Genomic DNA, 49,916 nt, shown 5'->3' with positions numbered 1-49,916 from the left:
TCTGTTAATTGCATTAACATTCATCGGTGCAAATATCCCTGACTTTGATCATAAATTCAAAAAGGACAATGTCTATAAGTTGATAATTCTTGGGTTAATAATATTCATTTCACTTTACATTCTTAAATTACCTTATTATATAGGTTTGATTATTGTTTTTTTAGGAGTAACATTTTATTTTTCAGAACACAGAAGCTTTACACATTCTATTTTCGGTGTTTTGACTTTAACTTCAGCAGTATCTCTGGTTTTAATTTGGGGATATGAATTAATAATAAGTACAACAATTTTGAGCAATTCGTATATGATATTCGCTATTTTAATAGCTCTTTTAAGCTTTTTATTCTTGAATAAGAAGTTATTGATGGTATTTTTACCGATATTTTTTGTTAGTCTATTTCTGATTGATGTTTCGGATGTTACATATGTCCATATTTTTCTGGCTTTGTTTTTGGGATTGTTTTCACATATTGTTCTTGATTCGTTTACTCCTGCCGGAATTAAGATATTCGCTCCGATATCCTCAAAGAAAGTTCATAAAAACTTTGCTTTGCTTTCGATTTTTGTGATAATCTTGATAGCAATTTTTTATAATGCCCCTGTCCTTTTTAACCTGTTCGAACAGTATGCTTTGGGCAGTTGAATTTGACCGTAATTTTTTTGAAATACTTGGGTTATACATTTTTATATTAATGTTTCACTAATCTGTATATTATTGATTATTTTTAAAAATTAATTATAAATTTTCATTGTTTTTCTTAATTTTATAATTTATTTGTTTTCATGCAATTTTTAACTAAATTTTATAATTATTTATCTAAATTTTACTATCATTTTTTTAAAAAGCATACATTTATAATAAATAATCATGATAAATAATACTATTATTATATAATGTCAAATTTTTGACAAATTAATTATAAATGAAATGGAGCTTGTTTAATGTTTTTGACTAGAATTGGTTATGGAATTATTTATTTCTTAGACCTTATTTATGAAATCATTAAATCAACAGTAGATGTTGTGTTTAATGGAATTATGAGGAGAAATATTGATCCTGTAATTGTTGAGGTCGAAACAGTTTTAGAGAGACCTGTTTCCCAAACAATTTTAGCAAATAGTATTTCTTTAACTCCTGGTACTTTGTCTGTTGACTTGGACAGTGAAAATAACATTATCAAAGTAGCTGCTATTTCTCCAAGAAGTAAAGAGGATATTATTCCTTTTGAACCGTATATAAAGAAAATGTTAGAATGATTTCACGTTTATTGCATTTTCTCATTAAAATAGTCGAGTGAGATAGTATGGATATATTGTTTATTGCAGAATATATGGTGGTTATTGCATTGATTATAGTGATGTTGGCCGCTTTAAGAGCAGGTGCATATAAATCCACATCCATGGGGCTTTTAGCGAGTTCCCTAATTGTAAATGCCTTTGCAGTAGTTTTGCTGATTGGTGGGGATTTATATAATCTTGGATTTTATAGGGATATATCATTAGCTTTAATATTCTTTGGTTTTGTAGGCACTATTGCCTTTGCTGCTGTTTTGGGAGGTGAGGATAAATGATAGAGTATATTCAATCATTACTTCTTATTATTTCAGCATTTTTAATGATAATCTCCGCAATAGGCCTCATTAGTTTAGGTAAAGATACCAAGAATATTGTCTATGCAAGAATCCATATCGTAGGTATTTTTGATGTTGCATGTATTATTGCCATGATTGGAATCGGGCAATTCTTATTGGCCGGAATTTACTTTGTTCTAGCCCCATTTATAGCTCATGCGATAGCTAATGCCTATTGGAAAAAAGAAGATAGAGAAAATAATTTAGATTTACAGAATGTTGAAGAAGTTGTAGATGAAAATCATCCTTTCATCCATCCTAAAGAAAAGATGCAGGCTTTGGAAAGTGAGGATTCAGAAAAATTAAAAGCTGATGAAAGATTTTCAGTCACTACACTTGAAATTGATGAGGTTGATTAAGATGTTGGAATTTGTATTGATGCTAATAATTGTTGTAAGTGCAATTCTCGCTCTTATTCAAAAAGACTTATTGAAGGCAGCAATCTTGACAGGATTTTCCGGTGCTGCTTTGGCAGTCCTTTTCCAAGTATTGCTGGCACCGGACGTCGCTTTGACTCAGGCAATTGTTGGTGCAGCGATAATTCCTGTATTCATTGCTTTGGCAGTTAAAAAAACTCAAAGGGAGGATAGCTAATGGCATACGTTCAACTTGCGGTATTATTAACATCAATTGCTTTGGTTATTATCGGAGTTTACTCCGCAATTTTTATTGATAATATCATAAAAAAGATTATTGGTATTAGTTTCATTGAAGAAGGCGCCAATCTGTTCATTGTAGCCATTGGTTATAAAGAAGGGGGTGTTGTGCCTATACTGATGCCTGGTATGGACCCTTCATGGTTTGCTTCAAATGCGGCATATCCGCTTCCTTTTGGATTGGTACTTACTAGTATTGTAATTGGTGCAAGTACTCTGGCTGTCATGCTTGCATTGGTGATGGTACTTTATAGAAGATACGGCACTTTATCCACTAAAGTGATGTTGGCCGATACATCAAAACAGGAGGAATACAATGAATAATTTAATTCCACTTATGGTTATTGTTCCTATGATGGCTGCATTGCTTATCAGTGCATTTTCAAGGTTCAATAAGGTTTCAAAGATTTTGGCCTTTGTTGTTGCAATCTGTTTGCCGCTCATTCCATTGCTTTCAAATTACGGCCTTCACTACTTTGGAGGATACGAACCTATACTGGACAATGTCACAAGCACAGTGTTCCATCCGGCAATTACGTATTCATTCACATTTGTACAACAGATATTCATAGCAATGATTGGTCTTTTGACATTCTTGGTTATATTCATATATTTAACTAAATACAGGAAAATTTCAGGACCTTATCTGTTCTTGCTGTTCATGGGTACTGCCGCAGTCACTGCTCTTATGTTGACAGACGACATTTTCCACATGTTTGTATTCTTTGAGATATTGGCTCTTGCGCAGGTAGGTATCGTTGCGGCTTCATCAATAGATTACAGTTATGAAATGGCTTTAAAGTATATGATTTTAGGGTCAATCGGATCTCCAATAATGCTTTTGGGAATCGGGTTCCTGCTTGCAATAACTGGTAGTGTAAACATTACAGATATCGTTGCGGCTGTTCATAATGGTTTAGTTGATATTACTTCTCCAGTATTTTTAATTTCACTCGGATTAATATTCTTTGGCTGGTTATACGCTTCAGGCTTACCGCCATTCCATACTATAAAATCTGGAATTTATTCAAAAGCAGAACCTCACGGAGCAGCTTTACTTCAATCATTTACAGTTATTTCAATGATTTCAATCGTAGTTGTAATGTTTAGAATCTATTCAGTCTTACCTATATTTGAAGTTCTCATAGTTTTCTTCTCTATCTTGGCTATGATATTGGGTGTCTCTCTTGCACTTACTCAAACAGACTTCAGAAGAATGATAGGATTTTTAGCTGTTGGAGAGTTAGGATTCATTGGTTTAGGTATTGGTCTTGGAACTCAGTATGCAATAACTGCTGGTCTGTTCCAGGCATTAAATGAAATTATTATTACAGCATTATTATTCATAGGATTTGGCGCAATTGTTGATGCAACAAATGAAGTTGATACACGTAAGCTTGGTGGCCTTTTCGCATTCCATCCTAAAGTCAGTCTAATGCTTTTGATTGGCGGTCTGGCAATGGCCGGTGTACCTCCGTTAAGCGGGTTCCAATCAAAATTAATGCTTGTTCAAGCATCATTGAGCTGCGGATATCCTGAATTGTCCATTTTGGCAATAATGGTAAGTATAGCTACATTTGTTGTATTTGTAAAAACATTCTATGCAATGTTTTTAAGACCAAAACCAAATGATTTAGAAGTTGAAGGAAAAGAAGTTCCTCGTGCAATGGTTTTCACAATGGGAATATTGCTAATAATCATCATTGTTTTAGGTTTATTCCCTGATGTTGTTATTAATGGAATTTCTAACTTTGTAGGAGGGATATTATGAAATTATATGATCAGATATTCGATGTTGTAAAGCAATTCAGGAAATTGTTTTCACCGGGTCCGGTGACAAATGCGGATGTTTCCGGAAGCATCACTGCTGAAATATTCATAATTGTTTCATTAGTTCTTTCAACATTGTTATTGCGCCATGTCAGTGTTTTACTTGCGGGTTTGGTCGCATTGATAGTTGGATTTGTGTTGATTTTCAACATTCCGCTTATTCCGAAATTCAAGATTGAACAAGAGGATTCTCTTGAAAAGATGTTGTTTTATGCTGTGGTGACACTTGTGATTATTGTTACAGTCTTATATTGGGGTGGTAGTCTTGTCTAGTAAAGCTACACTTCGCAATGTGATTGCAGCCATATTTGCAGCCGTATTTTCAGTTACTTTATTCGATGCAGTATTGCATTTAAGTAACATGATAAATCCTGGTGTAAGTAATATTTATAATGCTTTGGGAACTCAAATAGCTCCAAACTTGGTAACTGTGGTTATTTTCGATTTCAGAGCATATGATACATTAGGAGAATCAATTATATTGCTGACTGCAGGTCTGGTTGTATTGCTGATATTCGGCAGAGGATTATTGGGGGATAAACGATGAGTCAAGGTAGTGTGATTTTAAAAATTATATCTTTGCCAATTTCAATTATATTGATTTGTTTAGGTATAATGACTATTCTTGGTGGCCATATCACTCCTGGTGGAGGTTTCCAAGGTGGTGCAATGATAGCTAGTGGAATCATTTTATCTATTCTTGTTTATGGTTTAGGTAATTCTCCATTAGAATTCTCTCATACATATATTGAAGTTCTTGAGTCAATCGGTGCATTAGGTTTCATCATCTTTGGTTTAATAGGATTGTTTGTTGGAGGATTTTTCCTCTATAATGTCGGTGCGGACATATTGAATATTGTTCCGGCTTCAATCCAAAATATCTTACATTATCCGGATGTTACCAATGCAGGTATTATTCCATACCTCAATATATTCGTGGGTTTAAAGGTATTTGTTGGATTATCCTCAATTGTTATAGCATTTGCAGGATTTAAGAAAATTGTAGAGGAGAGCGAATGATGTTAAGTTTAGGACCAATTATATTCGGATTAATATTGGGTGTGATTATAGGATCTCAACTCAGACTTGATATTAGTGGTGCAAAGTTCACTTTAGCGTCATTTGTAGTAATATTTATTGCAGGACTTATTGTTGCATGGCAATCAGGTAATTATCCATTTTATAATGATTTACCAATTTCAACTGCATTCATGTCTGCTTTAATAGGAATTTTTGTAGGTAAACTACTATTTGCAAGGAGTAAATAAGGAGTTTTTATAATGTTTTTATCGACTAATACATGTGATGGAAAAAGGGAATGTATTAAACAATGTCCTACAAAAGCTATTAGATTCATTAACGGCAGAGCTTTTAGTTGTCTTACATGCGGAATATGTTATAAAAACTGTCCGAATGGAGCAATATTCATTAATAGCTATGGGGGATATGTTGTAGACAGAGCCAAATGTAATGGCTGTGGAATGTGTATGTACAATTGTCCTACTAACAATATTACTATTGAAGATGGAATTGTATACGGAATATGTTCACGCTGCGGCGTATGTGAAGAGGTATGTCCAAACCGTGTTGACGGATATGAACTTGAGAAGGACAAGCAACTGACTTTAATCAATTCATTGAAAATATTGTATCCTCCGTTGGATAATGTTCCCCATAAGGTTGAAAGCAAAACAAAAGAGGTTACAAGAACCTATGTCGGAACAGACATTGAGAAATGTATTTTATGCGGAAGATGTCAGGAATATTGTCCGACTGGAGCGATTCATGTGTCTGTTGACAGGGACGACGGAATCTGCAGAGAATGTAGATTATGCGGTGATGTCTGTCCTAACGAATCAATGAACAAACGTCAAATCGTTAATAAAACATCATGTACGCTATGTCTTAACTGTATGAAATCATGCCCTAATAACGCAATTTCAGTTGACGGATTTGAGATAATCGTCAATAAACTCAATCAGAAACCAAACGGTTCAATAATATCTTGTCTAAATTGTGGATTGTGCGCCGATTTATGTGAAAACGGATCCCTTAAAAATGTTGAGGGCAAGTTAAGATACGATCCAACTGCAGATGCAGAAAATGCGACCCATGAAATTGCCATCGAGTCATGTCCAATTCATACTTTGAGTGAAGATGATGAGATGTTCATTTATGATGAATTCGATGATAAGGAACTTCCTACATTGTCAGGTTTCTGTGTGTCCTGCGGAAAATGTGTTCAAGTCTGTGATGAGACTGGAGCTCGTCAATTCATGATACATTCATGGGACGGTTCCGTAAGTGATGATTGCATTTCATGCGGAATATGTGTTGAGGTATGTCAGGAACAGGCGATTACCCTACACAGAGGAACAATTTCCGTTAACTTGGATAAATGTATATTATGTGAAAACTGCGCGGTTCATTGTCCTGTTGATGCCATTCCAAGATCTACCATGTATAAAAATGAGATTAAGGATGGATTCAATTTCATCGAGCAAAAATTATGTATGCATTGCGGATTATGTCAGAAAAGTTGTTCATATGACGCAATTGATGAAGTTGATGGTCAATTTATTGTCAATGAGGAAAAATGTACATACTGTGGAGCATGTAAAAATGCATGTCCTGCAAGGGCATTTTTATTCGAAAGAAATTTTAAAGATTCAATAGAGGGTATTTAAATGAGCAGTATACTTAGAGTAGCTTTAGAAGGAGCATTTACTAACTTTAAAAGAATCTTTTTTGCAGCTGACAGAGTCACTGATATGGAGTTAAGAAGACAGATTTCAACACTTTCAGTAGAAGTGGATGACAGAGTGGATGACTCTGCTTGTATTGGTTGTGCTGGCTGTTCCAATGTATGTCCGACAGGTGCAATTGAGATGAGAAACTTAACAATTCCGGTTAAGTTAACTGATAATTGGATAAAAAGTGAAGTGCCTGAAATTAATCTTGAAAAATGTGTTGTATGTTATTACTGTCATGATTTCTGCCCGATATTTTCACTTTATGGGCAAAAAGGAGCAGTTCACCCAAGTTGTGTTGGAGATCAAGAAGTAAACATTTCCGATTGCCTTGAACAACCATTTAAAATTTCTGATGATAAACTTAAAGTTATTTCACAATACTTATCTGATAAAACAGTATTGAAGAATAGGGAGGAGGGTGATTAGATGGGAATCAAATCATTTTCAAGAGCAAGAGCAATACATGTCATGCTGGTTTATACCGGCGGATGTAACGGATGCGATATTGAAATTGTCAATTCAATTTTATCACCGCGTTTTGATGCCGAACAATATAAGGTATTCTTAACTTGGAATCCTCGTGAAGCTGATGTGCTTGTTGTTACAGGCCCTGTAACTCACTTAAACAGAAAACCGTTGGAAGCAATCTACGAAGCTATTCCTAATCCTAAATTGGTTGTAGCTGCAGGAAGTTGTGCTTTGATGGGCGGTGTTTATAAAAACTGCTATGGAGACATTCCATCCGAAGAGATTGAAGGGCCAGTTGAAAATATCATACCGGTAAATGCAAAAGTTCCAGGTTGTGCTGTACGGCCTCAAGATGTTTTGGCTGGAGTTGTATCACTTTTACCTACATTATTAGATGCGGATTAAAGAGGGGATTAAATGGATGAAAAAGTACCAAGAAGTAATATAATTGAAACTGAAATTCCAATGGGTACAGTTCACCCTGCTGCATTGGAACCATATAGGGTAAGGTTTTTTGTTGAAGATGAAATCGTTCAAGAAGCCGAAATAACTATTGGTGTTAATCATAGGGGAATAGAAAGGATTATGGAAGGCCTTCCTGTAGAAAAAGCTAATGCACTTACAGAAAAAATTTGTGGAATTTGTTCCAACTCACATATATGGAATTCATGCAGAACCGCAGAAATCGGATTAGGTATCGAAATTCCCGAGAGGGCTGAATATATTCGTGTGATAATGGGCGAACTTGAACGTTTGCATTCACATTTCTTGTATTTGGCGCATGGTTGTGAAGTATTGTCTCATGAAACATTTTCAATGAGGGTATTCTACTTACGGGAAATTGTAATGGAATTGCTTGCGATGATTGGAGGAAACAGAGTTCAGTATGGATGCTCCGTTTTAGGTGGAGTAAGGCCTAGATGTGATTTGGATGAAGCTAAGATAGAAAGGCTTAGGAAAGATATGGATGCAGTTGAAGAAGGACTTACTGGATTCGTTGAAAGATTTTTAGCAGATTCCATATTGTTGTCAAGGGTTACTGGCATAGGTGTGCTTCCTCAAAAGCAGGCTATTGAATTGGCCGTTACCGGACCGACTCTTAGAGCTACCGGTGTTGCAAGAGATTTAAGGACAACCATGTTCGAGTATGACAATTTCGATTTCAATGTCATCACCCAGCCGGATGGTGACGTCAAATCAAATTTGGTCATGAGGGCATTAGAATCATTCGAATCAATTAAGATTATCAGACAAGCTATTGCAAACATTCCTGAAGGTAAAGTTATAAATAGGGATTGGGAAATGTTTGATACTGATATAATTGAAAGTTATATTGAAGTTCCAAGAGGAACTTTATATCATTCATATGCACTTGAAAGCGGAAGAGTAAGGCACTGTATTATACGGACTCCATCAATGGCAAATATTGGTGCTATGCAATATGCATGTATCGGAGATCAAATTACAGATGCCCAATTATGTATTGTACAATGTGACCCGTGTTTTACTTGTACTGACAGAGCAATTGAAATAATTAGGAGATAGATTATGTCATTCAATACTATTATCATTTCAGTTCTTGCAGTATTTCTCACAGTACTTGTTTGTTTTATAATATCAACATTGCTTCCGGGAATTGAGAGAAAGTACATTCATGCAAGAATTCAACAAAGAATCGGGCCTCCGGTAACTTCTCCGGGGATTATGGCTCCATTAAAATTCATGTTTAAGGAAAATGTTGAAATTTCATCTCCTGTTCCGAATTTGTATAAAGCTTTGCCGATAATTTGCTTTATTGTGGTTTTATGCATACTTATTGCATTGACTCCTCAAGCTTATCAGATTCCGGCACTTGCAAGTTTGGTGGCTATTGTCGGGTTTTTAAAAGTGGAAGAGATCTGTTATGTTTTGATGGGTGCATTATCCAAATCAGTAATGTCCGTTAGAATGCCGTTTCCGGATTTAACTAAAGGGGCAGCTCATTTGAATGCGACAAGGTCATTTGTTGAGGATATAAGTGCAAGAAGATCTTTGAGAATGATTACATATGGTTCATTCCCATTATACCTGGCATTGTTTGCTCCTGTAACCGCTGCAAGAAGCATTTTCCTTCAGGATATTGTTGCTTACCAGCAAATTCATGGTCCATTCCTGTTTACTATAGCAGGAGGAATAGCGGCTGTTGTATTTTTCATAGGGTACATGATTATTTTAAATGAATATCCATTTTCAATAATCAAAGCCAAATCCGATGTAATTGAAGGGCCGTATATGGAATATGCCGCAAAATATCGGGCTATTGTTTATTTGACAAGAGGATTTTTCATGTTTGTACTTGGCGCAATATTTTCAGTATTGTTCATTGGAGTACCGCCAAGCATACTTTCAGCAGGAATTTTAGTAAACATCGCAGTTGCATTGATATTTGTGTTTATGATGGGAATACTTTCTGCATTCAGCCCAGTATTTACAAATAGACAACTACTGCCTACTATTTTAGGCGCAACATTACTTGGAGTATTATCCATTATACTTGGATTATTATGAGGTGATTATTTTGAAATTTGTTATGAGGCCATATCATATGGTAAGTCTAGGGGGATACATTGTTGAATGGGATTTTCCTTACAGAAATCTTATAGTTGTAAATAAAACCTCTGAACCAATTAAAATTGAAATACCGGTTTTCCATGAAGAGTGGATTTCTGAACATAAAAAATTAGGTCTTGATGTAATTCCTGTTACTAAAGATGATAATTATTTAAGCATGTGGAAAAGAGCACATGCAGAATTAGATAAAATTAGGCCGAAAAATGAGTGATTATACATTAACTATCAAATCAGATGAAAAGAAAGGTGTATTGGATGACATTACTGATGTTATCACCCAGCACGGGGCTAATATTAGTTATGTTCATCTTTTCGTTGAAAAAAACAATATGGGTTCTATCAATTTGGAACTTGAGCATGTTGAAGATATTGATGATTTAATTGATGATTTGAGGAATATCGAGGAAGTTAAATCAGTTGAATTGCATGGTTCCCAATTGGATATATGGGGAAAACGTATAATTATTGTTGGTGGTGGAGCACAGGTATCACAAGTGGCTACCGGCGCTATTACTGAAGCTGACAGGCACAATATACGTGGAGAACGTATCAGTGTAGATACTATCCCTTTAGTCGGTGAAAGAAATTTGGCTGAGGCTATTGAAGCAATCTCAAGATTGCCTCGTGTAAACGTCCTTGTTTTAGCAGGTTCTCTGATGGGTGGAAAAATTACAGAGGCTGTCAAGAGGGTAAAAGAAGAAAACAATCTAATTGTAATTTCCCTTAATATGCCTGGTAGCGTAACTGATTATGCTGATTTGATTATCACTGATCCGATTCAGGCCGGTGTTTTGGCAGTAATGTCAATAGCAGATACTGCAGTTTTTGATATTAAGCGCTTAGGCAATAATATTAAATATTAATCATGTTTATGGACATATAGGGGAGTTATTATATAACTCCCTTAATATTTTAATTTTCAATGCATTTGTTCTTATATTTGCAGTTTATACATTTTTTGGAATTTATTTTAACATTTGGAAGTTTATTGTTTTCGGTTATTTCTTTAACTTCCCGTATCACTTCAAACAATCCTTTTCGTAGATTCACATCCATTACAACTGGCCTTTTATCAGCTATTTTTTCATAGTATATGAAACCTACAAACACTTCCGTGTCAAATTCCTCTTCAACCAGAATTGCATTTGCCACTAATTCTATTGCATCCTGGTCCCAAACTCCTTTTAATGGGGGATTTGAACTTTTGATTGATACGGGATAATATTTTCCATCAATTATTTCTATTTTATCACAGACTCCAATTAGTTCAAGTTGCGAATCTTTTAGCAAGTAGGAATACATGCAATTTGGAAAAAACATGTCTGTAATTGCAAATGCGTCTTTTTTAAGTATATTCATTGCCTGTTTAATCTTTAAAGCAGTTATTTTAATATTGAAGTAGGTATCATCAATAATATCGTTAATCTTTAACGGATCTAAATTCAAATCCATATTTTCAATGGCATGAGTGCTACTTTCAATGAATGTGTCAATATTTTCAGACAGCTCACTTTCAATTTCAGCAATTGTCATTTCTTTTTTGATTTTTCGCATATTTTTATTGATTAAATCCTGAATATCCATTTTAAGCTTTTTTATTTCAATAGCTAGTTGATAGTCATTATTTTCCTCAGTATCGATGTGTGTTTGAATATATAGCTTCATCGGACAGAACATGTGTGTTTTTATTGAAGATATGTTTATCATATAATAACCTCTAAAATTATGTAATATTACTTTAAAATTAATAATATAAATATTTAGATGTTATAAATGCTTTAAATTCTTTTAAATAAAATAAAAAAAGTAAATAGCTATTAATTTAGCTAAATAAAGTTAATTTCATTAGTCATAATAATTTTCATTTACTGCAGGCAATTTTGCAAAAATGAATGGGATTATTATTAACAGTATTGTCAAAATTACTTCTATAGTGATGCTGAATCCGTCTGCAGCCTTAAATGTGTAGTATATTCCCTGAGACCAGAGGAAGAAGATACATAACGGCAAGATTATTTTGATTATAACTTCCCAAATTTTTCCCACTTTGACTGATGAGTTTTTGTTCAATGTCTCGGCTAAATTATCGAATTTGTAAATCCAGCCGAATATTATACATTCTAGAAGTATTGCGAACAATAATGCGAAACTGTTTAGATATGTATCGAATACTCCTAAAATTGCACTTCCAGCACCTGTTGCAAATATTGTGGATATTAAAAATCCGATAATGCATACTACTGTAGCGGTCTTTTTACGTTCGATAAGGAATTTTTCTGAAATTGAATAACAAACTCCTTCAAGAAGCGCAATAACTGATGTAATTCCTGCAAACAATATGCATAAGAAGAATAGGGGTCCAACAATATAAGCTACATCACCCATTATATTAAATACCTGTGGGAACACTACAAATGCAAGCCCGGTTCCTTCTGTTACAAGTTCATTAAATGGGATTCCGCTGGTCAATGCCATAAATCCTAAAATTGAAAATATTCCAATGGAGTTAAATACTTCAAAACCTGAATTTGAAAAGGCAACAATTAATGCATTATCTATCAATTTGGATCCTTCAGGCAAGTAGCTTGCATAAGTCATGGCAATTGCCATTCCCAAACTAAGTGAGAATACTATTTGTCCAAAAGCAGATAGCCAGACCTCAGGATTTGTCAATGCACTCCAATCCGGTGTAAAAATCTGTGTATATCCAATTGATGCACCAGGTAATGTTAAAGAGAATCCAACAATGCCAACCACAATTAAACAGAGCAGAGGCAATAGGATTTTACTCACACGTCCGATTCCGTCATTCAAATCTCTTTTAATGATAAACCATGCTATAAACCAAATTGCAAAAACGGATGCAAGCACTATCGGAACAATGGTAAATAATCCAGAAATTGAATCTGTTGAGTGCAGTACGTTATTTGTGAAATATAAGTCTGGATTTGCACCCCATGCTTTTGTAAGGCTTAAAAATATATAAATCAAATCCCATCCGACAACACATACATAATATGTTGTAATTAAAAACACTGTTAGCAAAATAAACCATGCTACAGGTTCCAATCGGTTATTGATAGAATATAATATTCTTGCCAATGACTTTTTAAATTTAAATCCGACTGCATATTCAATCAAAACAAATGAAATTCCAAGCAGAAATAAAGAAACGATGTATGGAATCATAAATGACCCTCCACCGTTGGAATATAAAACATTCGGGAAACGCCAAATATTTCCAAGTCCGACAGCCGAACCAATCATTGCCATCATAAATGCAAAATTACTGTTCCATTCTGTTTTTTTCGTTTCTGTCATTTTATCACTCATTAAGTATACATATGTTTATGCGCGACATATATCTGTATGTTTTTCATGAATATATAAAATGAAGTTAGTTTAGATTAAATCATGAACTTCATCTTTTATATAAAGAACTACAATTATTAAGGATATTACTGCTAAAACAGACATCAAAAATGATGTTTGGGCAAATGCTTCTTGTGAAATTAAGCTGTGGGTGATTTTTCCACCTGCAAATAATGTCATTAAGACAACTGCAATCGCCGAACCGATTGCTCCGATAATCTGTCTTACGGTATTGTTGATTGCTGTTGCATCTTCTATGTCTCCGGACACTATTGCAATTGTCCATGTTACTGCAGGCATTAGACCTAAACCTGCTCCAATGGACCGAATTATTTGGGTTATGGCCATATATTCCATTGTTGTATTCAATGTATAGGTTGTCATTGCCAGATAGCCTACAATTGAAAATATGCATGATAGAATCAAAACTTTTCTAACTCCTATTTTATTGGCAATTATTGCACCTACAAAGTTAAATACAATCATAACAAGGGTTGCCGGAAGCAATATCAAACCGGATTCTGTTGCAGTATAATGTGACACGCTTTGAACAAATAAAGGCATTATTACATTTAAACCGCACATTGTAAAGTAAAGTAATGATGAAAATAATGTTCCCGCGAAGAAAAACTTATTTTTTAAAGGAATCAGGCTTACTAATGGGGTCTTGATATTGAATTGCCTTTTAACAAATATAAATAAGGATATCACTCCAATTATAATAGGTATAACCATATATGGACTAACATCTTTTGTGATATTGTTGAATCCGAACATTATTCCGGAACATGCTAGAATACATAGTATCAAAGAAAGTATATCAAGCGGATAATCGCCGGTTTCAAATTCTAATTTGACTGCTACCATGGAAATTAATATTAAAATGGCAATAATTATTGCAAATATCAGAAATATTGGTCTCCATCCCGCATAATCAATAATTGCTCCGCCCAATGTTGGGGCCAATGCAGGAACTATTCCAATAATAAGGCCGAATAGGCCCATATAAACCTGCCATTTTTCTTCCGGAACTACTTTGAATAGTACAATTTGTGTAATAGGAAGTAAAATTCCAGCTCCAATACCTTGTATCACTCTTGAAATAATTAGAATTTCTATACTTGGTGAAATAAAGGAGAGTATTGCTCCAATCAAAAATATGGCCAGTGAGGATATTAAAATTGTTTTCACTTTAAAACGTCGTGCGATGAATGCTGATAAGGGTATCATCACGCCCAAAACAAGCAAAAATGAAGAATATACTAATTGAGCAATATTTGTTGTTGTTTGAAAATCGGAGGTTATGCTTGAAATTCCTGTAGTTACTACAGTCTGTGCGGCACTCAATACTGCCGCTGCGATAATAAACATGATTAGTGCGGTTTTCCCAGTTTTTATTTGAGTATTCATATGCTTCACGGATTTTTTGTTAATTAAAAAATGTATATATAAATATTTTTTTATAATTTTATTTAAATATATCAAATAAATCTTACAGGTTTAATCGTGAGGGGTATTTTAAAATAGAAAAAAAATATTGTTTTAATCGAAGAGGACTATATTTTTCCCAATTACAATGATTAAAACAATTGCATATTATGGTCGCCTAAGCGGGACTTTCTTTAAGCTTTAAATATTCATCGATGGCTTCACGTGTTGTTCCAACAACCAAACGGTAATGTGAGTCTTCACCATTGACAATGACCTTTTCTACTTTGCCCTTGGCTATAACATGTTCGCCGTCAATTACCTCGCCGGCATAGGTGTGTGTAAAGGAAACCACTTCAGTCAAGTCAAATTCCACTCCATCAAGGACTTTCACGTTTTCAATTGTATAAAGTGAAGGGTTGTCGAATGCTCCAAGGGCACTTACAATATCTGCCTCTATTTGTGCGATTCCTTGAGGTTCATAGACTGTATCTCCCCAAACGCCTGATATTTCATCATAATCTTTGGTGGCCAAAATGTCAAATAAAGTTCCATTGATGGTTCCCCTATTTGCTTTTCTATTTTCATACCATCTGAATTCTTCTTTGGTTAAGCTTGCATCGCTCATTCTTTTATTGTAGACAAAATCCCAATAATCATTTGTAATGCCTTGCACTGTGATGTGTTTGTCCACTTCTTCGATGTAGACTTCTTTGCCTCTATGTTCTTTAAATGCCTCAATTGCATTTCTATGGTTGTCAAGTCCATAAACAACAAAATCCAAGTCACTCACATCATCTTTTTGAAGGCCGGGTAAAATGGATCCTGAAATTCCGAGATGGTCGTATGGGATGTCTGCCATGAAATGGAAAAAGTCGGCAACATCCATTAATTTGGCTATCAATTCCGGATTTTTTACTTCTCCTCCGGCTTCAAAAGTCTTTTTAAGCCCATATAATCTGTCTTCTGGTTTGATTACTCTTTCGACTTTATCCAATGGCACGCCCATCATCTCAACATTTGTCACATCGCAGAAATACAAATAATCCGGGTGGTTTTCCCTCAGATATGTATAAGCTTCCTCGGACCCCACTTTCCTATATCTTTTTCCATCTTTTTCTCGGTCTCCTTCAGGGTCGGGAATGTATCTTAAAAATGAAATTACCCTGTCTTCCGGATGAACATAATTGGTTGATGCGAAGTATAGGTCATCGCTTGTGTAAATAAAATCTCTTGTTCTAACTTGTTTCATTGTTTTGACTCCTTGATTTAATATTGTTTTTTTCATTAATTAATATTTTCAAGATGTAATGTGATTGATAACTTTTAATTTTGTTCTGTTTTCAGGTTAATTTTTAGTTTAGTTTATATAATTTGAAGTCAGTATATTTAATAGTATAATATAATTTTTTTAGGTTTTTATCATGACAATTACTCATAAGCATGTTGATGAAATTTTTGAATATGACGGAAGTCAGATTAATCCGTCATGGGCTTTTCAAGAATTTGGGATTTATGGATCATCTGTCATAACATGGATTGGCCCTGTCAATATCACTCCGGATAATTTGAAGGATTTTGCAGATGTTGGATTGGAAATCAGGTCAAATTATATGGTTAACTTCATTTGTGAATTTTTTGACCAGCAGCCCCCTAACATGAGAATTGCTTATCTGAGGCAAAGGCTATTGGTAATGATATTTAGAGAAATCTTGGCGGAATATGGGGTTGCAACAAAAAGGGAAGGTGACGATATTTTCGTTTGCAATAGAAAATTATCCATTTCTATAGCTTCCATTTCATTAAGTTCTTCTAAAATTCATTTTGCTTTTAATTTGGAGGATAAAGGAACTCCGGATGATGTTGAAACAATAGGATTATATGATATTGAAGTCAATAATCAACAAATATTTGATGAAAATAACTTATTGGATTTAATAAATGAAGTTGTTGGCAGATTCATAGATGAATTAGAAACAATAGAGAATGACATAAGCAAGACAAAGGTGTTAGGATGAAAATTTTAGTTAATGGTATTCAATCAAATTTAAGATTCTCTTCTGCTCATGTAATCCCTGGCCATGAGTCCTGTGGTTTTATCCATGGACATTCATACTTTGTAGATGTTGAGATTGAAGGGGAAAGGGCCGGTGATTTTGAGTTTGTAGTTGACTTTAAAGATGTTAAAGGTTATACTAAATCTATTTGCGATGAACTGGATCACAGGTTATTGATTCCGGTTTATAATGAATTAATTGATTTTAAGGATTTTGATAAAAATAAAGATTCCATTTTTGATTTAAAAAATCAAAAATCCGTTTACTTTAAAATCGACGGTAAAGGATATTCTCTTCCGTCCGTGGACTGTGTATTTTTACCGCTCCCTTATACTTCAGCGGAAGAACTTTCAAAGTTTTTTGCTGAAACTTTAGCAAAAAAGCTTTCTGAAACTTATGATAATTTGGAATATGTTTCAGTTTGTGTAAACGAGGGAATCGGTCAAGGAGCAATGTACAGGAAAGATTTATGATGAAAGCCCCTATCATTGAAATTTTTTCATCTTTTCAAGGTGAAGGCCTTCTGATAGGCCAAAGACAGATATTTGTCAGATTTGCAGGTTGCAATTTAAACTGCAATTACTGCGACACCAATGAAAGTAAATCTGAAAAATCAGGAAAGCTGATGACCCCTTATGAAGTCACAGATGAAATCAACAAACTCATAACTCCTGATTGCAGAGCCATTTCTTTTACTGGAGGTGAACCTAGCTTATATCCGGAGTTCATTTCAGAGGTCAGTAAAAACTTTGATTTGGATATTATGCTGGAAACAAACGGTACTTTGCCGGATAATATTGATTTGATTGAAAAATTGGATATTGTTTCTTTAGATATTAAGTTACCTGAGCATTTTGAAGGTGATTTTGATGAAGAAATTTTTTCAAATGAAGTTAAATCACTAAATTTATTAATGGCGAAGTGCATAAATGTATATTGTAAAGTAGTTATATTGCCTTCAACAAAAATAAAATCATTTAAAGAGGTAATCAAAAAATTATCCGATAATATTTCAAGCAAAAGTAGTCTTCAAATAATTATCCAACCTTCTAGTCCATTGGATGAATGGAAGGACATTAATTTTAAATTATTTGAGTTTTCCGAGATTGTTGGGCAATATTTTGAAGTTTTTACTATTCCTCAAGTTCATAAGATTTTGGATATTGAGTGATTTTGTTTTTAATAAATTGATTTTATTTTTAGGGAATATAATTATATTAGAGGTGCGAATATGAAAGATAAAACATCCATTAACAGAAAATCAAATACAGGTGCAATTGAACGTGAAACCAAAGTTCATGATAAAGAAGGAGACATCATGGCTATTGCAACTAGAGATGTAGTTTCAATACCTCCTTCAAAAAGTATCAAAGACACTGCTAAAGTTATGATGGAACATGAATTTAGAAGATTGCCAATTACCGACCCAGGTTCTGGTAAGTTATTAGGTATTGTAACCGTAATGGATATATTAGATTTCTTTGGCGGAGGAAAAAAATTCAATATTATCGAGAAAAAATATGAAGATAACTTTTTAGCAGCAATCAACGAACCGGTCAAAGAAATTATGACACGTGATTTAATCACATTATCTCATAAAGCTTCAATTGGAGAAACTATTGAAACAATGCTGGCCAATCAATTAGGTGCTATACCTCTTGTTGATGCTGATGAAAAACTTGCAGGTATTGTTACCGAAAGGGATATTGCATTATCCTTAGCAGGTGTGGCTGGAAAAGAAACAGTACAAGATTATATGAGTCCTAAAGTATTCACTACAACTCCTGGAACTCCTTTGGAAGGAGCATGCAAAATCATGGTCAGAAATGGTTTAAGGAGAATTCCAATTGTTGGTGGTGAAGCAGATATCTCCAAAGCAGCTAAAAAATTATTGGGTATTTTGACTTCTACTGATGTTATAAGATTTTTAAATGCAAAAGAGTTATTTGACCATTTAAATTCTAATTTAGCAACTGACGTTTTAAAAACAATCGTTTCTGATATAATGGTTAAAGATCCTATAACCGTTGAACCTACTATGGGTATTGGAGAGTTATGTGAACTTTTCGCTGAGAACAACATTGGTGGCGTGCCAGTTGTTAAAAATGATGAAGTAGTGGGTATTATTACTGAAAGAGACATATTGAACGCAGTTAAAAGATATTAAGTAACAGATAGGAGATGATAATATGCAAATTAAGAATTTGATGTCTGAAGATATAATTACCGTAGACAAAGATCAAAATCTTACTGATGCGTTAAAATTATTACGTAAACACAATGTATCTCGTTTACCTGTAACCAATAATAAGGAATTGGTGGGCATTATTTCAGAAAGGGACATTGCTGATAAACTCGGTTCTTCAAAATATGAAAATATGCCTGCATCAAGACTTCATATTTCATCTGTAATGGTTAAAGATGTTATTACAGTTCCCCAAACAATGCAGTTAGGTGAAGTTGCAAAAATAATGTTGGAAAAAGGTATTGGTTCCGTTCCTGTAATGAATGAAGATAAAATGGTTGGAATAGTATCAAAAGCTGACTTCGTTACTCTTGCAGTTGGAATTGCATTCGATAAGATTACTGTTAAAGAAATAATGTCTAAAGAATTAATAAGCATATCACCAACAGAAAGAATTATTCACGCTAGAAGAAAAATGCTTGAATCACATGTTGGAAGATTGCCTGTTGTAGATGATGGAGAACTTGTGGGAATGATTACTTCAAAAGATTTAATGAGGGCATTCATTGAATTTAGAAAATCCGTCCCTGAAAAGTATCAGAAATCTCAAATTAAAGATCTTTTGGTTGAAGACATCATGTCTGGAAACCCAACTTTTGTTTCAAAAGAAATGTCCATAACTGAAGTATCAAACATCATAATGGAAACCGGTTTTAACGGTTTGCCTGTTGTTGAAGATGGGGAAGTTGTGGGTATTATAACACAAACTGATATTTTAAGATTAATTGAAAAATTAGAATCTTAAATATCTCTTTTTTTTTTATTTTTTGGAGGAATTTATATTACATTTATATCCTTTTTAGGTCCTAAAGGAACTTTTACTCATGAAGCCGCCAGTTTGTTGGGCGGTGAATTGGTTTCATACTGCACTATTCCCGCGGTAATGGAAAGCGTAAAAAATGGGGATTGTTCATTGGGGGTTGTGCCGATTGAAAATTCCATTGAAGGGTCTGTAGGAATCACTTTAGATTCTTTAGCCCATAAATTCGATTTAAAAATATTCAATGAAATCATCATTCCCATTAATCAAAATCTAATTGTAAATCCGCAAACTGCATTGGAGGATATCAAGGATGTGTATTCTCACTCTCAAGCTATTGCACAATGTCAGGAATACATTAACAAGCATAAGATACAACCTCATTATGCTGTAAGCACCGCCAAAGCGGCCAAAAGCATAATTGGCGATAAAACTAAAGCGGCTATTGGTAATGCAAAATCTGCTGAGCTGTACAATTTGGAAATTCTTGAATCCAATATTCAGGATACGGATAATAATCAGACAAGATTTGTTGTTTTGTCCAATGAAGACCATGAAATGACCGGTAAGGATAAAACTTCGATTATTTTTTCAATTTATGAAGACCGTCCTGGCGGTTTGTACAATATTTTAGGTTTTTTCGAAAAAAACGGTATAAACTTAACTAAAATTGAATCCAGGCCCTCTAAGAAAGGTTTGGGCAAATATTTGTTCTTTGTAGATTTTAATGGTCATAAGGATGATGCTATTGTAAAAAATATATTGGAAGAAATAAAAGAAAATGCTTATTTTTTTAAAGTTTTAGGTTCTTATCCTGAATTCTAGTTAAACTTATAAATTAATATTTCAATATATTATAATATTATAATGTTCTCGGAGGGTAGGCATGTCAGACGATAGAGAAAAACTTCTTAAAATTATGAGTAGTTTAGAAGACGATTACAGGTCTGGTAAGATTTCTGCTGATAAGTATAGTTATTTTCGTTCTAAATATGAAGATAAGTTAAATACTATCGATGCTAAAGCAGCTACAAGAAGAATTAGATCTATGCAAGGTAAACCTACTAATAATTCCTCTAAAAAGAAAAGAAGAAGCAGAAAACCTACCGTTAATAAGAAAAAAGAAGAACAAGATTTGGTTCAGAAATATATTATCAATCCTAAAAAAGGGGATGCGAAATATAATAAGACTAAAAAATCATCAATGGACAGCGGCACCTTTAAACTGTTGTTGTTATTGATATTGGTTATTGGATTTACTGCAGGTGTTGCATATGGAATTTTCAGTTTTGATTTTGACGAGTTGAGCAATACCGATTCTGTAGCAATTGTTCAGGATACTGCATTTCCGGAAATTAAAGAGGTAAACGTTACTAGCTCAAATAATTATACATTTGATTCAAATTATTCCAGCAGCACTATTGAGACTACAACTGATGATTCAAGTGATTCATCCGATTCCCAGGGTGGTGGAGGAAATACTCCTGACAGTGGAGGAGATTCTGATACGCCAACACCTACCCCTACGAATTGAAGATAATTCTCTTAATTGAAGGTGAAAATATGGAGAATAAAATATTGAAAGGAAGCATTGTTATATTTACATTGTTGTTATTAATCATTTCCGTTTCAGCGGTTAGTGCCGATTCAAATGCCACAAGCATCTTAACTTTATCCAACAGCGGAATTACTATTAGTTATCCTTCAGATTGGGGATACTCAAAGGCAGTATCAGAGGATTCAATAATGGCAATATCCAAATTAAGCGCAATTGATGCATTCGGCATCGGTCAAGTAAATATCAATATCGAAAAAAGGCCGATTGAGGGAGATTTCTATACATTTGTTAACAGCACATACAAATCCATGGAAAAGGATCCTAATTATGAATTGGTGTCTTCAGGAGGATTGGTCCTTGCGGATTATGATGCAATGGAATATGTTTATACTTCCAATACAGATGGTGTTGAAAAGCAACATATGGCAGTTTGGTTTGAAAAAGGCGGTCAAGCTTATGTTTTGCTTTACAGTGCACCAATAGATCAATTTGAAGATAATTTGTATGTTTTTGAATATGTCTTGTCAGACATTCAAATTACATAATTTCTTTTTTTAAGGTGTTTTAAATGATTGTATTATGTGTTACAGGTAGCATTGCAGCTACCGAATCAATAAAATTGGCTCGCGAATTTAGAAGAAACGATGTTGAAGTTAAATGTTTCATGAGTGAGGCTGCCTGTGAGATAATTCATCCAAATTCTATGGAATTTGCAACCGGCAGTGAAGTTGTAACCAAATTGACAGGCAAGATAGAGCATGTTAAATACTCTCAGGAGGACTTAATATTGGTTGCACCGGCAACCGCAAATATAATTTCCAAGTTTGCACATAAGATAGCTGATGATGCGATTTCAACTTTATTGATTACTGCCTACGGTCATGATACACCAATTATCTTTGTCCCGTCTATGCACGATTCGATGTATAAGGCCATACAAGGAAATATTGATATAATCAGACAAGAGGAATCCGCGATATTTATTAATCCAAGAATGGATGAAGGTAAAGCGAAATTTCCGTCAAAAGAGGATATTGTTCTTGAATCATTAAGAACCATTAATTTAAATAAAAAGGATTGATACCATCAAAGGAAAAAAAGTTTTAATTAGTATGGGCGGAACCTATGAACCCATTGACTCTGTTAGGGGGATAACTAACAAATCTTCAGGAAAAATGGGTTTGGAACTGGCTAAGGAAGCGTATATCCGTGGTGCAGATTTAACATTGGTTGTGGCTAATGTCACTGTTGATATTCCTTCTGTTTTTGATGTAATTCATGTTGAAACAAGCAGTGAAATGAACGATGTCATTTTAAATTTGGTTGGGGATTATGATATTTTCATATCTGTGGCGGCGGTTTCTGATTTTGAGTTTGCAAGAAAGTCAGACAAGAAAATTGATTCAAGCACTTCACTTTCACTGGATTTAAAGCCAACCACCAAAATCATCCGTCAAATTAAAGAAATTAACCCTGAAATATTTCTTGTTGGATTTAAAGCCGAATTCAATATCTCCCGTGAGGATATAATTAACTGTGCTAAAAAGCAGATTGCTGATGCAGGTACAGATTTGGTTGTTGCAAATGACATTTCAAGAGCGGGGTGCAGTTTTGGATCCGATAACAATGAGGTATTGATTGTTGATGAAAATGTCTTATCAGTTCCTCTAGCATCAAAAAGGGAAATTGCAAAAACAATTTTGGACATAATTTCTAAAAAGATATAAGTATATGTAGATATCTAACTTTAAATTCTACTTTTTTCATATTCATTTTAATATTTTCAAATATGTGCTAATTTATATTGATGGGATTGTCTGGAAATATATGAAATTTTAATCATAAAATTGATATTTTTGATAGTAATATTTGTCCCGTGGTATCAATATTCTCATATGATTTGATGAAAAAATTAATTCTTTTATAGGTCTTTATTTTGAAATTTTTAAGGCATATCAATTTTATTTTTAATATGTATTTTTATTTTTTGTGTAAATCGGATTTCAATTTAAACATTTAACTGATTTAATTATCTAGTTTGTATTGTAATTTTCTAAGCTGATTCAAGCATTAAAAAGTAATACTTTTCTAAATAAAATAAGAAAAATCGTCTTTAAAAATAAATCTTTTAAAAATAAGTATTTCAATAAAATAAGTTCATGCCTTTAGGCGTTAGTTAAATGGAGTGATTAATAGAGTGAATCAACCTAAAGGACGTTTAAATGAACTTTTATTTTATTTGCATTAGCATATTTTATATTTTATTTCATAGTATAAAAAGGTATTGGAGTAATACTTTTTTGGTGTTTTTGTAGTAATTTTTTATGTTTCTCATAGCTATTTTTTTTCCCATTTGCTATGTGAAATTACTTATTTTTTTTTAAAAATTTTTTTCCACTAAAAATGCGATATGGTCCTTTTCGTATGGTTCCAGTTTTACTTTTTCAACAATCTTAAAACCTTTTTCTTTCAATTTCTTCTCTTGTTCCTTGAATATCTTTTTAGGTTTTTGTACGACATCGATACTTCTGGCTTTTATCATTAAAAGACCCGCTCCATTATCCTTACAAAATAAGTTCATGTTTTTCATAAACAGTTCACTTTGATTTGGCTGGGCAACATCGCAGTATACTAAATCTGATTTTTCAACAATGTTCAGATATCCTTTGGGTTTGGTTGCATCACCTAAAATCGGAGAAATATTAAGCCTTTGACGTGAAAGTTGAACTAGTTTTTTGGCTGTTGTTGGTGAAAATTCAACCGCATATATCCTTCCATTGATTACAATATCTGAAATGTGGGAAACGGTTGTTCCGGTTGATGCACCTAAGTACAATACTTTTGAAGTGTCCAGAAGCTCCAGATTTTCTAATCCATTTAAAAGCGCAGCTGCTAGTTTGGAGCGTCTAGGATTCCATATCCTATATTCGTAATCTTCTATAATTAACTCTTCCCCATATACTGATATTCCAGGAGTTAAATTTTTAGTTGCAACATTTCCATCTTTATAATAAACTTTCATGGCCTATCTCCTTTTCTTTTTATTTTTTCCTTTTTTGCGCTTATTTTTTGTTTTAGACTTTTCTTCTTTTCTTTTTTTAGTTGTTTTTGTTGGAAATGGATTATTCTTTTCTATCTCTTCTACTTTTTGTTTAAATTCTTCTGCAACATTTTCATCTATTGTCTTAGTAAAAACATCTCTTCTAACGGCAAGGGATATTTTCCCGGCAAGCATTCTGGCAATTTTTCCCCTATTCCACCATTTGGCGCCACGAACCTGCGGATGTTGATATATTAAACCATATTTCGGAGGCCTGTCACCACTCTTCAAATGCCTAAACAATGCTTTTTCAGCACCCATAATCTGAACTGTGCTTGAAGGATACATTGCAAGGCGTTTTATTCCTCCGGCATGCGAAATCAATTTAGCACCCAATGTTGGTCCTACTAAAAGCCTTAAGTTTGGCGCTATGGATTCCATTTTATAATCAATATACTCTTCGATATTCCTTCTGGATTTCTGAAGTTCAAAGATGGAATTGGCATAATTGTTCATAATTTCCAAATCTTCGACGTTGATGTCATCTTCAAGATCAATAATGTTGTCCGGAAATGCATCAGGCTTTGCTTTAATGATTTCGTCTTTTGTTTTGTTTTGGGAAATCAGCTTAATATAGGTCTCATTGTTTTTGATAATGTCCATTTCGGGGAAATATAATGCATACCATTCCCTTATTCTTTCAATCAGTTTTGATATTGTTTCATCAATTTCATCAATGGAGTTAACTGCCTGAATTAGGTGTTTATCTTCGGAAGAGGACTCTTTTTTAATTTTATAAATTGCCAAGTTTTGATAGATTTCTGCAATTTCTTCGCTATTTAAATTAAATTGCTCATAGTTGTTTCTAAGGTATTCTCCACCTTGATTTGGTGTTTCAATTTTAATTTTTTCATTGCTGTAATCGGATAATCGTTTATTGGACTCGATGCTGATTTCATCATAATCTTTTGAAACTTCTTCGATTATCTCAAGCTCTTCCTTGACAATTTTTTTATCATTGATATCCGCCAATCTTTGGATTATCTCATCTTGGGGAAATAATTTTTCACAAATTAATTCATTATTTCCATTAAAAGCAAGATATCCTTTTATGCAGTAAGTTATATAACATTCCATGAATTAAAATATTTTTTTCATTTTTAATAAGTATTTTTATGTACAATAAAAAGATTTAATTTATTAGAAAATTAAAATAGTTTATAGAATTTAGTGCTATTTTTGGATTTGTAATTATGTCAAAGCAAAGTTTTAGAGATTTGAAGGATGAACTTGAGCTCAAAAATGCTGAAATTGATGAGCTTTATATGGAACTTGAAGCCAAGAAAGAAGAGATTAATAAATTAAAGCTTTATTCAACCAAATTAAAATATGAAAATAAGAATTTGGAGGATAAGCTGGATACAAAAATCGATTATGACAAGGCCAGAATGAATGAACTGGACGACCTTCAAGAAAAACTTAAGGAAAAGGACAGTATAATTGAGGACAAGCATGACCAGGTAAAATATTTGAGGTCGCTGATTGATGATTACAAACATCAGATAAGTTCAAATTCAGAAAATTTGGAACTTCAATTGAGAAAAATTTCCAAAACCTATGAGGATTTGCTTAAACAAAAAGATTCAATCATCGAAAAACAGGATGAGCAAATTGATAATTTAATAAAATCTAAAGAAGAGATAATTAAATCCAATAAAACCAATGTCATTAGCTTAAAATTACAAAATGAAAAATATCAGGAAATCATTGAAAAATTAACAAAAACTAATTAAATAATTAAAATCAGAAATAATACTTAGGTTGATATAATGTTGAAAACAAATGTTTGTGGAGTGGAATTTAGAAACCCCTTGATGCTTGCAGCAGGCATAATGGGAAGTAATGCTTCCTCTATGAATTGGATTTTAAAATCTGGTGCAGGAGGGGTGGTTTCCAAGTCTTTTTCCTTGAATCCTCATCCAGGTTATGTAAACCCTACAACTGTTGCGGTTGAAGGGGGCATCATTAACGCAATTGGACTTTCTAATCCGGGCGTTGAAAACTTCAAAGAGGAATTAAAAAAGATTGATCATGATAATAATGTTATAATAGCATCAATTTATGGAGCAACACCGGATGAATTTTCCGCACTGGTTGAAGAAGTTCAGGAACATGTCGACATGATTGAATTAAACATTTCTTGTCCTCATGCAATGGACGGTTATGGTGCCTCAATAGGACAGGATTGTAATTTGAGCCATACTATAGTTTCAGCTTCAAAAGATGCGGCTGATATTCCCATAATCGCCAAGCTAACACCCAATGTAACAGATATTACTGAAATTGCAAAGACATGTGAAGATGCGGGTGCAGATGCTTTATCTTTAATAAATACATTAGGTCCTGGAATGAAAATTAATATTGATGTCGCCCGTCCGGTATTGTCAAATAAATTCGGAGGCATGAGTGGTCGCGCAATTAAACCGATAGCCGTAAGAAACGTCTATTCAGTTTATGAGGCAGTTGATATTCCATTAATTGGCGTTGGTGGAATTTATACATTTGAAGATGTTGTAGAATTTATCTATGCGGGAGCCCGTGCAGTACAGATAGGTACAGCAATAATGGATGAGGGCGTTGAAGTATTTGAAAAGATTAATTGTGGTTTGGAAAAGTTCATGGCTGAAAAGGGATTTTCATCTATTGATGAGATGGTCGGAATCGCACATGGGGAGTTGTAAGAATGATTAATGAACCGAAAATTGTTGAGATTAAAGAAATTATTGATGAGACTCCTACAATCAAAACCTTCAAATTCGATTGGGACATGGATACTTTTGGCCGTCCGAATCCGGGCGAATTTATAATGGTCTGGAATTTTAAAAATGAAAAGCCAATGTCCATTTCACAAATTAATGATAATGAATTAGCCATCAGCGTTAAAAATATTGGGGAATTCACTTCCCAACTGCATGATTTGAATGTTGGAGACCAAATCGGTATTAGAGGCAGCTATGGTAATGGATTTGATAATTCATTTGAGGCAAGAAACATAATAGCTATTGGTGGAGGGGTCGGAATGGCTCCAATTAATGCGATTGCCAGTGATTTGGTTAAAAAAGCCAACAATGTTGATGTCATCTCGGCGGCGGTTACCAAAGATGAGTTGCTGTTTTCAGATTCACTTGAAAAATTAGGTGCAAATGTTCATAACTGCACTGATGATGGAAGTTTTGGATTCAAGGGATTTGCCACTGACTGTTTAAGGGAACTGCTTAAGGATTCTTCTTATGATTACGCATTTGTTTGCGGGCCTGAAATAATGATGAAAGGGATTTTTGATATTCTTGAAGATGCAAAAATACCTGCCCAGTATTCACTTGAAAGATACATGAAATGCGCATTGGGCGTATGCGGACAATGCTGTGTTGACAGTGAAGGTTGGAGGATTTGCGTTGAAGGTCCTGTTTTTGAAAATGATAAAATTAGTAAGATTACTGAATTTGCAAAATATAGAAGGGATGCTTCCGGTTTAAAGTATTAAGGTGATAAAATGGGAATTGACATTAAAGAGCATTTAACTCCACCGGTATTGTTGATAATATTTTTGTTGGTAGTTTCTTTAATGATAATATTTCCTGTGCTGAATATGGTTATTCTAGGAGCTATCTTGGCTTATGGTATCAAGCCTGTGGCCTGTAAAATACAATCCCGATTAAAATATCAATCACCGTCTATTTTAATTGCAATGATTGTAGTGTTGATACCACTCTTCCTATTGGTTTTTTATATAATATTTGAAATTTCCACATTTGTAACATGGGTTTTAGCTGACCATCAAACTGCAGGTTTGTTTACGGGTTTAGACCAAATTTCCACATATTTGCCTAATGGCGATGTAAGTTCTATCAATTCATACCTTGAAAATGCCATTAATAATGTGGGAAGTTATATTTTAAACTACACTGTCAAATTTTTAAGTAAATTCGCTAATATTATTTTAGATTTGTTTATTTTGGTCTGTTCTGTATTCTATTTTATTCGTGATGGAAACAACTGTTTGAATTTTGTTAAATCATTTGTTCCTGATGATTCAAAAAAGTTTTTTGATAATACTGTTGAATCAGTTAAGAATGTTTTAAAAAGCATATTCTACGGACACTTTTTGACTTCATTAATCATAGGTATTTTCGGATGTATAGGTTATTCTATTCTAGGATATCCGTTTGGAATATTTTTAGGTGTACTGACAGGAATACTTCAGCTGATTCCTGTGTTCGGGCCTTGGCCAATTTATTGGGCTTTGTTTTTCATAGATTTGGCTACCGGAAATTACACCAGAGCAATAATTGTATTGTTGTTTGGATTTTTCCTAAGCACTATTGATATGTATATTCGACCGGCGTTATCCAGCCATTATGCAGATGTCCATCCATTAATATTGTTAATCGGATTTTTGGCAGGGCCTTTGGCCTATGGCATTGTCGGTTTTATTGTCGGACCGTTAATTTTGGGAATAACTTATGCTGTTTTGGACAGCTACAGAAATGAATATCTTCTCGGTGATGAGTAATATGGAAAGGAATGTTGTTATTTTGGATATTGATTACGTTACATATGAAGATAAGCCAGTAATTCGTTTGTTTTCAAAGGATGGGGATAAAAATGTAATTTTATTGGATGATACATTCGAACCGTATTTGTATGTTGTTTCAGATGATATTGATGAGTGCATGTCCAGAATCCAAGAAAATTTGGATATAGTTTCCGTTGAAAAAGTAGTTAAAAAAGATTTTCAAATTGAAAAGGAATTCATTAAGGTTACTTTCATCCATCCTCAGGAATTGGCAAAAAACAGGGATAAGCTAAGGGATATTGAGGGTGTTCTCCAAATCAGAGAGTTTGATATTCCATTTTATAGGAGATACCTCATGGACAGGGATGTCATCCCTATGACTGAAGTGATAGCAATTGGGGAAGAACTCGATTCATTTCTTAATCTTGACGCCAAAGAACAGGATATTCAGATTATCAAATTAACTGAAAGATTAAGGCGTGTTGAGGAATATCCTCAAAAATTCAGAATTTTAAGCTTTGACTTGGAAGTTAGAAATCCTCATGGGATGCCCAATTCCGAAGAAGATGAAATTATCATGATTGGGGTTGCAACCAATTTCGGTGTTAATCAGGTCATATCCACAAAAACAAATTCAAAAGACCGGGATAATTTTGTAAATCAGGTCACAAGTGAAAAAGAGATGATTGAAGAATTTACAAGGATCATTAAGGAAAATAATGTTGACATCATTGTAGGTTACAATTCAGATAACTTTGACTTCCCATATCTTAAGGACAGGGCTAAAATTTTAGGTGTCGATTTGGATATCGGCATGGATGGATCTGAAGTTAGATACATTAGGCGAGGATATGCTAATGCAGCTTCCCTTAAGGGTTTGATTCATGTGGATTTATATCTTGTAATGAGAAGATACATGACCTTGGAGAGATATACCCTTGAAAGAGTTTATTATGAACTGTTCGGTGAAGAGAAAATCGATGTTCCTGGAGAAAAAATCTGGGAGTTCTGGGATAATGGGGGAGAAGAGTTGGATAATCTTTTCGATTATTCTCTTGATGACGTAATTTCCACTTTAAAGATAGCTGAACAAACATTGCCACTTAATTTAGAACTTACCCGTATTATAGGTCAACCATTATTTGATGTAAGCCGTATGGCTACTGGCCAGCAGGCCGAATGGTTTTTAGTCAAACAGGCTTATTTTGATGATGAAGTTGTTCCGAATAAGCAGGGTTCTAATTTTGCTGACCGTGCCAATGCGGAAGATAACGAGGGAGGATATGTCAAAGAGCCTGAGACAGGCCTTCATGAAAACTTGGTTCAGTTCGACTTTAGAAGTCTATATCCAAGCATTATTATATCTAAAAACATATCTCCTGATGTGATGGTTTTGGGGGATGTTGAAGATGAAGATGAATATAATATTTCACCGGAGCACGGTTTAAAGTTTAAAAAGACTCCTCAGGGTTTTATTCCATCTGTTATTGATAAAATTTTACAGGAAAGATTTAGAATTAAGCGTGAAATGAAAGCCTGTGAAGATGAAACTGAGAAAAAGGCTTTGGATGTACAGCAGCAGGCCATCAAGAGATTGGCGAATACTATGTATGGTATTTACGGTTTTCCTAGATTTAGATGGTATTCTTTTGAATGTGCAAAAGCAATCACATCTTGGGGAAGGCAATATATTAAATCATCAATTAAAAAAGCAGAGGAATACGGATTTTACACCATATATGCCGATACCGACGGTTTTTATGCGAAATATAAAAAGGAATAATATTCATTCGCCACTATTTTTAAATAAAAAAAGAATTTGAAGAATAAAAATTATTCTTCTATGTAGGAATCTATGTCAATATCTAAATTGTCACAGATTTCTTTTAACTGTTCATATAGTTTTTCATCAATTGCAATACCATTAGCTTCAGCTTCAGCTATTCTTTTCACTTCTAAATCTCCAGGTATTGCAACAGTTTCGCCTGTTGCTCTGATTTGAGAAACAAAGTCTTCAGTATGAGCTACAAACTCTCCAAAGTCTCCAAATTTGGACGGATCAATTACAACATATAAATCCCCTTTAGTACAGTCTTTATCTGGTGAAGCAGTACCGGTTACACCATGACCATATCCTGCCTGTACTAATGGGCCTGTTAAAATTTCAATCAATGCTGCAAGAGCATATCCCTTAAATCCTCCAAATGGTAATATTGAGCCTTCAAGAGCAGCTTCAGGGTCGTTAGTTGGATTTCCATCTTTATCTAATGCCCATCCATCAGGCAAATCTAAACCTTTTCTTTTTGATTCAATAATTTTTCCACGTGCAGTAACTGAAGTTGCCATATCTACTGTAATGTAAGTTTCAGATGGAATACCTAATGCAAGTGGATTGGTCCCGATTAAAGGTGTTTTCCCGCCTAATGGGGCAATTGCAGGGTCAGTATTTGCAAGCACTAATCCAATACAATTTTCTCTTAATGCTAAATCAGAATAAAAACCAGTTACTCCAAAGTGATTTGTATTATGCACACCAACGCATCCAATTCCCACATCTTTAGCTTTTTTAATGGCTAATTGCATTGCTTTATATGATACTGCTTGTCCAAAACCACTATTACCATTAATCAAAGCGATTGCTGGTGTTTCTTTTTCAATGACAATGTCATCTTCAAGGTTTATTGTTCCTGCTTCGATACTAATTAAGTATTGCGGGAATCTGCCGAGCCCATGTGATGTAAATCCTTTTAAATCGGCATCGATTGTTGCTTCAGCAACGTATTCACTATCTTCTTCACTGGCTCCTAATTTCTTTAATATCTCCTTTACAAGAGCTATTTCTTTATCCTTCATTATTTTCATTTACACACGCCTCTTAATTATTATCAAATCAGTATTCTATTTCGGATCCTTCAAAAGCTTTAACTTTTATTTTTTCATCATCGGTTACTTTTCCAATAATTTGACAGTTACAATATTCTTTTAAAGTATCCATAATCGCTTCAGATTCATTTTCCTCACAGATTACAACAAAACCGACACCCATATTAAATACTTTATACATCTCTTTTATGTCGACATTTTGTTCATAAATGAGTTTAAATATTTCCGGCACATCCGGAAGGTCAGTTATTTCATAGCCCACACCTTTTTTCAAGCGTCTGAGGTTTGTAAATCCTCCTCCGGTGATATGTGCAAGCCCATTAATATTATATTCTTTTTCAAATAATGCTACAATAGGTTTAACATATAGTTCAGTTGGTCTTATTAACTCTTCACCGACAGTTGTTTCACCATTTGGCATTTTATCGTCAACAGTAAAACCGGCATCATCAAATAATGCTTTCCTTGCAAGACTGTATCCATTTGAATGAATACCGTTACTTTCAATACCAATCAACACATTTCCCGGCTGGATGTTTTCACCGGTAATGATTTTATCGATATCTACAAACCCAATTCCGGTACCTGCCAAATCAAAATCTTTAATAATTCCCGGAAGTGATGCTGTTTCACCACCGATGATTGCAATTCTTGATTCTTCAGCACCTTTTACAAGACCTTCAGCAATTTCGGAAGCTCTTTCAGGGTCTGGTTTTTCAACAGCAAGATAATCCACCAATGCTATTGGTTCTGCTCCAACACATAGAATGTCATTAACTACCATGGCTATGCAGTCTATACCTACTGTATCGTATTTATTCATCATTTCTGCAATTAAGATTTTACTTCCAACACCATCTGTACTCATTGCAATAGCCTTATCGCCTAATTTCACTAAAGCAGCATAATGACCACTGTCTGTAATAATATCTCTACATGATAATGTTGATTTTAGTTTATCAGCCAATTTTGAAACAGTAACTGCTTCAAGGTCTATATCAACACCAGATTCTGAATAAGTAACCATTTTAACACCTATAAACATTATTTTTATACAATATATTTTTGTTTTACAAAGTATTTAATTGTTTTTTCAATTAGTGTATTCTGACACAATCTAAATTGATTGGAGTTTTGGTTTCAATTTTATAACTTCTATGAATGGAAGACGCTAAATCTACGGCCTTATATGGGTCTCCATGGCATGTAATGACTTTTTCAGGTCTTGGATTAAGTCTTTTAACATATTCCATCAATTGTCTTCTGTTTGAGTGTCCACTAAATCCATTGATTGTTTTTATTTCCATTTTCACAATGAACTGTCTGGTTCTACCGTCTTCATCTTCAAGAGGTATTTCTTTCCAACCTTTTTGGACTCTTCTACCCATTGATCCTTCAGACTGATAACCAACAAATATTAATGTATTTCTTTCATCTTCACATAACCATTTGAAGTATTCCACGGAGTTTCCTCCAGTTAACATACCTGAAGTGGATAATATAATTGCAGGTTGTCTGCTTTCAACAATTTCTTTCCTTTGGTCGTGATTTTGAACTTTTTCAAACATTTCTGAGACAAATGGGTTTCTTCCCATGTGGAAGATTTGGTCTCTTAAGTCTTTACTTAGATATTCAGGCCTTGCAGTATGGATAGCTGTTGCTTCCCAAATCATACCGTCAATATAGATAGGCACTTCCTCAATTAATCCATGTCTCATATATTCTTCCAAAACAACCATAAGCTCTTGTGCCCTTCCCACGGCAAATACTGGAACCAATACTTTTCCGCCACGTTTGAGTGTTCTGTAGATGGTTTTCATCATTTCTTTTTCAGCATTGTTTCTGGAAGGTTGCACGTCTTCTTTTCCACCGTATGTACTTTCCATAATTACTGTTTCAGCACGTGGGAATCTGATTGTTGCAGGTTCAAGCAATCTTGAAGGTTCATATTTGAAGTCTCCTGTATAAACTAGGTTATGGGCTCCGTCTCCAATGTGCATATGGGATATTGCTGAACCTAAGATGTGTCCTGCATTGTGCAAAGTCAATCTTATATCCGGAGAAATGTCTGTTACTTCCCCATAATCCAAGGTAATTGTATTTTTGATAGCTTGCTTTACATGTTTTGATGTGAATGGTAAAGGATTTCCTTCCCTGTGAGCTATATCCAAGTGGTCAAATTGCAAAAGTGTTGTCAAATCTCTTGTTGGGGTTGTACAGTAAACAGGCCCTTCATATCCGTAATGGTAAAGGTAAGGTACAAATCCGCAATGGTCTAAGTGAGCGTGAGAAATGATGACTGCATCCAATTCCTCAATTGAAAATTCGGGTGCATTCAAGTATGGGAATGCAGTTTTATTATCTGATGCAGCAACATTAACACCACAGTCCAATAAAACACGACTGTTTGGTGTTTGTAAAAGCATTGATGAACGTCCCACTTCCTTAAATCCGCCCATGGAAGTGACTCTGGCCCAATCATTAGGGTGTTTACTGCCTTGGTGGATTTGGCGTCCGAGACGTTGCAACATTTTTTTCCTTTCTTTACTGCTATTCTTTTGGATGGTTCTGATTTTTCCAATGATGTCAGAACTAATCGGTGGGGTTCTTAAAATTTTAGGAGCCCATCCGGTATTTTTGACAATATTCCTGGATGTTACACCGTATTTTCCAATAACTAATCCTGGCTTTTTAGCGGTGATTACCACTTCGCCAGTAACTGTATCAAAATAAATATCAGTAATTTCCGCGCCGTCCGGAACAATTTCATGGATTTTGTTTATTGTATCTTCCGGTTCGAGTAATGCGCATTTGTCAGATCGAATAATAATTCTTTTTCTAAGCTCTTTTGCAAGTGATCTTATAAGATCGCCATTTTCAGTTATGATTTCCGGATTTTTGGTATAAACTACAACTTCAGGTCCTTCAAATTCAACTTTTGAAACCTGAATTTCATTTGGTAGCTTTTGTAAAATCTCTTTTTTGATATCTTCTAAAATGTCTGAAGTCATATAATCCCTTCAAAAAAAGTTTGTGTAGTAAAATAGTTTACAAAAAGCTTTAAGCTATAACTAGTTAAATTTCATAAACTACCTACACTATGTTATATAAAAAAATAGTTAGTCATGAAAAATTAGCTTACTTATATTTTTTCTAGAATCTCATTAATTTTTTCATTATCTAACATTTCAAAGCCGTTTGCATCAACTTTAGCCACTAAATATCCGTTACCGGAATATGTGTCACGTTCTGCAGCAGCTCTAATAGCTCTTATAGCTATTTCAATTCCTTCATCGGTTGTTAAGTCATCTCTAAATCTGTCTTCAAGAACACCGTATGCAACGATAGAACCTGATCCAGTTGAGATATAGGTATCTTCAATCATTCCACCAGCAGGGTCTAATGAGTAAAGAGATGGTTTGTCGCCGTCCATTCCACCAAGCAATGTCTGAACATACATTGGTCCTGAACGCAATATGTTTGCAGTTAATGATGCAGCAGCTTTAACACTGATATCATCATTGTTTCTCATTTGGTAAAGAGAAACTTCTGCTTCAATAACTTTCATTAAACTTTGTGCATCTCCTACAGATCCAGCAATGGTGGTTACAATGTGATCATCAATTTTAAATATTTTTTCTGCGACTTTGTGAGCTACTAAGTTTCCCATACTAGCTCTTCTTTCGCTTGCAAATACAACTCCATCTTTACAGGTAATTCCGACGGTTGTTGTACCTTCTAGTATTTTATCATCCATTTAAATACACCTCATATAGTATTTAAAATATATCTTATTTCAACTACTTTTTAGGTTGAATATTATAAAATCATTTAACATATTTTATATTAATTTTTATTTAAAATCAGAATCAATTATTAGTATAAACTAACAATATTAATATTATCTATTTGCATATATAAACTTTTCTTTTAAAGGTGAATACATTGAAATGGAAATTAATAGGTGATATCTTAATCCTGGATAAAAGCTTTCATTTTGAATCAATTGAAGAGTTGGAAAGTTTATCTAAAAGGCATAATGTGAAAACAATAATGAAAATAGACCACATCCAGGGAACCAAAAGGGAACCGGTATATAATATTCTCTACGGAAATGAAACAGAAACAATAAACAAGGAAAACGGTTGTTTGTTCAAACTCGATTTGGCAAGGGTAATGTGGTCTAAAGGCAATAATAATGAAAGGTTGAGAATAGCCAAATTGGTTGAAGATGGGGAAACTGTTTTGGACATGTTTGCCGGAATTGGATATTTTTCAATACCTATTGGAGTTCATTCTAAAGCCAAAAAAATCTATTCCATTGAGATAAATCCCAATTCCTATTTTTATTTGAATGAAAACATCAAACTAAATAAGTTGACAAACGTCACTCCAATTTTAGGCGACTGTATGGTTCATACTCCAAAATATAAGGCTGACCGTATTGTGATGGGATATGTCAAGACAACTCATCATTATCTGAAAGTGGCTATTGACAGTTTAAATGAAGGTGGAATCCTGCATTATCATGAAACGGTTCCCGAAAAATTAATGCACACCAGACCGGTTGAGAGGATAATCTCTCAGGCAGGAAATCGTGATGTGGAAGTATTGAAAATAAATAAAATAAAAAAATACTCTCCTGGTGTGGAGCATGTTGTTGTTGACGCTAGGATAAATTAGCTATTTTTTCCAATAGACAGTCGTTTAACCATTCGGCATTGATGTATTTTTCATAAACGCATAATCGCTCTATCAATTCAAATCCGGCATCATTTGTTAAGCTTTCAAGCTCATCAATCCCCGGCCATGGTGAGGTAATGTTGACGAAGTCAGGGCTCACTGGTGAAACTCCTCCCCAATCATCTGCACCGCATAATAAAAATATCTGCGCAGTATCGTTATTCAGATTAGGCGGAACTTGTATGCTCACATCAGTGTCCTTGAACACTAAGGATCCTGCAATAACTGTTCTAATCATATCTAAAAAGCTCGGTTCGGCCCAATTTTCCATTTCGATTCCTGGAATTGGGGTAAAGTTTTGAATAATTACTTCCTGAATATGGCCATATTCGTCATAAATGTCCTTAATTGCAAGCAATGATTCGGCTATTTCCTCTTTTGTCTCGCCAATTCCTATTAGAATGCCTGTTGTGTAGGGGATTTTAAGTTTTCCTGCATTGGATATGGTCTCCAATCTTAAAGTCGGATCTTTCCCGGGGCTTTTATTGTGTGCCGGCAGTTCCATCAGTCGTTTTGATGAATTTTCAAGCATCAGACCCATTGAGGCATTAACTTCTTTTAATCTTTTCAAATCGTCATAACTGAAATTTCCGCCATTGGTGTGCGGCAGCAGGCTGGTTTCATTTAAGGTCATTTGACAAACATCAACAATGTACTCTATCATTTTGTCATAACCAAATTCCCGCAATCTTAATTTTACAACATCCTCTTCATCAGCATCTTCACCAAAAGCGAACATGGCTTCTTTACAGCCATATTTTTCCGCTTCTTTTAAATCTTTCAGGATTTCATCTTTGGTTTTTAAAATAATTGCTTCAGGATTATCTGGACTTTTCTTAAAATTACAGTATCCGCAGTCGTTTCGGCAGATTTCAGTCAAGGGTATAAAAATATTTTTAGAATAAGTAATAAGATTATTCTCCCTATATTTTGCAGTTTCTGCCATGAATTGAATAATTTCGCTGTCAGTTGCATTTAATATAGTGAGAATTTCTTCTTTAGTTAAGTTTGACATATTCACTCTTCACGTTCTGAAACGGTAACTTCCACATAAAGTGGAGGTAGTTCATTTTTGTCTTCCCAAATGGCAATAATCACATCAAAACTTGGAAGTTCAAAGATTTTGTATGCAACTACAAGGCCCATTGATTCCAATTCTTCTTTAACTCTTATGAATCCTCTGTTATCAATGTCTCCTGTAGTAATGTTGATTTCTTTTATATGTTTGTCTCCTGCTTTGAGAATTTTTTCCACTTCTTCGGAAGTTGCTTCTAATTCAGTTCCGCCAAGTATTTCTCCAATTTCTGAAAGTTTTGAATCAAACTCGTTTAGCGGTATAACTTTTCTTGATTTTCCTCTTACAATTAGAATCCGGTCATTATTAATCGCAGGTCTGGAACCTTTGAATGAATCAAAAAAGCCCATTACTTCGCCTGCAATTTCATAAGTTTTTCTCATTAAATCATATCCTATTGAATATTCAATTCTTCTTTTAATTCGCCCATTGTTGTTACTTTTTCAGCGAATGCATTGTGCCTGTGGATACTTTCATGGTTTTCCTGACGTGCTGTTATCAAGGTGTCATCAGGGAAATCAGAGTATTTGTTTGCTATTTTTTCCATCATGTTTCTAACACAATCTTCAACAAACACAGGTTTTCTATGTGCGTTTAACACGGTTGCATTTTCATCAGGCCTTTTCAATAATTCACAAACTGGTGAACTCATTGCAGTTTCGATAATGTCGATGAAATCTTCTGCTTTCACAATTTTATCTTCTGGAACTTCCATTAATAATGTTCCTACTCCCCTCTGATTGTGTGAAGCAAAAGTAACGGTGTCTAGAACTTTTTGTGTAGTTTCTTCATCTAAAAATTCTAATAATTTATTTTTATCGGATTCTTTTACAGATTCTTGAGCACATGGGCAGACAGTCATTCCAATAACTTCAGCGCCGATACTTTTTCTGATGCTGACAGTTCCATCATCATCTCTTAAACCAACGGCTTTTGCTATTAATTTAGCCATTTCTTGGGTTTTGTTTTTAGTCACTGGAGACTCTCTCATAAACATGAAATCAGTTGTCATTGATATTTCAACACGTTTTGCATATTCGTGTTTAGTCATCATGCAATCAACAATTTTTGCACATAATGATTCAACATCTACTGTGGAATCTTTAGCAACAGTTTCAAGAACTTCACTGATAGCTTCAGGATTTCTAGACATGTGCACACCTTTTTGGTCATTTGGCAAGTCCACAAATGCATCAAATGTAGGTAGCAAAATTATAGGTCTTTTGTTTGTTCTTTCTAACTGCAATAATTTCTTTACTCCTGTTACACCTACTCTTGTAAGTTTAATAGGTATGCTTGGAGTGTCATCTTGGGTGTCGGGTAAGCATACTGCCAATTTTATAACCTCTAAAATTTAATTAAGTATTACTATTTATTATTGTCTTTATATTTATACATTAAAGATTTTTTTGATTTGAAAATGTATTTTTTGCCAATTAATTTTGATAATAAAATAAAAAATTGAACAGTAAACTATATTAAAATTGATAGTTTTTTAAAAAAAGCGGTTTTAAAATAAATATTATGTTAAGCAGTTGTTTGGTTTCAACTGCTTTAAAATTCAATAATTTTATAAAATGTTTGAAGATCCCATATCTTCTTTAATCACGTCAAGAACTGTTTGTGTGTATGTTCTTTCTATAATAGGGTCTTTTAATAATTCCTTAATGAATGCGTTCAATTCATTGGTGTTTCTGAATTTTGCAATTAAAAATGCATCATATTCTCCAGTAACATCATAGATTCCAACAACATTCTTGTTAAAGAAAGTTTTTTCTTCCCAGTTTTTAAGTTTTCCACCTTTAACTCTTACTCCAATAATTGTGGTTAAAACGAATCCGAGCTTTTCGTGGTCGATAACTGGTGAAAATTTCTTGATTACTCCTGATTTTACCATTTTGTCTATACGGTTGTGTACAGTACCCACAGAAACATCTAAACTACGTGAAATTTGCCTATATGATGTTCTTACATCTTCATTAATGATTTTCAAGATGTTAATATCTGTGTCGTCAAGTTTTACAACATTGTCTTTTGTTTTTACCATATGATCACTTCAGTTTTAATTAACTAATTTAAAATAATTATTAATATATACTTATTATTATTGCTTTATATTATTTAAAAGTTTACATATTTTTTATTAATTTAAAGGTTATTTTTCATTTTTTATGATGTTTTTCTGGGAAATATGTATATTATTAGGAAATTTTTAAAATTTTAATTTATAATGGATTATTTTATCATAAAATTTCAAATTATTGTAACTATTTTGATAATTTAATTAGAATACTTTTTATTTCTTCAATATTTGCATCAGTTTTTATACCTAATGGATTATAATGTGTTTTAATGGCAATGAATCCTTCATTTTTTATCTCTTCAAAAATCAAATCGAGCTTTGGAGCACTTATTTTTAGAGATTTGCAAATTGAATGCACATCAAAAAATGTAACTGGAGCATTTGCTTCATTAAGGCAGCTATTAAGTAATTTTAATGCTTCTTTTTCAGTATTTATTTTTTTATGTTCAGTTTCTTCAATCATCTTTTGGATAAATTCCTTGTTTTGAATATCTCCCAGCCATAACGGTCCGGCGTGGGTTAATTTTTCACCGCAGATGGGGCAGGTTTCTTCAACGGCGCTGGCAAGTCCATAACTTGTCTGTCTGTGAAGGCAGTTGCTGCAATGGCTGATGTAACCTATATTTTTTAAAGTCTCATCGCTCTTTTTTGAACCTTTTTCAATTTTTATGTACAGTCTCATGTAGTGTTCAGTGCTGTGGGACATTTTTATATCGATGCATTTTGAATATTTTGCAAGAGTGAGTGCAACAAAACCGGCTAAAATTCTGATTCCATTCTCATGGCAATATTCGCTTTTGTAAGGTTTGGCATTGTATTTGCGGATGCATGGTTCCTTATAAGTTCCGCACAATGCAGAAGTGTCTGTTGCGGTAACACATAACAATGAATTTCTGCGAGCACAGTATCCTGCAGAATCCAGGAACGGTGACGGTGTTCCGAAAGGATCAATGTCAATCACATCGAATTCTCCACGTTTCATTCTCAAAAACATGCTTGCATCATGCTGATACACTTCAATATTTTCTAAATTGTTCAATTGGATGTTATGTTTTTCATATTCATTGGCTAATTCGCTGATGTCATTAATTGCAACGTTGTCCACTCCATCAATTTCATTTTTATAACGGATTCCACGTATTCCGCTACCTCCAAATAAATCGCAAATGTTGATTTCTCTATTTTCTTCATTTTGGAATACCTGGATTGCAAGAATAGACAAATCTCTGTTCAGTTCCATGTGAGGATTATAAAAAACAGGTGCTTCAGATGAAACCTTATCAAATTCAGGGAATTCAATTTTTGTCAGTCCTTCTTCAATTCTTTTTATTTTATATTCGTCCATTAGTTCTCACTCATAAATTCTTTTGTTGATTATGTAATGTTTTAAATATTATTAGATTTAAATATTAGTATATAATTAATCTAATTTCTATAATTTGGTGATAATTGTGTCAGAGATTAAAGTTCCTATTGCAAAACCGATAATCGGCGAAGAAGAAATAGAAAATGTAGTTGAAGTTTTAAAATCAGGGATGATTGCTCAAGGACCTAAAGTAGCAGAATTTGAACAAAAATTTGCTGAATGGGTTGGGGCAAAATACGGTATTGCAGTCAATTCAGGTACTGCAGCATTGCATGTCGCTTTATTGTCTTGCGGCATTGGAGAAGGTGATGAGGTAATTACTACTCCATTTACTTTCATTGCAAGCGGAAATGCAATTGTGTACACTGGTGCAAAACCTGTTTTTGCCGACATCGATTTAAAAACTTATACGTTGGATCCAGATTCTATAGAAGAGTTAATAACTGAAAATACTAAAGCTATTTTGCCTGTTCAGTTATATGGTCAGTCTGCAAACATGGATAAAATCAATGAAATCGCTAGAAAACATGGTCTGATTGTTATTGAAGATGCTGCTCAAGCTCACGGAGCAACTTCTAACGGTAAAAAGGTAGGCAGTATGGGAGATATGGCATGCTTTAGTTTTTACCCAACCAAAAACATGACTACATCTGAAGGAGGAATAATCACCACAAACGATGAGGATTTGGCTGAAAACGCCAAAATATTCAGGGCACATGGAGCTACTGTAAGATATCACCACGATGCAATAGGATATAACTTTAGGATGACTGATATTTCAGCAGCAATTGGGCTTGCACAATTAGATAAAATTGATGAATTCAATGAGAAGAGAATTGAAAATGCAGCATATTTAAATGAAGGATTAAAGGATGTTGAAGGTGTTGTCACACCATATTGCGCATATGATTCAAAACATGTATATCACCAATACACAATTCGAGTTGAAAAGGGAAATCGTGATGATTGGGTTGATATAATTAATGAATGTGGTGTTGGAACAGGAATTCACTATCCGATTCCATTATACAACCAACCAATCTATAAGTCATTGGGTTATGATGGTGATTGTCCTAATGCAGAACTTGCGGCTAAAAATGTTATTTCACTTCCGGTTCATCCTTCATTAACAAAAGAAGATTTGGATTTAGTAATTGAAGCGGTTAAAACCGCCTCTGAAAAATTATGTTAGTTTTCAAACTAACTTTTCTTTTTTTTATTTCAGCATTTTTTCGACGGTATCAACTTTAGCGTCTAATGTTCTGTTTTCAAGATCTCTTCTGTCATCTATTTTTATCACGGTGTAAACCCTGCCGATTCCAAGTTCAAAAATAGCTTCCTGGGCTTTGGCTATGGCTTCGTATAATTCAGTTAAATTTTCCGCTTCAATTTGTGTTCCCATTCCGGTCAATTGATAGTTAAGTCCAGAATCTTTAATTGATTGAACTGCAGCGGTTACATAATCCTTACATTCTGTTGTTTCGGTTCCGACAGGCAATATTGCAAAATCACATGTAATCATAATATCACTAGTAAAATTATTTATCTATCTTTTTATAAATTACTTTGTAATGGCAAAATTAAACAAAGAAGAATTCAATGAGAAAATCTTTACAAGAATCAATAATCTGATTTCTGATTATAACCTAATCAAGGAAAATGAGCTGATTGCAGTTGCATTGTCCGGTGGAAAAGACAGCATATTGACTTTGCATGCTTTGAAAAATTATCAGAATTATTTGAACTTTGATTTGGTGGCTATCAGTGTTGATGAAGGGATTGAAGGTTATAGGCAACACGGATTGGATTCAGCCATTAAAAATGCCGATGAACTGGGCATTGAACTTGTTCAAAAGTCATTCAAACAGGAAGAGGGGTTTGCACTTGATGATATATATGAGGATTTTAAAAGTGCATGCATCCCTTGCGGAGTATTTAGAAGAAATATTTTAAATAAAACCGCTTATGAATTGGGTGCTGTAAAAATAGCTACTGGTCATAACCTGGATGATGAAATTCAATCCTTTCTAATGAGTTTTGCTAGAGGAGATACAATCAAATTCTCCAAATTCGGTCCTGAACTTGACGTTATTCATCCTAAACTGGTTCCAAGAATCAAGCCGTTATGGAATACTCCGGAAAAGGAAGTTGGAATGTGGGCCATTTTGAACAATATTGATATCCATTTGGACGAATGTCCATATTCTCATTTGTCTTTGAGGGCTAAAATTAAAGAGTTTTTAAATGTCAGTGAAGATAGGTATCCTGGAGTTAAAAATAATGTGATGGAATCATTTCAAAAGATTTTGACTTTTGAAAATGATATTTCCACAAGCCTTAATGAATGCAGCGTTTGTGGTGAGCCGACTTCGTCTAATATTTGTAAGGCCTGTGAATTAAAAGAATCAATAAATTCAAAAACAATAAATTAAGCTATAGGGGTATAAAATTGGATTTTATTAAAAAATGGACAGAATCTAGTCTTGTTTTGAAAATTTTAATGGGATTGGTTATTGGTGGTATTTTAGGAGTTCTTGTCCCTGAGTGGTCCATTATAGGTTTTCCTGGGGAGATATTTGTAAATACTCTCAAAGCTATTGCTCCAATTTTAGTTTTTATTTTAGTGGCATCCGCTATTTCTAAAGCAAAATCCGGAATTGGTTCCAAATATAAAACAATCATCTTAATATTTTTATTAACTAATTTCGTAGCTGCGATGGTTGCGGTTATTGCTTGCAATTTATACCCCGTATCTATCCATTTGTCTTCTATAAGTAGCACCACTCCTCCGGGGGAGTTTGGTGAAATAGTATATGACATGGTTTTAGGAATATTTTCAAATCCCATAACCGCTTTATCCGAGGCGAATTATTTAGGGATTTTGTTCTGGTCAATAATTATCGGCATTGCATTGAGGATGGTTGCTACCGACACCACAAAAGATGTTATAGATGACATCGCTGAAGTTTTTACAAAAGTGGTGAATATCATTATTCAATTTGCGCCGATTGGGGTTATGGGTTTGGTATTCACTTCGGTTTCTGAAAGCGGTTTAATTATTTTTACACAATATGGTCAATTGATATTGTTGATTGTCATATGCATTCTTGTTGTTGCTTTTATTGTCGATCCGTTAATTTCATTTTTATTTTTAAGACGTAATCCTTACTCCTTATTATTAATATGCTTAAGGGAAAGTGCTATTACAGCATTCTTTTCAAGGAGTTCTGCAGCCAATATCCCTATAAACATGCGATTATGTGAAAGACTAGGATTGGATCGGGATTTATTTTCTATCAGCATTCCATTAGGTTCAACAATTAACACGGATGGTGCCGCAATTACAATTACAGTTATGACTCTTGTTACTTGCTACACTCTTGGAATTTCACTCTCCCTGCCGCTTGCAATTGTTTTATGCATCATTTCTACATTAGCGGCATGCGGCGCTGCAGGTGTGGTTGGAGGATCATTATTGCTTATACCTATGGCATGTTCAATATTTGGTATTTCTCAAGATATTTCCATGCAAGTTGTTGCAGTTGGATTTGTAATAAGCGTTGTTCAAGATTCATTCGAAACAGCACTCAACTCTTCCAGCGATGTATTTTTTACCGCGACTACTGAGTATTATTATAGAATAAAAAATGGAGAATCATTAAATTACCTTGGTGAATTCGCAAAGAAATGATTCTTCCTTCTTAGTTTTAGTTTAATAATTAATTTCTGAGAATTGCGAAAGCCATATACACAATGAATAATGTAACTAGAATCGCACCCTCTCTTTTATCAAATTTGTCTTGTGTTTTACCGAATATGAAGCATATTACAGTTACGACCACCATAAATATGACATCTATCAACATGCTTGATTCTAGAGGTATTGAACTTATTGCGCTACTTGCTCCGAGTACAAATAAAATATTGAAGGTGTTTGAACCAATAACATTTCCTATCACCAGCTGATTTTCTCCTTTCTTTAAAGCGGTAAGTGATGTTACAAGTTCCGGTAAAGATGTGCCTATTGCCACAATGGTTAAACCTACCAAAGTTTCACTCATTCCAAGTGCAATTGCTATATCTGAAGCGCTGTTTACAACCAAATCTCCACCAAGCACAATTCCTATAAGACCAACAATTATAAAAATAATGCTTTTTGGAAGGCTCAATTTAGGTTTTTCAACGACATCAGCATCTTCTGATTTTCTTGCAGTAAATATGAGATAAATTATGTATAAAATTAATATGATTAATAAGATTATTCCTTCAATACTGCTTATATCCCAACCGATTAAGATAAATGCCGCAAACAGTAATGTGATGCCCACTAGAAACGGCAGGTCTTTATTCAATGTATTTTTTTCCATTAACAATTCGCCAAGCAGCGCTGATAATCCGATAACCATTAAAAGGTTAAACATGTTACTTCCAATCACGTTACTTACGGCCATTGCATTGCTTCCGGTAATTGAAGATGTAATGGAAACTGCCGCTTCCGGCGCGCTTGTTCCGAATGCAACGATTGTAAGTCCAACAATAATTGTTGGTATTCTTAAAAGAGAAGCGATACTGCTTGCCCCATCAACAAAAAAGTCGGATCCTTTAATTAAGAATACGAATCCAACAAGCAATAATACAATTTGAATAATTATTGAAAAGTCCATATTATTTACCTTCTTTAATTTCTTCCTGAGGACCCAAATCAGTTACGAGAACCTTATCGATTTGATGTCCGTCAATGTCTATAATTTCGAATATAAATCTTCCGCAGTCGTATTTGTCTTCTTCGTCAGGTATTGTACCGCTTATGCTTAAGATGAATCCTGCCAATGTGGTATAGTTGTCTTCCTCTTCATCAGGCAAAGGCTCTTTAAAGTCAAACAATTTTTTAAACTTGTCAATAGGGTATCTTCCATCTATTAACCATGTGCCGTCGAGTCTTTGGATTGCTTTAGGTTCATCTTCTTCATCAATTCCAGGAATGTCCCCCACAATTCCTTCAAGCAAATCGTTTAATGTAATAAGACCTTCAACGCTTCCGAATTCATCAACAACAAGGGACATGTGAACATATTCTTGGTTTTCTTTGAATTCTTTCAATAATTCTAATGTTTCAAGGTGTTCGGATACAACTAAAGGTTCTTTTACAATCTTATGAACATCAAATTCATCGCCACTGAACATCACGGAGAGAATATCTTTTGCCTGGACAACCCCTATGAAATCATCAAGCTCTCCGGATGCAATTGGGAAAATTGACCTTTTACTCTCAATGATTTTGACTTTGTTAACTTCTCTGTCATCTTCCAAATCAATCCAGATGATTTCGTTACGGGGGGTCATGATGGATTCAACTTTTTGGTCATCAAGTTTGAAGACCCTTTTGATGATGTCTTCCTCTTCCTGTTCAATTGTTCCATCTTCCCTTCCCTCTTTAATCATGAGTTCTATTTCCTCTTCAGTAACAATATCATCGTTTCTGTTTTCGATTCTCAGTAACCATAAAAGAAAACTGCTTGATTTTGCAAGAATGAAGCTCACAGGTTTTGAAATTTTTGAAAGGAGTACCATGCTTTTAGCTACTTTAAGGGAAACCTTTTCCGGGTCATTTAAAGCAATTACTTTAGGAACAATCTCCCCAATAACTAAAGTCAGATAGGTAGTCACGATAACAACTATTGCTACACTTATAGGTTCACTATAAGGTACAAAAGAAATCAATTTGCTGAGCGGTTCGGCTAAAGTTACTCCACCGAAAGCCCCAGTCAATACTCCAATAAGGGAAATTCCAATTTGGACTGTTGATAAAAATTCATTCGGATCTTCCAATAAATCAAAAACAATTTGAGCGTTTTTATTTCCTTCTTCTAAATATTTTTGCATTTTCGCTTTTCTTATGGATACCACAGCCAGTTCGGCCATTGACAAATATCCTGTAAGTATTATTAATATTAATATTATAATTATCTCGAGTGTCGTTCCAATCATTTTTAACAAACCATTAAAACTAGTTATAACTCACTGGCCCTCATAAAGCCAGTGTTACCATATATCTTATCTTGCATTTCCTGGACTGCTAGTGATGCATCTTCTCTTGTCACTGCTTTTTTAAATATTCTCCTTGATTTGACTTTTATGGTTTTGCCGCAGACGCATTTCCTGGTGGCAACACCTTCTTTTGCATATAATGCACGACCGCAGTCGCAACGAAATATTAAATACATGATTATTTTTCCATTTAAAATTAATTTTAATAATAGTATATTGAAATATATTATATAAAATTTTCACTATCCGCCAAACAATTTCATGAATAATGGTATGAAAACCTGTGAAGGTAAGATTACTAAAGTTGCAATGCTCACTCCCAAATTGGTTCCGATAACAACCAATAGAATTCTGAAAATGTTGTTATGCCATAAATCCTTGAAACTTTCTATATTGGCCAAACTTTGAATATCCCTTTTTCTCACTTTCCTGAATTTAGCCTCGGTCAGACCTGAAAACCAGCCTGCAGCAAGCAATGGGTGGATAATGGTTAGTGGGGCCACTACTCCCCCGACAATTGCTGACTGGATTTTGGATCCTGAAAGAATGGATCCTACAAATCCCATAATCATACTTATTGCAATGAATTCATAGATATTTCCGGTTATGTTTATCCCATTAATATAAGCCAGAAAAAATATCACAACAAATGTGATGGGAATCAATGCAAGGATTATTTTAGTCCAAGGGATTCCACCTTTATTTTCTATGCTTTCCAATTCGTGAATCGGAGGCAATGTTTCAGGGTTATCTAAAAATTTTTCAATTCCGGGTTTGTGTCCTGCCCCTACAACTGCAATAACATGGTCTTGGGGGATTTGAAGAATTTTTCCTGCAAGATAAGCATCCCTTTCGTGAACAAGAACTTCATGAACGCTTGGGGCTTCATCCTTAAACATTTCCATCAAATCATCAAGATTATCGGGATTTTTCAAATCTTCAATATCTATTTCATCATCATCGTCCATGCCAAAAATGGATGCAATAAGGCCATATACAAACTTGGCTTTTTCCATAAATCCCATTTTATTTAAGGCTCTTTGCAATGTTGTGCCGATTTCCCTATCGATTAAAGCTATTGGTATTTCTAAATCTTCGCATGCTTCTATTGCGCCGACCATCTCTGAGCCCGGTTTTACATCAACATCGGCACCGACTTTTGACTGGAAATATCCAAGAAGTGTTGTTGTTAAAAATAAGCCTACTTTATTTTCTTTTATGATTTGAGTAACAGATATTGTGTCATCCTCTTCTATGCCCATCATCTCTTTTTTTAATCTAATGTATCTTCCTTGATCAAGCTCAATAGCCACAACATCGGGATGTTGTTCATAAATTGCATCTTTCACTTCATCAACACTTTGGGATGATACGTGAGCGGTTCCAATTATTGTTAAACATTCTCTTTTCATTAAAAAAACACTTCTTTATTTGATTGTATTATCTAATATTATAGAATAACAATATATAAACTTAATCTTTAATTAAAGTCAATTCATTATTCTTATAGGTTGCTACATTTTCAGTGATGTTTTTTGTAAAGCAGCGTTCAATATCTTTTTTATAACCTAGTTTTGTCAAACGCTTACCTGAAGCGCTGTTGAAAAATCCATCTTTCACGGATTCATAGTCTCTGCTGGCCAATATTGCCGCTCTTGCATAGTCATTTATTTCATAACCGTCCAAGTTTTGGCAAATCCAATAAAGTATTTCTCCTGACGCTAAAAAATCTTCAAGTGCAAAATTTCCTCTAACTCCCGCCATAACAACATCTATATGTGAACTGGCCATTTGTGTGCTTTTCTCAGCAACTGCTTTTGCATTCACCATGCATCCAACAAGAATGGTCGAGTCCATGTTTTCCAAAATTCTTGTTCCGTTGCTTGTTGTTAATAGGAGTGTGTCCTTATCAGTTTCATAATTTTCCACTTCTTGAGGAGAATTGCCCATATCAAACCCTTCAATCATTTCTCCGCCACGTTCTCCAGCAACGACTCCATCATATTCCTCTTTTAATTTCAATGCTTCCTCTGGAGTAAAGCAGGGTATAATTCTTTTGAAATTGTTTAAGCCAAGTGTCATTGTTGTACTTGCCCTAAGCGCATCCACCATTATCGATACATCCTTTGTTGATGTGGCCTCAAAACTCAATGTCACTTTCATGAAGTAATTTATATTAAATAATTATATAATAATATTATGAAAATTGTCACAACACCCATGTGTGAAGAGATAGTGAAACTTGCGGGAATTTCAGATTATGTTGTAAATAAACATCCTACTTGTGAAGATGGGGATTTTGCTATTCTACTTTCTGAGAGTAAGGTTGAAATGGATGCTTTGCCCATAAAACTCAATACTCCTTCACAAATTTTTGAAAGCATTAAAAAAGTTTCAAGAATCGCTCAAAATGACCTGTCTGATGAGGATATCAAAGAATTTTTTAGGGGATATGATCTTTCCTGCAAATATCTGAATTCTGATTTTAAAAGGGATATTGATGTTAAGGTATACTCTGAATTTTTAAAGGATATTGTTTTAGATATGGGATTTAATGTAGTTGAGGATAATCCGGATTTTGTAGTTTATCCGGATTATTTGAAGGATAAAGTATTGGAAAAGGATAATTTAGTTGAAATACCGTCTCACAGTTTTGTTTCTGCTAATCCATTTGAGCGAATTGAGGCAAGATATTCAATTTTGGAAAATTTAATATAGTTAGAAATAAAGATTT

59 protein-coding genes are annotated in these 49,916 nt (G+C 34.1%); 38 read left to right on the top strand and 21 right to left on the bottom strand.

All coding sequences use genetic code 11. The features are described from left to right. The first annotated feature begins 1 nt into the window (after position 1). From ACJMLZ_RS04410 to ACJMLZ_RS04325, 18 genes are all read left to right on the top strand, one after another. Positions 2-643 carry a metal-dependent hydrolase gene (locus ACJMLZ_RS04410; RefSeq protein WP_405304141.1) on the top strand — a complete coding sequence of 214 codons (642 nt, stop codon included), beginning with the start codon at positions 2-4 and terminating at the stop codon, positions 641-643. Between the two features lie 299 nt (positions 644-942). Further along, complete coding sequence (locus ACJMLZ_RS04405) at positions 943-1,257, top strand: monovalent cation/H+ antiporter subunit E (RefSeq protein ID WP_405304140.1); 315 nt, start codon at positions 943-945, stop codon at positions 1,255-1,257. A gap of 47 nt (positions 1,258-1,304) precedes the next feature. Beyond that, positions 1,305-1,571: a hypothetical protein gene (locus ACJMLZ_RS04400; RefSeq protein ID WP_405304139.1), complete on the top strand. Its 267-nt coding sequence runs from the start codon at positions 1,305-1,307 to the stop codon at positions 1,569-1,571. Further along, positions 1,568-1,990, top strand: coding sequence for a cation:proton antiporter (locus ACJMLZ_RS04395; protein ID WP_405304138.1), 423 nt, complete (start codon positions 1,568-1,570; stop codon positions 1,988-1,990). Before ACJMLZ_RS04400 ends, ACJMLZ_RS04395 begins: the two co-directional genes overlap by 4 nt. Continuing rightward, the gene (locus ACJMLZ_RS04390; RefSeq protein ID WP_405304144.1) at positions 1,983-2,225 is read left to right on the top strand and encodes a DUF4040 domain-containing protein; all 243 of its coding nucleotides are present in this window, start codon (positions 1,983-1,985) and stop codon (positions 2,223-2,225) included. Before ACJMLZ_RS04395 ends, ACJMLZ_RS04390 begins: the two co-directional genes overlap by 8 nt. After that, positions 2,225-2,611 carry a cation:proton antiporter subunit C gene (locus tag ACJMLZ_RS04385; protein ID WP_405304137.1) on the top strand — a complete coding sequence of 129 codons (387 nt, stop codon included), beginning with the start codon at positions 2,225-2,227 and terminating at the stop codon, positions 2,609-2,611. The genes ACJMLZ_RS04390 and ACJMLZ_RS04385 overlap by 1 nt, the downstream gene beginning before the upstream one ends. Further along, entirely contained in the window at positions 2,604-4,058 is a 1,455-nt protein-coding gene (gene ehbF, locus ACJMLZ_RS04380; RefSeq protein WP_405304136.1) for an energy conserving hydrogenase EhbF, read from the top strand. Before ACJMLZ_RS04385 ends, ehbF begins: the two co-directional genes overlap by 8 nt. Further along, positions 4,055-4,390 carry a hydrogenase gene (locus ACJMLZ_RS04375; protein ID WP_405304135.1) on the top strand — a complete coding sequence of 112 codons (336 nt, stop codon included), beginning with the start codon at positions 4,055-4,057 and terminating at the stop codon, positions 4,388-4,390. The genes ehbF and ACJMLZ_RS04375 overlap by 4 nt, the downstream gene beginning before the upstream one ends. After that, positions 4,383-4,664, top strand: coding sequence for a hydrogen gas-evolving membrane-bound hydrogenase subunit E (gene mbhE / locus ACJMLZ_RS04370; RefSeq protein ID WP_405304134.1), 282 nt, complete (start codon positions 4,383-4,385; stop codon positions 4,662-4,664). The genes ACJMLZ_RS04375 and mbhE overlap by 8 nt, the downstream gene beginning before the upstream one ends. Then, positions 4,661-5,137, top strand: a complete 477-nt coding sequence (locus ACJMLZ_RS04365) for an MnhB domain-containing protein (RefSeq protein WP_405304133.1) — start codon at positions 4,661-4,663, stop codon at positions 5,135-5,137. Before mbhE ends, ACJMLZ_RS04365 begins: the two co-directional genes overlap by 4 nt. Continuing rightward, entirely contained in the window at positions 5,134-5,385 is a 252-nt protein-coding gene (locus ACJMLZ_RS04360) for an energy-converting hydrogenase B subunit J (RefSeq protein WP_405304132.1), read from the top strand. The genes ACJMLZ_RS04365 and ACJMLZ_RS04360 overlap by 4 nt, the downstream gene beginning before the upstream one ends. Positions 5,386-5,397: 12 nt before the next feature. Further along, a complete protein-coding gene (locus ACJMLZ_RS04355) occupies positions 5,398-6,804 on the top strand; it encodes a 4Fe-4S binding protein (RefSeq protein WP_405304131.1) in 1,407 nt (468 codons plus the stop codon). After that, a complete protein-coding gene (locus tag ACJMLZ_RS04350) occupies positions 6,805-7,296 on the top strand; it encodes a 4Fe-4S binding protein (protein ID WP_405304130.1) in 492 nt (163 codons plus the stop codon). It begins immediately after the preceding gene. After that, on the top strand, positions 7,297-7,743 hold the full coding sequence (locus ACJMLZ_RS04345) for an NADH-quinone oxidoreductase subunit B family protein (RefSeq protein ID WP_292822114.1): 447 nt from the start codon (positions 7,297-7,299) through the stop codon (positions 7,741-7,743). Between the two features lie 12 nt (positions 7,744-7,755). Continuing rightward, positions 7,756-8,883 (top strand): nickel-dependent hydrogenase large subunit, encoded by a 1,128-nt coding sequence (locus ACJMLZ_RS04340; protein ID WP_405304129.1) that lies wholly within the window; start codon positions 7,756-7,758, stop codon positions 8,881-8,883. Between the two features lie 3 nt (positions 8,884-8,886). Beyond that, a complete protein-coding gene (locus ACJMLZ_RS04335; protein WP_405304128.1) occupies positions 8,887-9,885 on the top strand; it encodes a respiratory chain complex I subunit 1 family protein in 999 nt (332 codons plus the stop codon). Between the two features lie 10 nt (positions 9,886-9,895). Then, on the top strand, positions 9,896-10,159 hold the full coding sequence (locus ACJMLZ_RS04330; protein WP_405304127.1) for an energy-converting hydrogenase B subunit P: 264 nt from the start codon (positions 9,896-9,898) through the stop codon (positions 10,157-10,159). Continuing rightward, on the top strand, positions 10,152-10,811 hold the full coding sequence (locus ACJMLZ_RS04325) for a DUF5612 domain-containing protein (RefSeq protein WP_405304126.1): 660 nt from the start codon (positions 10,152-10,154) through the stop codon (positions 10,809-10,811). The genes ACJMLZ_RS04330 and ACJMLZ_RS04325 overlap by 8 nt, the downstream gene beginning before the upstream one ends. 49 nt (positions 10,812-10,860) lie before the next feature. Here ACJMLZ_RS04325 and cas4 read toward each other — a convergent pair whose 3' ends face one another. From cas4 to ACJMLZ_RS04305, 4 genes are all read right to left on the bottom strand, one after another. Next, the gene (cas4, locus tag ACJMLZ_RS04320) at positions 10,861-11,655 is read right to left on the bottom strand and encodes a CRISPR-associated protein Cas4 (RefSeq protein ID WP_405304125.1); all 795 of its coding nucleotides are present in this window, start codon (positions 11,653-11,655) and stop codon (positions 10,861-10,863) included. Positions 11,656-11,793: 138 nt separating this feature from the next. Then, the gene (locus ACJMLZ_RS04315; RefSeq protein WP_405304124.1) at positions 11,794-13,269 is read right to left on the bottom strand and encodes a sodium-dependent transporter; all 1,476 of its coding nucleotides are present in this window, start codon (positions 13,267-13,269) and stop codon (positions 11,794-11,796) included. A gap of 81 nt (positions 13,270-13,350) precedes the next feature. Then, the gene (locus tag ACJMLZ_RS04310; RefSeq protein WP_405304123.1) at positions 13,351-14,730 is read right to left on the bottom strand and encodes an MFS transporter; all 1,380 of its coding nucleotides are present in this window, start codon (positions 14,728-14,730) and stop codon (positions 13,351-13,353) included. Positions 14,731-14,926: 196 nt separating this feature from the next. Then, complete coding sequence (locus tag ACJMLZ_RS04305) at positions 14,927-16,000, bottom strand: DNA polymerase subunit beta (RefSeq protein ID WP_405304122.1); 1,074 nt, start codon at positions 15,998-16,000, stop codon at positions 14,927-14,929. 172 nt (positions 16,001-16,172) lie between these two features. Between ACJMLZ_RS04305 and ACJMLZ_RS04300 the strand changes: the two genes are divergently transcribed. The 10 genes from ACJMLZ_RS04300 (at position 16,173) to ACJMLZ_RS04255 (ending at position 23,095) form a co-directional block, all read left to right on the top strand. Continuing rightward, positions 16,173-16,766 (top strand): DUF366 family protein, encoded by a 594-nt coding sequence (locus tag ACJMLZ_RS04300; RefSeq protein WP_405304121.1) that lies wholly within the window; start codon positions 16,173-16,175, stop codon positions 16,764-16,766. Continuing rightward, the gene (locus ACJMLZ_RS04295) at positions 16,763-17,278 is read left to right on the top strand and encodes a 6-carboxytetrahydropterin synthase (RefSeq protein WP_405304120.1); all 516 of its coding nucleotides are present in this window, start codon (positions 16,763-16,765) and stop codon (positions 17,276-17,278) included. The genes ACJMLZ_RS04300 and ACJMLZ_RS04295 overlap by 4 nt, the downstream gene beginning before the upstream one ends. Further along, positions 17,278-17,976, top strand: coding sequence for a 7-carboxy-7-deazaguanine synthase QueE (locus ACJMLZ_RS04290; protein ID WP_405304143.1), 699 nt, complete (start codon positions 17,278-17,280; stop codon positions 17,974-17,976). The genes ACJMLZ_RS04295 and ACJMLZ_RS04290 overlap by 1 nt, the downstream gene beginning before the upstream one ends. A 60-nt stretch (positions 17,977-18,036) precedes the next feature. Then, entirely contained in the window at positions 18,037-18,972 is a 936-nt protein-coding gene (locus tag ACJMLZ_RS04285) for a CBS domain-containing protein (RefSeq protein WP_405304119.1), read from the top strand. 22 nt (positions 18,973-18,994) lie between these two features. After that, on the top strand, positions 18,995-19,795 hold the full coding sequence (locus tag ACJMLZ_RS04280) for a CBS domain-containing protein (protein ID WP_405304118.1): 801 nt from the start codon (positions 18,995-18,997) through the stop codon (positions 19,793-19,795). 36 nt (positions 19,796-19,831) lie between these two features. Continuing rightward, the gene (gene pheA, locus ACJMLZ_RS04275; protein WP_405304142.1) at positions 19,832-20,635 is read left to right on the top strand and encodes a prephenate dehydratase; all 804 of its coding nucleotides are present in this window, start codon (positions 19,832-19,834) and stop codon (positions 20,633-20,635) included. 61 nt (positions 20,636-20,696) lie between these two features. Continuing rightward, the gene (locus ACJMLZ_RS04270; RefSeq protein WP_405304117.1) at positions 20,697-21,344 is read left to right on the top strand and encodes an endoglucanase; all 648 of its coding nucleotides are present in this window, start codon (positions 20,697-20,699) and stop codon (positions 21,342-21,344) included. A 29-nt stretch (positions 21,345-21,373) separates the two neighbouring features. After that, positions 21,374-21,913 carry a PsbP-related protein gene (locus ACJMLZ_RS04265; RefSeq protein ID WP_405304116.1) on the top strand — a complete coding sequence of 180 codons (540 nt, stop codon included), beginning with the start codon at positions 21,374-21,376 and terminating at the stop codon, positions 21,911-21,913. A 23-nt stretch (positions 21,914-21,936) separates the two neighbouring features. Next, entirely contained in the window at positions 21,937-22,449 is a 513-nt protein-coding gene (locus ACJMLZ_RS04260) for a flavoprotein (RefSeq protein WP_405304115.1), read from the top strand. Between the two features lie 31 nt (positions 22,450-22,480). Next, positions 22,481-23,095, top strand: coding sequence for a phosphopantothenoylcysteine decarboxylase (locus ACJMLZ_RS04255; RefSeq protein WP_405304114.1), 615 nt, complete (start codon positions 22,481-22,483; stop codon positions 23,093-23,095). Between the two features lie 653 nt (positions 23,096-23,748). Here the strand turns inward: ACJMLZ_RS04255 and ACJMLZ_RS04250 are convergent. Continuing rightward, positions 23,749-24,390, bottom strand: coding sequence for a fibrillarin-like rRNA/tRNA 2'-O-methyltransferase (locus tag ACJMLZ_RS04250; RefSeq protein ID WP_405304113.1), 642 nt, complete (start codon positions 24,388-24,390; stop codon positions 23,749-23,751). A gap of 3 nt (positions 24,391-24,393) precedes the next feature. Continuing rightward, positions 24,394-25,545: an NOP5/NOP56 family protein gene (locus ACJMLZ_RS04245; protein WP_405304112.1), complete on the bottom strand. Its 1,152-nt coding sequence runs from the start codon at positions 25,543-25,545 to the stop codon at positions 24,394-24,396. Between the two features lie 116 nt (positions 25,546-25,661). Here ACJMLZ_RS04245 and ACJMLZ_RS04240 point away from each other — a divergent pair, with 116 nt between their 5' ends. The 5 genes from ACJMLZ_RS04240 to ACJMLZ_RS04220 are packed head-to-tail and all read left to right on the top strand — an operon-like array spanning position 25,662 to position 30,767. Then, a complete protein-coding gene (locus ACJMLZ_RS04240) occupies positions 25,662-26,201 on the top strand; it encodes a glycosyl transferase (RefSeq protein ID WP_405304111.1) in 540 nt (179 codons plus the stop codon). A gap of 36 nt (positions 26,202-26,237) precedes the next feature. After that, the gene (locus ACJMLZ_RS04235; RefSeq protein ID WP_405304110.1) at positions 26,238-27,149 is read left to right on the top strand and encodes a dihydroorotate dehydrogenase; all 912 of its coding nucleotides are present in this window, start codon (positions 26,238-26,240) and stop codon (positions 27,147-27,149) included. Between the two features lie 2 nt (positions 27,150-27,151). Further along, entirely contained in the window at positions 27,152-27,952 is an 801-nt protein-coding gene (locus tag ACJMLZ_RS04230; protein ID WP_405304109.1) for a dihydroorotate dehydrogenase electron transfer subunit, read from the top strand. Between the two features lie 9 nt (positions 27,953-27,961). After that, complete coding sequence (locus ACJMLZ_RS04225) at positions 27,962-28,981, top strand: AI-2E family transporter (RefSeq protein ID WP_405304108.1); 1,020 nt, start codon at positions 27,962-27,964, stop codon at positions 28,979-28,981. A gap of 1 nt (position 28,982) precedes the next feature. Next, entirely contained in the window at positions 28,983-30,767 is a 1,785-nt protein-coding gene (locus ACJMLZ_RS04220; RefSeq protein WP_405304107.1) for a DNA polymerase domain-containing protein, read from the top strand. Positions 30,768-30,817: 50 nt separating this feature from the next. On the opposite strand, the gene comC is transcribed toward ACJMLZ_RS04220, so the two are convergent. The 4 genes from comC to psmB form a co-directional block, all read right to left on the bottom strand. Then, complete coding sequence (comC, locus tag ACJMLZ_RS04215) at positions 30,818-31,846, bottom strand: L-sulfolactate dehydrogenase (RefSeq protein WP_405304106.1); 1,029 nt, start codon at positions 31,844-31,846, stop codon at positions 30,818-30,820. Between the two features lie 28 nt (positions 31,847-31,874). Beyond that, a complete protein-coding gene (purM, locus tag ACJMLZ_RS04210) occupies positions 31,875-32,894 on the bottom strand; it encodes a phosphoribosylformylglycinamidine cyclo-ligase (protein WP_405304105.1) in 1,020 nt (339 codons plus the stop codon). Between the two features lie 70 nt (positions 32,895-32,964). Continuing rightward, positions 32,965-34,878: a beta-CASP ribonuclease aCPSF1 gene (locus tag ACJMLZ_RS04205; protein WP_405304104.1), complete on the bottom strand. Its 1,914-nt coding sequence runs from the start codon at positions 34,876-34,878 to the stop codon at positions 32,965-32,967. 131 nt (positions 34,879-35,009) lie between these two features. Next, positions 35,010-35,624, bottom strand: a complete 615-nt coding sequence (psmB, locus tag ACJMLZ_RS04200; RefSeq protein ID WP_303372551.1) for an archaeal proteasome endopeptidase complex subunit beta — start codon at positions 35,622-35,624, stop codon at positions 35,010-35,012. A 188-nt stretch (positions 35,625-35,812) separates the two neighbouring features. Here psmB and ACJMLZ_RS04195 point away from each other — a divergent pair, with 188 nt between their 5' ends. Beyond that, on the top strand, positions 35,813-36,550 hold the full coding sequence (locus ACJMLZ_RS04195; protein ID WP_405304103.1) for a class I SAM-dependent methyltransferase: 738 nt from the start codon (positions 35,813-35,815) through the stop codon (positions 36,548-36,550). Here ACJMLZ_RS04195 and cofG read toward each other — a convergent pair. The 5 genes from cofG to ACJMLZ_RS04170 form a co-directional block, all read right to left on the bottom strand. Beyond that, positions 36,537-37,625 (bottom strand): 7,8-didemethyl-8-hydroxy-5-deazariboflavin synthase subunit CofG, encoded by a 1,089-nt coding sequence (cofG, locus tag ACJMLZ_RS04190; protein ID WP_405304102.1) that lies wholly within the window; start codon positions 37,623-37,625, stop codon positions 36,537-36,539. The two genes, ACJMLZ_RS04195 and cofG, sit on opposite strands and share 14 nt — an antisense overlap. Positions 37,626-37,627: 2 nt before the next feature. Further along, on the bottom strand, positions 37,628-38,068 hold the full coding sequence (locus ACJMLZ_RS04185; protein ID WP_405304101.1) for a DUF2120 family protein: 441 nt from the start codon (positions 38,066-38,068) through the stop codon (positions 37,628-37,630). 11 nt (positions 38,069-38,079) lie between these two features. After that, on the bottom strand, positions 38,080-39,021 hold the full coding sequence (mptA, locus tag ACJMLZ_RS04180) for a GTP cyclohydrolase MptA (protein WP_405304100.1): 942 nt from the start codon (positions 39,019-39,021) through the stop codon (positions 38,080-38,082). A 234-nt stretch (positions 39,022-39,255) separates the two neighbouring features. Further along, positions 39,256-39,732, bottom strand: coding sequence for an Lrp/AsnC family transcriptional regulator (locus ACJMLZ_RS04175; protein ID WP_292807033.1), 477 nt, complete (start codon positions 39,730-39,732; stop codon positions 39,256-39,258). Positions 39,733-39,952: 220 nt separating this feature from the next. Next, the gene (locus ACJMLZ_RS04170; RefSeq protein ID WP_405304099.1) at positions 39,953-41,113 is read right to left on the bottom strand and encodes a tRNA (guanine(10)-N(2))-dimethyltransferase; all 1,161 of its coding nucleotides are present in this window, start codon (positions 41,111-41,113) and stop codon (positions 39,953-39,955) included. 106 nt (positions 41,114-41,219) lie between these two features. Between ACJMLZ_RS04170 and ACJMLZ_RS04165 the strand changes: the two genes are divergently transcribed. Then, positions 41,220-42,326 (top strand): DegT/DnrJ/EryC1/StrS family aminotransferase, encoded by a 1,107-nt coding sequence (locus ACJMLZ_RS04165; protein WP_405304098.1) that lies wholly within the window; start codon positions 41,220-41,222, stop codon positions 42,324-42,326. A 24-nt stretch (positions 42,327-42,350) separates the two neighbouring features. On the opposite strand, the gene ACJMLZ_RS04160 is transcribed toward ACJMLZ_RS04165, so the two are convergent. Continuing rightward, positions 42,351-42,656 carry an MTH1187 family thiamine-binding protein gene (locus ACJMLZ_RS04160; protein ID WP_405304097.1) on the bottom strand — a complete coding sequence of 102 codons (306 nt, stop codon included), beginning with the start codon at positions 42,654-42,656 and terminating at the stop codon, positions 42,351-42,353. A 49-nt stretch (positions 42,657-42,705) separates the two neighbouring features. Between ACJMLZ_RS04160 and ACJMLZ_RS04155 the strand changes: the two genes are divergently transcribed. Both ACJMLZ_RS04155 and sstT read left to right on the top strand, forming a co-directional pair. After that, entirely contained in the window at positions 42,706-43,566 is an 861-nt protein-coding gene (locus ACJMLZ_RS04155) for a TIGR00269 family protein (RefSeq protein ID WP_405304096.1), read from the top strand. Between the two features lie 17 nt (positions 43,567-43,583). Then, the gene (gene sstT / locus ACJMLZ_RS04150) at positions 43,584-44,825 is read left to right on the top strand and encodes a serine/threonine transporter SstT (RefSeq protein ID WP_405304095.1); all 1,242 of its coding nucleotides are present in this window, start codon (positions 43,584-43,586) and stop codon (positions 44,823-44,825) included. Between the two features lie 28 nt (positions 44,826-44,853). On the opposite strand, the gene ACJMLZ_RS04145 is transcribed toward sstT, so the two are convergent. The 5 genes from ACJMLZ_RS04145 to comB form a co-directional block, all read right to left on the bottom strand. After that, positions 44,854-45,798: a calcium/sodium antiporter gene (locus tag ACJMLZ_RS04145; protein ID WP_405304094.1), complete on the bottom strand. Its 945-nt coding sequence runs from the start codon at positions 45,796-45,798 to the stop codon at positions 44,854-44,856. Position 45,799: 1 nt separating this feature from the next. Further along, on the bottom strand, positions 45,800-47,122 hold the full coding sequence (locus tag ACJMLZ_RS04140; RefSeq protein ID WP_405304093.1) for a hemolysin family protein: 1,323 nt from the start codon (positions 47,120-47,122) through the stop codon (positions 45,800-45,802). 23 nt (positions 47,123-47,145) lie between these two features. Beyond that, positions 47,146-47,358, bottom strand: coding sequence for a DUF1922 domain-containing protein (locus ACJMLZ_RS04135; protein WP_405304092.1), 213 nt, complete (start codon positions 47,356-47,358; stop codon positions 47,146-47,148). 66 nt (positions 47,359-47,424) lie between these two features. Further along, on the bottom strand, positions 47,425-48,594 hold the full coding sequence (locus tag ACJMLZ_RS04130; protein WP_405304091.1) for a TraB/GumN family protein: 1,170 nt from the start codon (positions 48,592-48,594) through the stop codon (positions 47,425-47,427). 61 nt (positions 48,595-48,655) lie between these two features. Further along, positions 48,656-49,345 (bottom strand): 2-phosphosulfolactate phosphatase, encoded by a 690-nt coding sequence (comB, locus tag ACJMLZ_RS04125; RefSeq protein ID WP_405304090.1) that lies wholly within the window; start codon positions 49,343-49,345, stop codon positions 48,656-48,658. A gap of 36 nt (positions 49,346-49,381) precedes the next feature. Here comB and ACJMLZ_RS04120 point away from each other — a divergent pair, with 36 nt between their 5' ends. Continuing rightward, positions 49,382-49,900 (top strand): hypothetical protein, encoded by a 519-nt coding sequence (locus tag ACJMLZ_RS04120; protein ID WP_405304089.1) that lies wholly within the window; start codon positions 49,382-49,384, stop codon positions 49,898-49,900. Positions 49,901-49,916: the final 16 nt, after the last annotated feature.

It is taken from the genome of Methanobrevibacter sp. (assembly GCF_045126245.1).
Lineage (GTDB): Archaea > Methanobacteriota > Methanobacteria > Methanobacteriales > Methanobacteriaceae > Methanocatella.
Note: the sequence above shows the minus strand (reverse complement) of the source record. Positions and strands in the feature narration are given on the sequence as shown.

Bases quoted from the DNA above. Each gene is read 5' to 3' on its own strand.
- ACJMLZ_RS04405 (WP_405304140.1), top strand. From the start codon at position 943: ATGTTTTTGACTAGAATTGGTTATGGAATTATTTATTTCTTAGACCTT.
- ACJMLZ_RS04400 (WP_405304139.1), top strand. From the start codon at position 1,305: ATGGATATATTGTTTATTGCAGAATATATGGTGGTTATTGCATTGATT.
- ACJMLZ_RS04395 (WP_405304138.1), top strand. From the start codon at position 1,568: ATGATAGAGTATATTCAATCATTACTTCTTATTATTTCAGCATTTTTA.
- ACJMLZ_RS04385 (WP_405304137.1), top strand. From the start codon at position 2,225: ATGGCATACGTTCAACTTGCGGTATTATTAACATCAATTGCTTTGGTT.
- ehbF (WP_405304136.1), top strand. From the start codon at position 2,604: ATGAATAATTTAATTCCACTTATGGTTATTGTTCCTATGATGGCTGCA.
- ACJMLZ_RS04375 (WP_405304135.1), top strand. From the start codon at position 4,055: ATGAAATTATATGATCAGATATTCGATGTTGTAAAGCAATTCAGGAAA.
- ACJMLZ_RS04365 (WP_405304133.1), top strand. From the start codon at position 4,661: ATGAGTCAAGGTAGTGTGATTTTAAAAATTATATCTTTGCCAATTTCA.
- ACJMLZ_RS04360 (WP_405304132.1), top strand. From the start codon at position 5,134: ATGATGTTAAGTTTAGGACCAATTATATTCGGATTAATATTGGGTGTG.
- ACJMLZ_RS04355 (WP_405304131.1), top strand. From the start codon at position 5,398: ATGTTTTTATCGACTAATACATGTGATGGAAAAAGGGAATGTATTAAA.
- ACJMLZ_RS04350 (WP_405304130.1), top strand. From the start codon at position 6,805: ATGAGCAGTATACTTAGAGTAGCTTTAGAAGGAGCATTTACTAACTTT.
- ACJMLZ_RS04345 (WP_292822114.1), top strand. From the start codon at position 7,297: ATGGGAATCAAATCATTTTCAAGAGCAAGAGCAATACATGTCATGCTG.
- ACJMLZ_RS04340 (WP_405304129.1), top strand. From the start codon at position 7,756: ATGGATGAAAAAGTACCAAGAAGTAATATAATTGAAACTGAAATTCCA.
- ACJMLZ_RS04335 (WP_405304128.1), top strand. From the start codon at position 8,887: ATGTCATTCAATACTATTATCATTTCAGTTCTTGCAGTATTTCTCACA.
- ACJMLZ_RS04325 (WP_405304126.1), top strand. From the start codon at position 10,152: ATGAGTGATTATACATTAACTATCAAATCAGATGAAAAGAAAGGTGTA.
- cas4 (WP_405304125.1), bottom strand. From the start codon at position 11,655: ATGATAAACATATCTTCAATAAAAACACACATGTTCTGTCCGATGAAG.
- ACJMLZ_RS04315 (WP_405304124.1), bottom strand. From the start codon at position 13,269: ATGACAGAAACGAAAAAAACAGAATGGAACAGTAATTTTGCATTTATG.
- ACJMLZ_RS04310 (WP_405304123.1), bottom strand. From the start codon at position 14,730: ATGAATACTCAAATAAAAACTGGGAAAACCGCACTAATCATGTTTATT.
- ACJMLZ_RS04305 (WP_405304122.1), bottom strand. From the start codon at position 16,000: ATGAAACAAGTTAGAACAAGAGATTTTATTTACACAAGCGATGACCTA.
- ACJMLZ_RS04300 (WP_405304121.1), top strand. From the start codon at position 16,173: ATGACAATTACTCATAAGCATGTTGATGAAATTTTTGAATATGACGGA.
- ACJMLZ_RS04295 (WP_405304120.1), top strand. From the start codon at position 16,763: ATGAAAATTTTAGTTAATGGTATTCAATCAAATTTAAGATTCTCTTCT.
- ACJMLZ_RS04290 (WP_405304143.1), top strand. From the start codon at position 17,278: ATGAAAGCCCCTATCATTGAAATTTTTTCATCTTTTCAAGGTGAAGGC.
- ACJMLZ_RS04285 (WP_405304119.1), top strand. From the start codon at position 18,037: ATGAAAGATAAAACATCCATTAACAGAAAATCAAATACAGGTGCAATT.
- ACJMLZ_RS04280 (WP_405304118.1), top strand. From the start codon at position 18,995: ATGCAAATTAAGAATTTGATGTCTGAAGATATAATTACCGTAGACAAA.
- ACJMLZ_RS04270 (WP_405304117.1), top strand. From the start codon at position 20,697: ATGTCAGACGATAGAGAAAAACTTCTTAAAATTATGAGTAGTTTAGAA.
- ACJMLZ_RS04265 (WP_405304116.1), top strand. From the start codon at position 21,374: ATGGAGAATAAAATATTGAAAGGAAGCATTGTTATATTTACATTGTTG.
- ACJMLZ_RS04260 (WP_405304115.1), top strand. From the start codon at position 21,937: ATGATTGTATTATGTGTTACAGGTAGCATTGCAGCTACCGAATCAATA.
- ACJMLZ_RS04255 (WP_405304114.1), top strand. From the start codon at position 22,481: ATGGGCGGAACCTATGAACCCATTGACTCTGTTAGGGGGATAACTAAC.
- ACJMLZ_RS04250 (WP_405304113.1), bottom strand. From the start codon at position 24,390: ATGAAAGTTTATTATAAAGATGGAAATGTTGCAACTAAAAATTTAACT.
- ACJMLZ_RS04245 (WP_405304112.1), bottom strand. From the start codon at position 25,545: ATGGAATGTTATATAACTTACTGCATAAAAGGATATCTTGCTTTTAAT.
- ACJMLZ_RS04240 (WP_405304111.1), top strand. From the start codon at position 25,662: ATGTCAAAGCAAAGTTTTAGAGATTTGAAGGATGAACTTGAGCTCAAA.
- ACJMLZ_RS04235 (WP_405304110.1), top strand. From the start codon at position 26,238: ATGTTGAAAACAAATGTTTGTGGAGTGGAATTTAGAAACCCCTTGATG.
- ACJMLZ_RS04230 (WP_405304109.1), top strand. From the start codon at position 27,152: ATGATTAATGAACCGAAAATTGTTGAGATTAAAGAAATTATTGATGAG.
- ACJMLZ_RS04225 (WP_405304108.1), top strand. From the start codon at position 27,962: ATGGGAATTGACATTAAAGAGCATTTAACTCCACCGGTATTGTTGATA.
- ACJMLZ_RS04220 (WP_405304107.1), top strand. From the start codon at position 28,983: ATGGAAAGGAATGTTGTTATTTTGGATATTGATTACGTTACATATGAA.
- comC (WP_405304106.1), bottom strand. From the start codon at position 31,846: ATGAAAATAATGAAGGATAAAGAAATAGCTCTTGTAAAGGAGATATTA.
- purM (WP_405304105.1), bottom strand. From the start codon at position 32,894: ATGGTTACTTATTCAGAATCTGGTGTTGATATAGACCTTGAAGCAGTT.
- ACJMLZ_RS04205 (WP_405304104.1), bottom strand. From the start codon at position 34,878: ATGACTTCAGACATTTTAGAAGATATCAAAAAAGAGATTTTACAAAAG.
- psmB (WP_303372551.1), bottom strand. From the start codon at position 35,624: ATGGATGATAAAATACTAGAAGGTACAACAACCGTCGGAATTACCTGT.
- cofG (WP_405304102.1), bottom strand. From the start codon at position 37,625: ATGTCAAACTTAACTAAAGAAGAAATTCTCACTATATTAAATGCAACT.
- ACJMLZ_RS04185 (WP_405304101.1), bottom strand. From the start codon at position 38,068: ATGAGAAAAACTTATGAAATTGCAGGCGAAGTAATGGGCTTTTTTGAT.
- ACJMLZ_RS04175 (WP_292807033.1), bottom strand. From the start codon at position 39,732: ATGGTAAAAACAAAAGACAATGTTGTAAAACTTGACGACACAGATATT.
- ACJMLZ_RS04170 (WP_405304099.1), bottom strand. From the start codon at position 41,113: ATGGACGAATATAAAATAAAAAGAATTGAAGAAGGACTGACAAAAATT.
- ACJMLZ_RS04160 (WP_405304097.1), bottom strand. From the start codon at position 42,656: ATGATTACATGTGATTTTGCAATATTGCCTGTCGGAACCGAAACAACA.
- ACJMLZ_RS04155 (WP_405304096.1), top strand. From the start codon at position 42,706: ATGGCAAAATTAAACAAAGAAGAATTCAATGAGAAAATCTTTACAAGA.
- ACJMLZ_RS04145 (WP_405304094.1), bottom strand. From the start codon at position 45,798: ATGGACTTTTCAATAATTATTCAAATTGTATTATTGCTTGTTGGATTC.
- ACJMLZ_RS04140 (WP_405304093.1), bottom strand. From the start codon at position 47,122: ATGATTGGAACGACACTCGAGATAATTATAATATTAATATTAATAATA.
- ACJMLZ_RS04135 (WP_405304092.1), bottom strand. From the start codon at position 47,358: ATGTATTTAATATTTCGTTGCGACTGCGGTCGTGCATTATATGCAAAA.
- ACJMLZ_RS04130 (WP_405304091.1), bottom strand. From the start codon at position 48,594: ATGAAAAGAGAATGTTTAACAATAATTGGAACCGCTCACGTATCATCC.
- comB (WP_405304090.1), bottom strand. From the start codon at position 49,345: ATGAAAGTGACATTGAGTTTTGAGGCCACATCAACAAAGGATGTATCG.
- ACJMLZ_RS04120 (WP_405304089.1), top strand. From the start codon at position 49,382: ATGAAAATTGTCACAACACCCATGTGTGAAGAGATAGTGAAACTTGCG.